The sequence below is a fragment of the Amycolatopsis sp. NBC_00348 genome (assembly GCF_036114655.1).
In the GTDB taxonomy this organism is placed as follows: Bacteria; Actinomycetota; Actinomycetes; order Mycobacteriales; family Pseudonocardiaceae; genus Amycolatopsis.
This window is the reverse complement of record NZ_CP107994.1, coordinates 1,855,247-1,912,917: the sequence shown is the minus strand read 5'-3', so window position 1 is coordinate 1,912,917 and position 57,671 is coordinate 1,855,247. Positions and strand designations below refer to the sequence as shown.

Sequence of the window (57,671 nt, the reverse complement as noted above, 5' to 3'; positions counted from 1 at the left end):
CGCTCCGTTCCGACAAGGGATCCGCCATGCCTTCCGACGACGTCCGCCCGGAACTGACCGGGGTCGAGGTCCACGACCTCGAGCCGGCCCTGTGCCTGCTCATCACACCGAACGGCGGCCAGTACCCGATCCCGGTGCCGGCCGCGGAGGTCCGCGCGTGGATCGCGCGCTGCGACGGCACCCGCACCCGGGCCGAGCTGCTCGCCGGGGTGAACCCCGGATACGCGGAACTGCTCGACGTCCTCACCGAGGATGGCGGCCTCCGCCCCGCGACGGACGGCGCGAGCCGCGTCGCCGCGACCACCGTCCTCATCGCCGGGACGCCGGAGCTGACCGCGCCGCTCGCGCAGATCCTCGCCCCGGCGGGGTACGCGCGGGTCCAGACGCTCTCCGACGTCGACGGTCCCTTCCCCGTCAACCCGGCCGACGCCGTCGTCGTCGCCGCGTTCACCCACCCGGCGTACTCCGAGCTCACCGCCCTCGACGCGTTCTGCGCCGACCGCGGCGTACGGCTGCTGCCCTTCCGCTGCGAACGCGGCCAGGGCATCGCCGGGCCCGCGATCACCCCCGGCGGCCCCGGCCCCGACTTCGCCGACGTGCTCGACCGGCGGCGGTCCGCGGCCCCCGACCCGCGCGTGATCGACGCCTTCGCCACCGCCGACCCGCCGCCCGGGCGGCGGTTCCGCCCGATCGACGCCCGCTGGATGCTGACCGTGCTCGCTGTCCAGCTGGAGCGCTGGCTCGCCGGCGAACCCGCCGAGACGACCACCGGCGAGCTCGAGCTCGACCCCGTCCGGCTGAGCGTGCTCCCCCGGCCCGTCCTGCCGTTCCCGGACCGCACCCGCGCGATCGAGGCGCGCGGCCCGCGCCCGGACCTGCTCGTCGACGACCGGACCGGCATCGTGACCGCCGTCCACGAGATCCCGCCCGCTCCCGGCCTGCCCGCCCGCCTGAAGGTGTGCGCGGTGGACGTCGCCGACATGCACCGGGTCGCCGACTGGGCCAACGACCGCCGGGCGGTCGGCACGTCGTGGCACGACTTCGACGTCGCCCGCGACGCCGCGATCGGCAAGGCCGTCGAACGCTACTGCGGCAGCTGGCTGCCCGCGGACCGCGAGCTCCGGCACGCCAGCTACCTGCGGCTGTGCCGCCAGGGCGTGCCCGCGCTCGACCCGCGTCGCCTGAACCTGTACTCACCGCGGCAGTACGCCATCCCCGGGTTTCCCTTCGCGCCGCTCACCCCCGACACGGAATGCGCGTGGATCGAAGCCTTTTCCCATACGACGCGGGAGGCGCTGTGGGTGCCCGCGTGCCTCGTCTCCGACCGGCCCGAGCCCGACGGCGCCCGGTTCACCGATCCCCTGCTCGCCGGCCTCGCCGGGGGGACGAGCAGGGAACACGCCGTGACCTCGGGCCTGGAAGCGGTGCTCGAGCAGGACACGACGATGCTCTGGTGGGCCAACACACCGCGGTTGCGCCGGCTGCCGGTCCCGGCCGAGCTCCGCGCGCTGATCGCCGACACCGCCGATACCCACGACGTCACGCTGATCCCGCTGGACAACGAGTTCGGCGTCCCGGTCGTCGCGGCGGCCGTGCTCGACCGGGCCCGGCGCCGGCTGTCCATCGGCACCGCCACCCGGCCCGACGCGTTCGAGGCGGCCAAGCAGGCGCTCGCCGACGGGTTCGCGCGGCAGCACGCCGACGCGGCCCTCGACCCGCGGGCCGTGACCCGGGTGGCGCCGTGGGTGCTCGACCTGCCGGTGCGCCCGTGGGAGGGGCTGCCGTCGGTGGGCGAGCGGGGGCTCAAGGCCTACCGGGAACGCGTCGAGGAGCGGGGTTTCGAGGTGATCAGCGTCGATCTGACCACGCGGGACGTCGCGAGCGCCGGGTTCCACGCCGCGCACACGATCGTGCCGGGGCTGGTGCCCCGCTTCCCGGCCGGCGCGCCGTACTGGGGCGACGGGCGGATCCGGCGTGCCGCCGTCGACCTCGGCTGGCGGCCGGCACCGCTGCCCGAGGAGCGGCTGAACGTCTTCCCGTTCCCGCACGCGTGACGCTCACGCGCGCACGGCTTCGCGTTCCGCGGCCGTGAGCGCGTTCTCCGTCACCACGAAGAGCCCGGCCACGACGGCGAACGCCAGCACGGCCATCACGGCGAACACCGCGTGCAGGCCGAGGGTCTGGGAGAGCACGCCGGCCGCGAGGGCGCCGAGGGACTTGGTGCCCCACGCCACCAGGCGGTAGCTGCTGTTGAGCCGGCCGAGCAGGCGGTCGGGGGTGAGGCGCTGGCGCAGGGACACCATGACGACGTTCGACATCACGATCCCCAGGCCGCCGAGGAAGAACCCGGCGGCGACGGCGACGGGGTTCGTCGTCACCGCGAGCACGCCGATCGTGAGGCCGCCGGCGAGCCAGGACACCCAGAGCGTGCCGATCCGGCCGATCAGGCGCTCCACCGGTTCGGCGAGGAACGACCCGGCGAGGCCGCCCGCGGCGTTGGTGGCCATCACCAGGCCGAAGGCCGGCTCGGACAGGCCCATCGCCGAGCCCGGGCCGACCGCGTAGAGCACGAACACCGCGAAGGTCGCGCCGGTGGCGAAGTTGAAGGTGCCGACCATGACCGAGAACGTCCGCAACACCTTGTGCCGCACCAGGAACCGCACACCCTCGGCGATGTCCGCGCGCAGGGTGGTGTGCCCGGGCAGCTCGATCCGGTAGGTCCCGCGCACCAGCAGCAGCGCGGCCACGGCCACCGCCCACAACGCCATCGGCGTCACGAACGCGGCGAGCATCCCGGCCGCGACGAGGAGCCCGGCCAGGGGCGGGCCGGCGAACTCGTTGGCCGTCTGCTCGGCGGCGTACATCCGGCCGTTGGCGGCCGAGAGCCGCTCGCGCCCGACGACCTGCGGGACGATCGACTGCGCGGCCGTGTCGTAGATGGTCTCGGCGAACCCGACCCCCGCGGCGACGGCGTACAGGGCCCAGATCGAGCCGCCGTCGAGGACGGTCATGAGCGTGACGACGGCGAGCAGCCCGCCGCGGACCAGGTTCGCGCCGAGCATCGCCCGCCGGCGGTCGAGCCGGTCGACCAGCGCGCCGGCGGGCAGCGCGAAAAGCAGCCACGGCAGGGTGAAAGCGAAAGCCAGCCCGGCGATCAGGGCCGGCGACCGCGTGTAGCCGACGGCCACCAGCGGCAACGCGACCTTCAGGACGCCGTCGGCGAGGCTCGACAGCCCCGCCGCCGTCCACAGCCGCCAATAGGTGCTGCCCAGGCCCTTCGTCTCCATGTGGTGGAGAATGACACATCGATGGGGAATTCTCCATCGATGTGCCGGAACTCGATCGATGGACTACGTTGCGTTCATGACCGAACCCCGCCGGCGGCGGCCGGCGACCCCGCGGGAGGCGAAGGCCCTCGGCCACCCGCTCCGCCTGCGGATCATGCGGATGTGCCTGGTCGAGGAGCTGACGAACAAGCAGCTCGCCGACCGCCTCGACCGCGATCCCGGCACGGTCCTGCACCACGTGCGCCAGCTGGTCGCCGCCGGCCTGCTGGAGCCGGCCCCGGTCCGCACGGGGACCAGCGGCGCGCTGGAGAAGCCGTACCGGTCGAACAACGAGACGTGGTGGCTCGACGGCCCGCTGGCCGGCGCCGACCCCGAGACGCGGTTCGCGCCGATCGAGATCTTCCAGGAGGAGCTGCGGGCGTCGGGCCCGGAGTCGGTGGCGGTGCACGAGAAGTTCCTGCTGCACCTGTCCCCCGACGAGGTCCGGGAACTGGACCGGCGCATCCTGGCGGTCCTGGACGAGTACGTGGCGACCGACCACGAACGCCTGGACCGCCCGGCCTTGGGCGGGATCTTCGTGCTGCACCACCTGAACCCCGGCAGCTGACCCGCTTTACCCGAAAGCCGTGAATGCCACATCGAGGGACCTAGTGTCCGTCAATGTGGCATTCACGGCTTTGCCGCGGTGCGCGTCAGGCGGTCAGTGGTTCACCTTGAACCACGGCTGCGACCAGCCGAGGTAGGTCTGGCCCCACTTGCTCTTGATCTGCGCGATCGTGGTCTCGGTGTAGGTGCCCGCGCCGTTGATGTCGTTCGACAGGAACTTGCCGCCACCGATGGAGATCATCGTGTGGCCCGAGCCGCCGTTGGAGAAGAACGCCAGGCCGCCGGCCGGGACGTCGGTGCTGCCCGCGTGCTTGTACTGGCCGGGGATCTGGGTCCAGTGCACGTACGCCGTGGTCGAGCCGCTCGCGGAGAAGCCGTAGTTCTGGGCGTTGATGCGGTCGCACCAGCCGTCGTAGGCCGGGTCGTTGTTGGTGTGCACCCGCGACTTCGCCTTGGCCACGGCCTGGGCGCACGTGTTCGCGTCGCCCAGCCCGGACGTCGAGCAGGTCGCCGCCGGCGGCGGCGGGACGTCGGTGCAGTCCGGCGCGATGCGGCCGTCGGAGCCGGTGTAGACGTAGGTGTCGGTGATAAATCCGCTCGGGACGTGATCCCAGATGTTACTTGTGCCGTACTTGCCGGTGACCGACTCGCCGGTGGTCTGGCAGTCGATGTCGACGGCGGTGCCGTCGGCGACCGTGCCGGTCGAGCTCGCGCCCGTGCTCGGCGCCGAGCGCACGGTCAGCGGCGCGCCCGAGTCGGTGTGCACCGTGCCGGTGGCCGCGAGCGCCGGGGTGGCGCCGACCAGCACGATCGCCGCGGCGATGCCGACCACCCCGGCCGCCCGCTTGCCGATGCGAATCCTCATGTGTCCGTCCTCCGTCGTTTTCGTTGTGCCGACAGAGTGACGAGCGCCGGTACAAGCCCCGTACAAACGCCCGGGCGGCTCGTGGAGATACGGCAAAAGGGACAGGCCCCGCCGGGAAGGCGGGGCCTGTCCGGTGAAGCGAACTCAGGCCAGGTACTCGGCCGCCGCGCGCAGGCTGACGTACGAGCCGCTGAACGTGTCCAGCCGCGGGCCGTCCCCGGTGAGCGGACCCGGCGCGCCCGTCTCGACGCGGATGAAGTCCACAGCAGACTCCCCCAGCGCCGCCAGCAGCTCCCGCACCCGCGGGTGCCGGTGCGCCTCGCGCGTCACGACGACGACGCTCGAGAACCCTTGCGCCGCTTCGAGGATCGTGTCGAGGTCGCCCGGGCCGGCGGTGATCGCCCGCGTCCCCGGCACCAGCTCGGCCAGGTGCGCGCCGAGGCCCCACGGCATCGGGCCGGCCGCGATGGTCGGCTCGGTCTGGACGTCCACCACCAGGGGCGGGCCGTCCAGCCGCGGTTCACCGGTGACGCGCAGGGCCTTGCGGGCCGCTTCCAGGCCGAGCCGCCGGTCGACCGGGCCGACCGTCGCCGGGGCCGGGTCGGTGCCCAGCGACGCCGTCCGCTCGGCCGCGTCCGCCAGCCGTTCGAGGGGCAGCTCCCCCGACGTCACCGCGGCCACGATCGCCGCGTTGATGGCGTCCAGGGCGTCGGCCTCGAAGGCCGCGCCGCCGATGCAGAGCGCGTCCGCGCCGGCGATCAGCGCCCGGACCGCCGAGTGGCCGAGGCCGTCGTGGCGGCCGTACGCGCCGGACACCGCACCCATCTCCAGCGCGTCGGTGATGATCGCGCCGGTGAAGCCCAGCTCGCCGCGCAGGACGTCGGTGAGCGCCACCCGGTTGAGCGTGGCCGGTTCGTCGCCCCAGGCCCGCACGACCAGGTGCCCGGTCATCACCGCGCGCACGCCGGCCCGGATCGCCGCGGCGAACGGGACCAGCTCGATCTCGCGCAGCTCTTCCGGCGTCCGCGGCAGCACCGGCAGCGCGACGTGCGAGTCTTCCGTCGCCGCGCCGTGGCCCGGGAAGTGCTTGGCGCACGCCGCGACGCCGTACTTCTGCAGGCCGGTGACGTACGCCGCGACGTGCGGCGACGCCTTCACCGGGTCGGACCCGAACGCCCGGACGCCGATGATCGGGTCCTCGGCCGCCAGGGTCAGGTCCGCGCACGGCGCCAGGTTGATCGTGACGCCGCAGGCCGCGAGCCGTTCGCCGAGCGCGGCGGCGACCGCCGTGGTCAGCTCCGGGTCGTCGGCCGCGCCGAGGGCCAGCGGCCCCGGCACGAACGACCCGGTGTTGACGTCGAGGCGGGTGACGTCGCCGCCCTCCTCGTCGATGCCGACGACGACGCCGTCACGCTCGCCCCGCAGCTGGGCGGTGAGCGCGGCGACCTGCTCGTCGTCGACGACGTTGCGGCCGAACAGGATCACCCCGCCGAGCCCGTCGGCGACGCGGCTGCGCAGCCAGCCGGGTGCGGTGGTCCCGGCGAACCCGGGCAGGAGGACGGCCTCGGCGAGTTTCTCGGGTGAAGACAACAGCTACCCCTTCACGGCGCCGGCGGTCACGCCGGACACGAGCTTGCGCTGCACGATCAGGAAGAACACCAGCGCCGGGATCGCGTAGATCACCGACGCGGCCATCACGCCGCCCCAGTCGGTGGCGAACGCCGTGCGGAACGACGCCAGCCACACCGGCAGCGTCTCCTTCTGCTTGTCCCTGATGAACACCAGGGCGAACAGGTACTCGTTCCACGCCGTGATGAAGCTGAACACCGACGTCGTGACCAGCCCCGGCCCGAGCAGCGGCAGCGTCACCCGGCGGAACGCGCCGGTCTGGCTGCAGCCGTCGATCATCGCGGCCTCTTCCAGCTCGTACGGGATCCCGTTGACGAAGCCGTAGAGCATCCAGACCGTGAACGGCAGCGTGGTGGCGAAGTAGATCAGCAGCAGCGACGGCAGCGTGTTGAGCAGCCCGGCGTCCCGCATCAGCAGGAACAGCGGGATGAACAGCGCCGACACCGGCGCCAGCTGCGCCACCATGACCAGGACCAGGAAGCCCTTGCGGCCGGTGAACCGCAGCCGCGAGAGCGGGATGGCCGCCAGCGTCCCCGCGACCAGCGCGCACAGCACCGACCCGACCGTGACGATCAGGCTGTTGAGCAGGTAGGTCGGGAAGTTGTCCTTGGTCAGCGCGGTGGCGAAGTTGCCGAAGGAGAACGACGTCGGGATCAGGTCGTACTTGGGCGAGAGGATCTCACCGGGCGTGCGCAGCGACGTGACGAACATCCAGTACGTCGGGAAGACGACCGCCAGCGCCACGAGGAGGCCGACGACCGAGAGCACGATTCGCTGTGACAGCGACTTCTTCACGCCAGATCACCTTCCTTGGTCCGGGTGAGCAGCTGGATGTACCGGCCGGTGATGAGGGCCAGCACGATCAGCATCAGCGTCGCGATCGCGCCCGCCGCGCCGAAGTGGTTGCCCGCGATGCCCTTGAGGTACAGCACGACGGCCAGCGTGGTGCTCCCGCCGTCCGGGCCGCCCTCGCGGATCGCCCAGATCTGGGCGAAGGCGTTGAAGTCCCACAACACCGACAGGAAGGTCACCATGGTGGTGATCGGCCGGATGGCGGGCCAGGTGACCGCGCGGAACGTCTGCCACGGCCCGGCGCCGTCGATGCCGGCGGCCTCGTACTGCTCGCGCGGGACGCCGATGAGCCCCGCGTAGAGCGAGAACGTCACGAACGGCACGGCCTGCCAGACGATGAGCAGCCCGATCACCGACAGCGTGCTCGGGCCGCTGGAGAACCAGGAGAACCCGATGAAGCTGTGGAACCCGAGCCGGTCGAGGGTCTTGTTGAGGATGCCGTACTGCTCGTCGAAGATCCACTGGAACACCGTGGTCGTCGCGATCACCGGGGTCGCCCAGGCCAGCACGAGCGTCACCTGCACGATGATCCGCACGACCGGGTCGAGGTGGCGCATCAGCACGGCCAGCAGCAGGCCACCGAGGATGGTGGCGGCCACGATGGACGCGGTGAACACCAGCGTCCGGACCGTGATGGTCCAGAACTCCGGGTCCGACAGCGTGTTGGTGTAGTTGTCGAAGCCGATCCACACGGTCTTGCCGGAGATCAGCTGGCCGATGTCGAGCTTGCGGAAACTGATCGCGAGCACCTGGACCAGCGGCCAGGCGAGCAGCACGAGGATCGCGGCGAGCGCGGGCAGGAGCAGCAGGTACGGGAGGATCCGGTCGCCGAACCGGCCCTTCCTGCGCTTCTTGGCCCGCGTGGCGCGCGGCGATGCCGGCGGGGTCGCCCCCGCCGGCATCGTCACATTGGCGGTCGCTGTCATCCGCCGATGAGCTTGTTCAGCGCTGCGTTGGCGTCGGCGGTCGCCTGGTCGAGCGTCTTCTTGCCGGTCAGGTACGCGGTCAGCATGTCCTTGACCGGGTTCTGGCCGGACTCCACGTCACCCCACTTCGGGCTGGCCGGCACGGCCTTGCCGTTGGTGGAGGCCTTCGCCATCACGGTGCCCAGCGGGTCCTTGTCCAGGCCGGTCAGGTCGGTCGACGTGCCGGGCACGACGCCCGCGGCGGCCAGCTGGCTCTGGTACTTCGGGCTGGAGAGCAGCTTGATGTACTCCTTGGCGGCGGCCACGTTCTTGCTGTTGGCCGGGATCGCCAGGTTGGAGCCGCCCAGGAAGACCGGGGCGCTCTGGCCGGCGGTCTTGCTCGGGATCGCGAACGCGCCGGTCTTGGCGGTCAGGCTCGGGTCCGTCTTGGCCGCGGTCGGCAGCTCCCACGGAAGACCGATCATCATGGCCACCTTGCCGGCACCGTAGACGGTCGCCTGCTGCGGCTTGGCCTCGTCGGCGTCCTTCGGCGCCTTGGTGCCGGAGGTGTCGACGAGCTTCTTGTAGAAGTCCAGGCCCGCCTTCGCGCCGGCGCTGTCCAGCGTCGCCTTGAAGTTCTTGCCGTCGGCCTGGGCGATGTCGCCACCGTTGTCCCAGATGAACGAGAGCAGCGCATACCAGTTCTGGCCCGGCATGTACAAGGGCTGGAAGTCGGGGTCGGACCCGAACTTCGTCTTCAGCTTGGTGATCGCGTCGATCCACTCGTCGTTCGACGTCGGCGTCTTGGTGATGCCGGCCTGCTCGAACATGTCCTTGCGGTAGATGACCTCACGGTTGGCCGCGTAGAACGGGACGCCGTAGGTCTTGCCGTCGTAGGCACCCGAGTCCGCGAGGCCCTTCAGCCACTGCGCACCGTTGAAGCTGTCCTTGTCGGCGGTCAGGTCGGTCAGCACGCCGTCCTGCGAGGCGAACGCCGCCGTCTGGGTGTTGCCGATCTCGATGACGTCCGGCGGAGCGCCACTCGCCAGCGCGGTGGTCAGCTTCTGCTGGATGCCGTCCCACTGCTGGACTTCGTACTTGACCTTGGCGCCCGGGTGGGCGGCCTCGAACTCCTTGTTGAGCGCGTCGGTCAGCGTGGCCGGCGCGGAACCCGTCATCAGCCAGACCGTGACGTCCCCGGTGATCTGCGCGGGAGCACCGCTCGACGAAGCGGCGGTGTCGGTGCCGCTGGAACCCGCGCAGCCCGCGGTCACGAGGGTCAGTGCGGCGGCGCCCGCCGCCAGCTTGAGCCAGCGTTTCACTCGTTGCCGTCCTTTCGATGCCCGGCCACGGTGGCCAGGCGCCCCAAATGGTGTAGACCAATGTTGGGGTTAGAGTGGTACGTACCACAGGCCCTGTCAAGGCGGTTGCCAAGACGTTGTAATCGCTCCAGGCACTCTGACGGGGAGTAGTCGCACCGTTACCGGCGCCGGGGAGAAAGGTGACGGAAGTCGCCCGAATAGGGAGGCGTCCCGGACGTTTTTCACCGGCCCGAACGGGTATTCCGCCACGCCGGAATATCGCGGCACGGGCGAAAGAAAGCCGCCCCGGGAGCACCCCGGGGCGGCGGTTCGGCGAGCGTTTCGACTGGTGGGACCAGGTGTCGCCGGGCGCGGCGCGCGGCCGTCCGCACCGGCGCGTCTTCGCCACCGAAACCGCTGATACGCCGGACCACGTCGCAGAACACGCGCGCGCCCGCGAGCGCGGAAGAAATGCGGGTACTGGCCGTGTTCGTCAGGGTCGTGCGGCACCGGGTTCGCGCGTAACGCGGCATTCCGGGCGGCCTGCAGCGCGACCATGCCTCGGGCGAGAGCACCCCTTCGGGTTGGTGTACGAACCAGTGCGTTCAGAGTTACCGACCGGCGAACCGCACTGCCGCGCGGTGCCGGGCGACCCGGTGATCGACTACTTGACCGCTCGCTGACGCTTCCGGCCCCACCCCGCGCACCGGCAAGCCTCCCGGCGACGAGCCACCCGAAAAGGATCTCTTGACACTCAGGGCACCTTCTCGCACTCTGTGTTAACTAACCAGATCGTACATTGGCACCGCTTCCCCGCCGACTCTGAGCAATGAAGCACGGACGTCAGGAGCACCCCGTGACCGCATCGATGCCCCGCAAGGCGGCGCTGGCCGCCTGGATCGGCAGTGCGCTCGAGTACTACGACTTCTTCATCTACGGCACCGCCGCCGCACTGGTGTTCAACAAGGTCTTCTTCCCCGCCTCCTCCCCCGCGACCGGCACCCTGCTCGCGCTGGCCACGTTCGGCGTCGGCTACGCCGCCCGGCCGGTCGGCGCGTTCATCCTCGGCCACGTCGGCGACCGCTTCGGCCGCAAGCGCGTCCTGGTCTTCACCCTGCTCCTGATGGGCTTCTCGACGTTCGCCGTCGGCTGCCTGCCCACCTACGCCACCGTCGGCGTGCTCGCGCCGATCCTGCTGGTCGTTCTCCGCCTGATGCAGGGACTTTCCGCGGCCGGCGAGCAGGCAGGCGCGAACTCGATGTCGCTCGAACACGCTCCGGAGCGACGTCGCGCGTACTTCACCAGCTTCACCCTGAGCGGCACGCAGGCCGGGCAGATCCTGGCCACCGCGATCTTCCTGCCGGTCGCCGCGCTCCCCCAGGCCGACCTGCTGACGTGGGGCTGGCGGATCCCGTTCTGGTGCAGCGCGGCCGTCGTGGCCGTCGGGTTCGTCATCCGCCGCAAGCTCGACGAGACCCCGGTGTTCGCCCGCACCGACGTCGCGAAGCTGCCGGTGGCGGTCCTCTTCCGCACGCACTGGGCCGACGTCCTGCGCGTGATCGTCGCGGCGACGATCGCCTCGGTCAGCACGATCTTCACCGTCTTCGCGCTGAGCTACGCGGTCAACACGATCGGCCTGGCGCGCACCCCCATGCTCTGGGTGGGCGTTCTCGCGAACATCGTGGCCCTGGCGGCGATCCCGCTGCTGGCGCGGCTCGCCGACCGGGTCGGCCGCAAGCCGGTGTTCATCACCGGCTGCATCGCCTGCGGAGTGCTGATCTTCCCGTACCTGTGGTCGATCTCGATCGGCTCGTACGCGCTGCTGTTCGTGCTCGGCATCGTCCTGTTCGGCGTCGCGTACTCGGGCGTCAACGGCGTCTGGCCGTCGCTCTACGGCGAGATGTTCAGCGCCCGCGTCCGCCTCTCGGGCATGGCGATCGGCACCCAGATCGGCTTCGCGGTCGCGGGTTTCGCCCCGAGCGTGGTCGCGGCGATCGGCTCCGGCAAGTCGGACTGGCTGGGCGTCTCCATCTTCACGGCGGCGGTCTGCGTGGTGGCCGCGACAGCCGCCGCGACGGCCCGCGAGACCTACCAGGTGCCGACGGCGGAACTCGGGAGCAAGACCCCGGCGGACACCACGAAGCCCGCGGTCGTCACTTCCACTGTGGACGGTTAGCCAGCACCAGCCCGAGCACCGTCACCACGACGCCCACGGTCAGCAGGGTGCCGCCCAGGCCCACCTCCGGTCCGGCCGCGAAGTACCGGAGCAGCCTGGACGCACCCAGCCCGAACCCGGTCACCACCAGGACCGGCCCGAGCACCAGCGCCACCCGGCCGGTCCCCGCCGTCCGGGCCACCTTCGAGAACACCGGCGGCGCGGCCTCATCCGCCGGCGCGGTGTCGCTGTAGACGGCGGTGATCGGCCCGAACTCCAGCCGGTCGCCGTCGCGCAGCAGCCGGGCCCGGCCCGGGGCGAGCGCGTCCCCGTTGACCCGGGTCCCGGCCCGCGACCCCGCGTCGGCCACCCACGTGCCGCGCGCGTCGCGGCGGAGCCAAGCGTGCCGCGGGCTCACCCGGTCCGAATACAGCCTCAGGTGCGCGTCCGGCCCGCGCCCGACCAGCCACGAGCCGCGGCGCACCGCCAGTCTCGCCACGGCGCCGCCGACGGTCTCGACCGTCGCCGCTTCCCGTTGTCCCATCGCCCCTCCCACCGTTCCCCGACTCCGGACAGAGCCGGGAAACGGGCGGAAGATACGTGAAGGTCAGGGTTTCGGCGCGGCCTCCGGGGCCTTGACCCGCTCCAGCAGCAGCTGGGCGACGTCGCGGACGTCGACGTTCTCCGCTTTCTGCTCGCTCTGGCGCTGGACCAGCCCGTCGGTGAGCATGGAGCGGCAGAACGGGCAGCCGGTCACGATCGTCTCGGCGTCGGTGGCGATGGCCTCGTCGACGCGCTCCAGGTTGATGCGCTTGCCGATCTGCTCTTCCATCCACATCCGCGCGCCGCCCGCGCCGCAGCAGAGGGCTCGATCCGCATGGCGGGGCATCTCCTCGAGCTTGGCGCCCGTCGCGCCGACCAGCTCGCGCGGGGGTGTGTAGACCTTGTTGTGGCGCCCGAGGTAACACGGGTCGTGGTAGGTCACCTTGGGGCCGTCCTCGGCGGCCTTGACGGGCGTCAGCTGGCCGCCGCGCACCAGGCGGTTGAGCAGCTGCGTGTGGTGGACGACCTCGTAGTGCCCGTCCAGGTCCGGGTACTCGCGGCTGAGCGTGTTGAGGCAGTGCGGGCACGTCGTGACGATCTTGCGCAGCCGCGGCTCCCGGCCCTCGAACACGGCGTTGAGCGTCTCCGCCGTCTGCTGGGCCATCATCTGGAACAGGAACTCGTTGCCCGCGCGCCGCGCCGGGTCGCCGGTGCAGGACTCCTCCTTGCCCAGCACGGTGTACTTCACGCCGGCGATGTGCAGCAGCTCCGCCGTGGCGCGGACGGTCTTGCGGGCGTTGTCGTCGAACGCGCCCGCGCAGCCGACCCAGTAGACGTACTCGACGTCGTCGGCCAGCTCGCCGTCGAACACCGGGACGTCGAACGGGAGGTCCTTCGTCCAGGCCAGCCGCTCGGAGTTGTTCTGGCCCCAGGGGTTGCCCTTGGTCTCCAGGTTCTTGAAGAGGCCGCCGAGCTCGGTCGGGAACGCCGACTCGATCATCACCTGGTAGCGGCGCATGTCGACGATGTGGTCGACGTGCTCGATGTCCACCGGGCACTGCTCGACGCACGCGCCGCAGGTGGTGCAGGACCAGAGGACGTCCGGGTCGATGACGCCGTTGTCCGCTTCGGTCCCGACGAGCGGGCGCGCGTCCGCGTGCTCCTCGCCGCTGAGGATGTAGGGCGCCTCCTCGAACATGTTGTCGCGCAGGCCCATGATGAGCAGCTTGGGGGACAACGGCTTCCCGGTGTTCCACGCCGGGCACTGCGACTGGCAGCGGCCGCACTCGGTGCACGTCGAGAAGTCCAGCAGGCCCTTCCACGTGAAGTCGCCGATCTTGCCGCGGCCGAAGGTGTCGTCCTCGCCCGGGTCCTCGAAGTCGATCGGCTTGCCGGCGGACTCCATCGGCAGCAGCGGGCCGAGCGCGTCCGGCAGCCGCTTGGCCGAGACGTTGATCGGCGCCACGAAGATGTGCAGGTGCTTGGAGTAGAGCACGATCGACAGGAACACCAGCATGACGCCGATGTGCAGCAGCAGGCCGACCGTCTCGAGCACCTCGGTCGTCGTGTGCCCGAGCGGTTCGAGGAGGTTCCCGACGCCGAGCGAGACGTACGCGCCCGAGTCGTACGGGAAGTTGCCGGACGCCGAAGACGAGCCGCGGAAGAAGAACATCGTCCAGACGACGTTGAAGATCATGATCAGGATCAGCCACGCGCCGCCGGTGTGCGAGCCGTAGAAGCGCGACGCCCGGTCCTTGCGCTCGGGCGCCTGCCGGATCCGGATCACCGCGAACACGCCCAGCGAGACGGCCACCATCACGGCGATGAAGTCCTGCAGGAAGCCGAGCACCGCCCAGTGGCCGATCCACGGGATGGCGAACCGTTCGTCGAACAGCGCGCCGTACGCCTCGAGGTACACCGAAGCGAGGATCACGAAGCCCCAGAACGTGAACAGGTGCGCCAGGCCGGGCACGGACCACTTCAGGAGCTTGCGCTGGCCGAACACCTCGCGCACCTGCGCGAAGACGCGGGCGCCCAGGTCGTCGGAGCGTTTGGTGTCGGGCTGGCCCGCCTTGATCAGGTGGTACAGGAAGACCACCCGCTTGCCGGCGACGGCGAGACCGACGACGGTCATGAGCAGACCGAGGATGAGGCGAACGAGCACGAGTCCTCCGTGACGTGCGTGGCGGGAAGGCGCTGGGGGACGGCTCAGTGCGAGCCGGTGTAGTAGCGGCACGCTTTGCACGCGTACCGCATCTTGGCGACCCGCCAGTGTTTCCGGTACAGATCGAGGTCGGGCGACCGGCGGACGCCGAGGCGCTGGTAGCGCCCCGGACGGCGGCGGCCGGTTTCGTACTGCTCGGTAGCGCGGCCGAGGTGGGCGCGCCGCAGCACGCACCCCCGCGTCCGGCAGCGGCCGAGTGCGCTGCGGCAGAACCGGTGCAGCAGCACCAGGTCCGGGCTGGGCCCGTCGCCGGCGATCTGTTCGACGACGCCGTAGCCGGGGTGATCGCCCGGTCCGGCGAGCCGGACCGGGAGGCCGCAGTACGCGCATTTGAGGGTGCAGGTGAGACAGCCGGTGATGTGCCTGAGCCGCGGATCGCGCCGGTCTTCGGAGACCGGTTGTCGGACGCGCGACGCCATGGGGCCTCCTCCGGCGACTGTGAACGGCTGTGATCGGCACCACTTCGTTCTACTGGAGAGTAATGACGGGGTCACTTCACGCGACAGGACCGAACGGCCCACTTGTGTTGCGCTCTTCGGCGCAATATCGGAGGCAAGGCAGCCCTAACTGTCCGCTGAACGAACGTGGCTGGGCCGGAAATCGTACGTTCGGCCCTGCTGCGCCGAGGGTGTTCCCCGCCACAATTCCGGGCATGACCTATCACCCGGTCCCCTACCGGCCCGCCCGCCTGCCCGCCGCCGAAGCCACGTCGAACGTCGCCGAACTCCGGCAGCGCATGGAGCAGCGCCGCTCGGTCCGGATGTTCTCCCCCGACCCGGTCCCCGAGGACGCCGTGCTCGACGCGATCGCCGTGGCCTCCACCGCCCCCAGCGGCGCGCACCAGCAGCCGTGGACGTTCGTCCTCGTGTCGGACCCTTCGGTGCGCCGGCGGATCCGCGAGGCGGCGGAAGCCGAAGAGAAGATCTCCTACGACGGCCGGCTCGGCGAGGCGTGGCTGGACGCGTTGCGGCCGCTGGGCACGGACGCGGTGAAGCCGCACCTGATCGACGCGCCGTACCTGATCGTCGTGTTCCAGCAGCGGTTCGCCGTCGACGAGGACGGCGGCACCCACAAGCACTACTACGTCGACGAGTCGGTGGGCATCGCGGTCGGCATGCTGCTGACGGCGTTGCAGGTGGCCGGGCTGGCCGCGCTCACGCACACGCCGTCCCCGATGCGCTTCCTGGGCGACCTGCTGGGCCGTCCCCGCAACGAACGGGCGTTCGCAGTCATCCCGGTCGGCTACCCGGCGGACGACTGCGTGGTCCCGGACCTGCGGCGCAAGTCCCTGGACGAGGTGCTGGTGCGGATCTAAGGGCGCAGACCGTCCGGCAGGTCGGCGAACGCCGCGCCCGCTGCTCGTGAGTGGCAATGAGGGTTCTAACCCGAATTGCCACTCACGACCACCCGCGCCACCGCGCGAGTCCCAGCCAGGTCCTGGTCTGGCGCTTAGAACTCGGCGTGTCGCTAGGTGAACCAACGGCCCGCCTGTGGACCCGGCCCGACGGACCCGAGGTCCGTCAGAGAGACTGGGGGCCAGTGCCCGCTCTCTCGACCTGGAGTCTTTGATGCCGCAAGGGACCGTCCGTTGGTTCGACGCCGAACGGGGTTTCGGCTTCCTCGCGCCCGAGGACGGCTCGCCGGACGTGTTCGTGCACGCCTCCGAGATCGTCGGGGACGGCGGCGCGAAAGTGCTCCGCGAGGGTCAGGCCGTCGTGTTCGAGGTCGGCGAGAACGACCGCGGGCCCGAGGCGCTGCGCGTTCGCGTCACCGCCGATGCGGCCACCGGCAGCGCCGTGGGCCTGCTCGGCACCATCAACTGGTACGAGCCGGGCAAGGGGTACGGCTTCGCGTCGCCGGACGGCGGCGGCGCCGACCTCTTCGTGCACAGCTCCGCCATCGTGACCGGCGGCGTGGTCACCGAGGGGCAGCGGGTGGCCTTCCTGATCGTCGAAGGCGAGCGCGGCCCGCAGGCCGGGCACGTGATCCCGCTGGGAGCAGGGGCCGGCTCACCCGCTGCGGCTGGTACCGCGGACGGTGCCGACGGCACGGTGGCCTGGTACGACGAGGACAAGGGCTTCGGCTTCATCAACCCAGACTCCGGCGCCGGGGACGTCTTCGTTCACGCCCGGGCCCTGGCCGAGGGGCTGACGTGGCTCGCGGAGGGCGACCGCGTCGCCTACGAGGTGGCCAGTGGAGACAAGGGCCCGCAGGCCCGCGACGTGCACCTGGTCCGGGGCGCCGAGCCCCAGACGGCGCCGCAGCGGTCGGCACCTGCCGCGGCCGCAGGGCCGGCGGCGCGGGACGTGCCCGCACGAGGCGGCGAGGGCGTCGTCGCGCGCTACGACGACGACCGCGGCTTCGGCTTCATCACCCCGGACGCGGGCGGCGACGATCTCTTCGCCCACGCGTCCGTGATCATGGGGTCGGAGCCGCTGCAGAAGGGTGACCGGGTCCGGTACGCGGTGCGTCAGAGCGACCGGGGCCCGCAGGCCGACCGCATCGAACGCCTCTGACGAGGCGGCCCCACCGATGGCTGATCACTTCCCGACGAGAGTGCCGCGCTCGGAAGCCAGCGTGGTGCGTTCGGTCCGGTCGTAGCGCAGCCCGAGGCGTTTGAACCGCAGTAGCCAGGAGATGGTGCGTTCGACGACCCCACCGGACCCGGCCGAGGCGGGACTTGCCTTCAATCCCGCGCCGGGCGATACGGACCTTGATACCGCGGCGGGTCAGGTAGCGGCGGCAGCGGCGGTAGTCGTAGCCCTTGTCGGCGTGCAGCTTGTCCGGTCGGCATCGTGGCCGGCCCGCCCGGCCGTGGTGGCCGCGCACGGTCGGGTTCGTGTCCAGCAGCGGCTCGAACAGCATGCTGTCGTGGGTGTTTGCCGCCGGCAACATGATGTGCAGCGGTAGTCGGGACGGGATCAGGGGTTCGATCAGCTCCCAGAGCCGGTCTTCGACCCGCCGCTGCTGCGTCGTCTTCGCCACGACTGCTCACGATCGACGACCAGGACCGGCAGGTTGCGCAGTGACACATCCTTGAGTTTTGAGACCAGGTCTAAGGACGCAGGCCGTCCGGCAGGTCGGCGAACGCCGGGCCCGACGCGTAGTCCACGCCCCGCTCCCGCCACCACGCCGCCTGCTCGCGCGTCTCCACGCCGGCCACCGTCACCTTCGCGCCCGTCAGGTGGGCCACCTCGATCAGGGAGGCCAGTGACCGCTCCACCAGCGGGTGACCGCGGCGCGCCACCAGGGACGGCGCGACGCGGACCGTGCGGATCGGGAGGTCCGTCAGGAACGTGACGTCGCCCGCCGCGCCGAAGGCGTGGATCTCGGCCGGGATGCCGATCTCCGCGAGCACCTTCAGGTTGTCGACCGCGTCGCCCGTCTCGGCGAGCAAGCTCGACGCCGGGAAGCCGGGGCGGAGGCGTTCCGGCGGCATGCCCGTGTCCGCCAGCACGCCGCGGACCTCGCCGACCAGGTCGGGGTCCGCGGCCTGGTGCGGGCCGAGCTCGACGACCAGCGGCACCTCGATGCCCGCCGCCGTCAGGTGCTCGGCCGCCGTGCGCAGGAGCCACGTGCCCAGCGGCAGCGCCAGCCCGGTCTCGCCGGCCAGCCGCACGCACGTCTCGTGCGACAGCTCGCCTTCGACCGGGTGGGTCCAGCGTAGCCGCGCCTCGATCGCGGCCGGCTCGTCCTCGTCGGCCAGGTTCACCAGCGCCCGGTAGGCGATCTCGACGTCGCCGTTCTCCCAGGCGCCCGCCATCGACGCCGCGAGGCCGAACTCGTGGCGGTCACGGTGATCCAGCTCGCGGTCGAACAGGCCCCACTGGTTGCCCGCGCGCTGGGCGCGGCGCAGCGTCAGGTCCGACGCGCGGAGCAGCTCGGCCGGCGCGATGTCGCGCGGCGGCCGGTGCACGACGCCGATGCTGGCCGAGAGGGCAACGCCGTGGCGGCCGTCGACGTAGTCCGGCTCGGCGAGCTCGTGGTTGATCCGGCGGACCGTGGTCCCGACGTCCGGGGTGTCCTCGCCGTTGCGCACCACCACGCCGAACTCGTCGCCGCCGATCCGGGCGATGAGCGCGTCCTCGCCCTCGAACACCACTTTCAGCTTCGCCGCGACGCCGCGCAGGAGCTTGTCGCCGAGGTCTTGGCCGAGCCCGCCGGTGATCAGCGAGAAGCCGTCGAGGTCGAGGTGGAACAGCGTGACGCCGCGGGCCTGGTCGGCCTCGCGCAGCGCGTTCTCCAGGCGGGTGCCGAAGAACTGCCGGTTCGGCAGCCCGGTAAGGACGTCGTGCAGGGCCTGGTGGCTGAGCCGCCGTTGCAGCAGCGCCACTTCGGTGTCGTCGTCGACGAGGGTGAGCAACTGCTGGGCGTCGCCGACGGCGTCGCGGACCACCGCCGCCACGAACGTGGCCCACATCGGCTCGCCGTCCCGGCCGACCAGCCGGCGACCGGCCCGCAGCCGGTGCAACCGGCCGGACAGCAGGTCCGCGTAGCCCTCGCGCAGCACCTCGACGTCGTCCGGGTGGACGAACTCGAACAGGGTCCGCCCGGCGAGCTCGGCCGGCGTGCGGCCGAGCGTCTTGGCGAGCGCCGGGTTGACGCGCAGGACCCGGCCGTCCAGGTCGCTGACCGCGACGCCGCTGGCCGAGCCGGCGAAGACCTCCTCGAACTGCGCGCGCGTGACGACCTGCTTGCGCCGGGTCTCCTGCTCCACCTTCAGCAACGCGCGGCTCAGGCCTTCCTGCCGCTTCTGGATGTCCTCGCGCAGCGCTTCGCTGTAGCCGGAGCTCAGCGCGCCGAGCACCTGCACGACCCGCTCCGGCAGCTTGGCGACGCCGTGCAGCTCCGGCTCGCGCAGCAGGGCCTTGCCGAGCACCTCCATGCTGCGGCGCAGGCTTTCCGGGCCGACGCAGCGCAGCTCGACCAGGCGCCCGCCCGCCGCCGCGGCTTCGCCGACACCCGGCGGGTCGCTCGCGACCGCCTCGAAGAGCCAGCCGGTGAGGATCGACAGCTCCCGCTCGATCTCGTCGGGCGTGTGCGGCAGGTACGCCGTGGTGCTGACCAGATAGCCCCACTTGCGCGCGAGGGTACGGAGCCGTCTGGCCGCTCGTTCGGCGGACGGCTTCGCGCGCGGGGCGCCACCGTGGGGATGGGGAGCAGTCACTTCAGCCTGTCCAAGGGTCTAGTGCGCACTCCGGCTCGGGGAACCGATATATCTTGGCGCGAAAAGGCGTCACGCGCACTGATCAGTGTTCATCCAATCGAGTGGTAACCCTGTGCGGTTACGCCGATCCGGTCGCGCAGCCACGATCGGGTGGCGTCCCGGTACAGTCCGGCGTTTTGGTGCAGGGCAACGGAATGCCCCGCGCCCGGGAGCACGAACATCGACAGTTTCGACGGATCCCGGTAGTATGGCGCCTCCTGGGGCCGCAGTGTCGCCGCGCTCGAACAGTCGCGAAGCGCGAGCAGCCCGCAGAAAAGCGCGTCCTTTTCGCCGACCACCTGGAAAACCGGCACGGTGATGCCCCACGTGGCGGGCAGCACGATGCCGAACAACGCCACCGTGCCCATCCCCGGCACCGAGACCTGGTCCTTCGTGGCTTCGTCGGCCGCGATCACGCCCGGGTCGGCGTCGCCGGCCGCGTAGAACAGCCCGGCCCGCGCACCCGGGCGCGTCGTGAAGTACAGCGGGTCGCTGCCGAGGTGCGCCAGCTGGCCGTCGAGCAGCGCCGGCTGCAGCCCGAGCGCCGCGCCCAGAGCCAGCACCGGCAGCGCGGGCAGGTGCGTGATGCCGGTCAGGACCACGCCGTCGACGTCGTGGTAGGTCCCCGCCTCGACGGCGACGACCCCGGACCCGACCGAGTGCCCGACGATGACGACCTTCGCGAACGCGGCGCCGCCGACGTGCCCGGCGCGCAGGTGGCCGACCACCTCGTGCAGCGCCTCGGCCTCGGCCTGCACCGTCAGCGGCAGGCTGAGCGGACGGCTGCTGCCGCCGGCGCCGAGCTGGTCCGCGGCGAACGTCGCGTAACCGTGTGAAGCCATGTCGCGCTGGTAGGAGTAACGCTCCGGCTGGTAGGGCAGGTCCCAGTACGCGCTGTTGTACGTGCCGCCGTGCACGAGCAGCTGGACGGCGTCCGGCACAGCACCGGCAGGCAGGCACAACCGGCCGTGCACCGACGCGGGCGCGCCCGGCACGAGCGGCGGCAGCCCGGGCCCGGTGACCGGCAGATCCGTGTCGGCGCAGGAGATCGCGGCCGCTTCGGCGGGTACCGCGGCGGTCAGGGACCCGAGCAGGACGACGCCGGCGACCAACGCCGACGTCAGCTTGACCGGCAGTCTCACGCCGTTCTTCCCTCCGGACGGGTGACGAGCTGAGGACCCCGGCACACTACACCCGGTAGCCGATCGGGCACCGTCAGGTCCGCCGCGGCACCACCGTCATCGGCAGCCGGTTGGGTTGCATCGTGGCCTTGAGCTGCGCGTGGACCTTCTTGCCCGGCACCGGGACCAGCCGCCAGCGGGCGCCGATGGTCGCGGCGACGATGCCGATCTCGGTCGGCGCGAACACGTGCCCGGGGCACAGCCGCGCCCCGGCGCCGAACGGGATGTACGCGCCCTTCGGCAGTTCCGCGGTCTCTCCGGGCGTCCACCGATCGGGGTCGAACCGGCCGGGATCGGGGAACCAGCGCGGATCCCGGTGCAGCGTGTGCTGGCTGACCGCGACCTCGCTGCCCGCGCGGACGACGACACCGCCGAGTTCGACGTCTTCACGGGCGCGACGCATGAGGATCAGCGGCGGGGTGCGCCGGACGATCTCGTTGACGATCTGGTGCGTGTAGACCAGTTCCGGCAGGTCGTCGAAGCGCGCGGGACGGCCGCCGAGGACCTCGTCGACCTCCGCGTGGAACCGGCGCTCGACGTCCGGGTGCTGCCCGAGCTCGTGGAAGAACCAGGCCAGCGCCACGGCGGTCGTTTCGGCGCCGGTGGTGAGGATCGTGATGACCTCGTCGTGCACCTGCCGGTCGGACATGGCCTCGCCGGTGTCCTCGTCCCGCGCCGCCAGCAGCATCGACAGCAGGTCGCCGTGGTCGGCGCCCTCCTCCCGCGCGGCGACGACGGTCGCGCCGATCACCTCGCGCAGCCGGGCCGCGGCGGCGTCGAACCGGCGGTTGGCCGGGATCGGCAGCCGTTCCACGAACTTCGGCGAGAACGCCCGGACCAGCACGTACTTCAGCATGACCGGGATCGAGCGGCGGATCTCGGCGAGCACGTCGTCGCCGAGGGCGGTCGAGAACAGCGTCTGCCCGGCGATGGTCAGCACCAGGTCCTGCATCCGCTGGTCGAACTCGACGACCTCGCCCGGCCGCCAGGACCCGGCCAGGTCGCCGGCCAGCGCGGTCATCGTGTTCTCGGCGTAGCCCGCGATCCGCGTCCGGCCGAAGGCGGGCATGACCATCCGGCGCTGCCGGCGGTTGTGCTCGCCGTTCGACGTGGCCAGGCCGTCGCCGAAGAGCGGGCGCATCTTGTCGAAGACCAGGCCCTTGTCGAACTTGTCGGCGTCGGTGGCCAGCACCTGCCAAGCCAGTTCGGGCGTGGTGACGACGTGCACGGGGAGCGGCCCGAGCCGCAGTTCGACGACGTCCCCGTACGCGGGCAGGGAAGTGAACAGCTTCAACGGGTCGCGGAGCAACGGCACGGTGTGCCCGAGCACCGGCCAGCGACCGGGGACGGCGCGCGGGTCGTTCGTCACCGGGCACACCCTAGGACCGGCGGGCGGAACACCGGCAGTGCCGCCACACGAACGGCTGAGCGGGTCTACACTCCGCCGTCAACCGAACGCCGCCAACGGATCCGCGAGGGGTGGAGGTCAGGGTGACCGGGGAACTGGACTGGGTACCGTCGGAGGTCGACACCACGGTGCCGAACCCCGCGCGGGTGTACGACTTCTGGCTCGACGGCGACCACAACTTCGCCGCCGACCGCGCGCTCGGGGAGCAGATCCTCAAGATCATGCCGGGCATCCGCGACGCGGCGCGCCTCAACCGCGCGTTCCTGCGGCGCGCGGCGAAGTTCATGGTCGACGCCGGGATCCGGCAGTTCCTCGACGTCGGCGCGGGCATCCCGACCGTGGGGAACCTGCACGAGATCGTCCAGCAGGCCGACCCGTCGTGCCGCGTGGTCTACGTCGACCGGGAGTCGGTCGCGGTGGCGCACAGCGAGCTGCTGCTGCAGGACAACGACCGCTGCACGGTGCTCCAAGCGGACCTGCGCGACGTCGACGAGATCTTCGCGGGCGCGGGCGAGCTGCTCGACCCGGACCAGCCGACCGGTCTGTTCATGTTGCTGCTGCTGCACTTCGTGCCCGACGAGTGGGATCCGGTGAGCATCCTCACCCGCTACCGCGAACGGCTGGCGCCCGGCAGCTTCCTGGCACTGACGCACGTCGCGGCGGACACCGAGTCGACCGGGCTCGACGAGGCGGTACAGGTCTACACCACCCGGCAGAGCCCGCAGAACCAGCCGTTCCCGCGCACCCACGACCTGGTCCTGCGCTTCTTCGACGGCTTCGACCTGGTCGAACCGGGCCTGGTCGGCTGCGCGATGTGGAACCCAGAGGGGGCGGGCGACATGTCCGACGATCCGGCGATCAACGTCCTGCCTTACGCGGGAGTAGGCCGGAAACCGGATTCGCTGTAAGGCGACCCGCCTGAGGATTCGTCGAAACGATTCGATCGGCGGCCGCCATAAGCACCCGATCCGGGCAAGGTCAAGTCTTCCTGGGCACGCTCCCAGGTAATCTCGATTTCCCAAAGAACCCCGCCTCGACCTGCTGAAACATCGGACAGCAAGAGTGTTCGACGAATTCGACGTGTGACACTCAGGTCGAAGGTGAATCGAATTGTTGGCCGACTGGCAATAGTTCTTGTGTTCCGGGCGGGTCTCCCCTACCTTCGTGCCATCGTCGATGCGCTTCGACTCGCTCTTCCCCTGCCCCATGTCTCCAGGAGGCCGCCCGTGGTCACGATCAACGACGTCGCCAATGCCGCGGGGGTGGCCCCCAGCACGGTGTCGTACGTGATCAGCGGCAAGCGCTCGATCTCGCCGAAGACCCGGCGGCTGGTCGAAGAAAGCATCCGCAAGCTCGGGTACCACCCGCACGCGGGAGCCCGCGCGCTCGCGAGCAGCAAGACGAACGTGCTGGCCCTGGTCGTGCCGCTGCGCACGGACCTCAACGTCGCCGTCGTGATGGAGTTCGTCGCCGCGGCGGTCACCGCGGCCCGCGCCCACGACCAGGACCTGTTGCTGCTCACCAAGGACGAGGGACCCGCCGCGCTGCAGCGGGTCGCGTCGTCGGCGATCGCGGACGCGCTGATGGTGATGGACGTCGAGGCCGCCGACCCGCGGGTGCCGATGCTCATCGCGCTCGACCTGCCGGTGGTGCTCATCGGAGTGCCCGACCACCCGGCCGGGCTGAGCTGCGTCGACCTCGACTTCACCGCCGCCGGGTCGGCGTGCGTCGCGCACCTGGCCGACCTCGGCCACCGCTCGCTCGCGCTGATCGGCCCCTCCCCCGCCGTCTACCGCCGTGGCACCAGCTACGCGACGCGGTTCCTGCAGGGCTTCGACGAAACCGCGCGGAGCCGGGGCGTCCGCGCGACGAACCGGCCGTGCGCGCACTCCTACGAAGCCGTGAGCGCCTGTGTGGACGACCTGCTCGCCGCCGACCCCGGCCTGACCGGCCTCGTCGTGCACAACGAAGCCGTCCTGCCGGGACTCCTCACGCACCTGCGCCAACGCGGTCTCCGTGTCCCGCAGGACATTTCGGTGATCGCCGTCTGCCCGGACAGCATGGCCGAGCAGCACCCGGTCACGCTGACCTCCGTCGCCATCCCGGCCGACGAGGTCGGCGCCCAGGCCGTGGAGATGACCATGCGCCGGCTCGGCGGTCACACCACGCCGGAGATCCGGCTGCTCGACCCGCGGCTGACCCGGCGCGAGAGCACGGGCGCGCCGCGCACCTGACCCGGCTCTGCTCCGCCGTCGAAGGAGAATCACCATGTCCGTAGCCCGTCGCGCCCTTTTCCTGGTCGCGAGCGCCGCGCTCCTCGCCGCCTGCAGCCCCAGCCCCGCTCCGCGGCCGTCGGACGCCCCGGCCGCAACGTCGGTCACCGAGCTCGACTACTACGCCGACGAGCAGGGATCCGCGGCGTGGCAGCAGGTCCTCGACGCCTGTGCCGCGCGGACCGGGATCAGGATCGAGCGGCAGAAGGTGCCGACCGCGCAGATGCTGCCGAAGATCCTGCAGGGCGCGAGCTCGAAGACGCTGCCGGATCTGCTCTTCACGGACAACCCGACGCTGCAGCAGGTCGCCGCCACCGGCGCGCTGACCCCGCTGTCGGACTACGGCATCTCGGCCGACGGCTACTACCCGGGCATCGTCAAGGCCGGCACCTACCAGGGCAAGATCTACGGCGCCGCGCCCGGCGTCAACGGCCTGGCGCTGATCTACAACAAGGACCTCCTCGACGCGGCCGGGGTGCGCCCGCCGTCCACCTGGGACGACCTGAAGACCGCCGCGGCGACGCTGACCAAGGACGGCAAGTACGGCCTCGCCTTCTCCGCGATCCCGTCGGAGGAGGGCACTTGGCAGTTCCTGCCGTTCTTCTGGAGCAATGGCGCCGAACTGTCCCGGCTGGACTCGCCGCAGAGCACGCAGGCGCTGGCCTACGTCACCGGCCTCGTGACGAGCGGGTCGGCGTCGAAGTCCGTGGTGACGTGGAACCAGAACGACGTCGCCGACCAGTTCGTCGCGGGCAACGCGGCGATGATGGTCAACGGCTCGTGGAACCTCGCCCGGCTCGACGGCGAGACGTCGCTGCACTACGGCGTCGTGCCGATCCCGGTACCGCAGGCGGGCGCCAAGCCGGTGGTCGCCCTCGGCGGTGAGGTCGGCGCGGTGCCGGTGACCGGCGGGCCGACCCAGCAGGCCGCCGGGAAGGTGCTGACCTGCATCCTCGCCGAGCCGGCCATGCTGCAGTGGAGCACGGCCCACGCCTACGTCCCGTCGAAGACGGCCGTGGCCGCGAAGTTCGGCGCGGAGCAGCCGGCGATGCGGGCGTTCGTCGACGAAGTCGGCTCGGCCCGCTCCCGCACCGCGGAGCTCGGCGAGAAGTACCCGAAGGTCTCGCAGGCGCTGGCCGACGCGATCCAGGCGTCGCTGACCGGGAAGCTGCCCGCCGACCAGGCGCTGAGGACCGCGCAGCAGGCGGCCGGGTCGTGACGCTCGCGGCCCCGGTGCCGCGGCGAAGACCGCGGCGGGAGAACCCGTTCACCGCGTGGGCGTTCCTGCTGCCCGCCGTGGCCTACGTCGTGGTCTTCTTCGGGTACCCGCTGGTCGCGAACCTGGTGATGAGCACGCAGGACTACACGGTGAAGTCGTTCTACACCGGCAAAGCGCCCTTCGTCGGCCTGGCCGACTACGCCGCGGTGCTGACCGCCCCGCTCTTCTCGACGGCGGTGCTCAACACGGTGCTGTTCACGGCCGGCTCGCTCGTCTTCCAGTTCGGCATCGGCCTCGCGCTGGCCGTGTTCTTCGCAGGCCGGTTCCTCGGCAGCGCGCTGCTGCGGTCGCTGCTCCTGCTGCCCTGGCTGCTGCCGCTCGTGGTCAGCGGCGCGGTGTGGCGGTGGATGTTCGACCAGGACCACGGCGTGCTCAACGCCGGGCTGCGGCTGATCGGCGTCGGCGCGGTGCCGTGGCTGAGCAGCACGACCTGGGCGCTGCCCGCGGTGATCCTCACCAACATCTGGATCGGCATCCCGTTCAACCTGGTCATCCTGCACGGCGGGCTGCGCGCGATCCCGGCGTCGCTGCACGAAGCCGCCGCGCTCGACGGCGCCGGCGCGTGGCAGCGGTTCCGGTACGTCACCTGGCCGCTGCTGCGCCCGGTCACCGGGATCGTGCTGATGCTCGGGCTGGTCTACACGATCAAGGTGTTCGACGTCATCATGGTCGTCACCGGCGGTGGTCCGGCGAACGCGACCCAGACGCTCACGACGTGGTCCTACCGGCTGTCCTTCCACGACTTCACGTTCGGGCAGGGCGCCGCCGTCGGCAACCTGCTGATCCTGGTGGCGACCGCGTTCGGCCTGCTCTACCTGCGCTCGGCGAAGGCGTCACTGGCCGAGGCGGCGGCGTGAAGACCGCGGCCGGCGTGCTGATCGTCGCGGTGCTGCTGTTCCCGCTGTACTGGATGCTCAACGCGTCCCTGCAGCCCAGCGGCGCGCTCCTGCGGCCGGACCCGGCGTTCTTCCCGGTCGGCGGCACGCTCGACGGTTACCGCAAGGCCCTCGCGACGCAGGGGCCGAACCTCGTCTCCAGCGTCGTCGTCGCGCTCGGCACCGTGGCCGTGTCGCTGGTGGTGGCGGCACCCGCGGCGTACGCGCTGGCGCAGCTGAAGGTCCGCGGCGGGCCGGTGCTGGTGTTCGTGCTGCTCATCGTGCAGCTGATCCCGGGCATCGTGATGGCGAACGCGCTGTACACGGTGTTCGGCAACCTCGGGCTCATCGACAGCTACCTCGGGCTGGTGCTGGCCGACGCCACCGCGACCATCCCGTTCGCGGTACTCCTCTTGCGCGCCTTCATGATCTCCGTGCCGAGGGAGCTGACCGAAGCGTCCCGGGTGGACGGTGCCGGGTACTGGCGGACGTTCTTCTCGATCATCCTCCCGGTCAGCCGCAACGCGCTGGTCACCGCCGGGCTGTTCGCGTTCCTGTTCGCCTGGGCCGACTTCCTGTTCGCCGTCACCCTCACCACCGGGCAGGCGTTCGAGCCGATCACGGTGGGCATCTACCGGTTCGTCGGCAACCAGTCCGCCGACTGGAACGGCGTCATGGCCACCGCCGTCCTCGCCGCGATCCCGGCGGCCGTCCTGCTCGTCGTCGCCCAGCGCTACGTCGTCGCCGGCCTGACCAGCGGCGCCGTCAAGGATTGAGGAGACCCCCGTGATCGCCACGACCGAAGACGGCCGCTCGCTCGAAGTCCGCGTCCGGCACGAGGTGCTGCTCATCGAACCGTGGGGCGCCGACAGCCTGCGCGTCCGGGTGGGCCGGCACCGGATCCTCGACGACGTCCCCGGCGCGCTCCTGCCCGCGAAGCCGTCCGCCGGCACCGCGGGCGCGGACGGGCGGTCCGCCTGGGTGGTGAACGGCGCGCTCACCGCGCTCGTCGAGATCGCCGACACCGACACCGGGGTCGACGCGCAGCTGCGGTTCGTCCGCACGGACACCGGCGCGGAGCTGCTGTCCGAGCAGCGCGCGCACTTCTGGTGGCCCGGCGCCCGGGTCTTCACGCCGTCGGGCAACGGTTACGGCCGGCTCGAACAGCGCTTCACGGCCTACGACGACGAGCGGCTCTACGGCCTCGGCCAGCACCCGCACGGCCGGCTCGACCAGAAGGGCCTGGTCCTGGACCTGGTGCAGCGCAACGGCGAGGTATCGGTGCCGTTCCTGCTGTCCAGCCGCGGCTACGGGTTCCTCTGGAACAGCCCCGCCGCCGGCCGGGTCGAGCTGGCCGGCAACGGCACCCGCTGGGTCGCCGACGACGCCCGCCAGCTCGACTACTGGGTCACCACCGGCGACAACCCGCGGCAGCTCCTCGGCCACTACGCCGACGCCACCGGGCACGCGCCGATGCTGCCGGCGTGGGCGGCCGGGTTCTGGCAGTCGAAGCTGCGCTACCGCACCCAGGACGAGCTGCTGGCCGTGGCCCGCGAGTACCACGACCGCGGCCTGCCCCTGTCGGTGATCGTCGCGGACTTCTTCCACTGGACACACCTCGGCGACTGGAAGTTCGACCCGGCCGAGTGGCCCGACCCGGCCGGGCTGGTGCGGGAGCTGGACGGCCTGGGCGTCAAGCTGATGGTGTCGGTCTGGCCGTCGGTCAGCCCGCTGTCGGAGAACCACGCCGAGATGCACGAGAACGGCCTGCTCGTCGCCACCGAGAGCGGGGTCGCGGCCCACGCGCCGTGGAAGGACAAGGGCTTCGACGTCGAGCTGCCGGTGGCGTTCTACGACCCGACGAACCCGGCGGCCCGGTGGTTCCTGTGGGAGAAGGTCAAGGAGAACTACTACGACCTGGGCGTGCGCGCGTGGTGGCTGGACGGGGACGAGCCGGAGATCCGGCCCGGCCACCCGCACAACCTCGCCTTCCACGCCGGGCCCGGCCCGGAGGTCGTCAACCTCTACCCGCAGGTCCACGCGCAGGCGTTCCACGACGGCATCCGCGGCGAGGGCGACGACGAGGTCGTGCTGCTCAGCCGCTCGGCGTGGGCCGGCAGCCAGCGCTACGGCGCCGCGCTGTGGTCCGGTGACGTCCCGGCCACCTGGGCGTCGCTGCGGGCGCAGGTGCGGGCCGGCCTGAACGTCGCGCTGTCCGGGATCCCGTGGTGGACCACGGACATCGGCGGTTTCCACGGCGGCGACCCGGACGCGCCGGCGTACCGGGAGCTGCTGGTCCGCTGGTTCCAGTACGGCGTCTGCTGCCCGCTGCTGCGGCTGCACGGCTTCCGCGACCCGCGCCCGCCGTTCGGGCCGGAGATGACCGGCGGCCCCAACGAGGCCTGGTCGTACGGTCCGGAAGCGCTGGCCGCCATCGAGGACGCGCTGCGGCTGCGGGAACGGCTGCGGCCGTACCTGATGGCGCAGATGCGGGTGGCGCACGAGCAGGGCGTGCCGCCGATGCGGCCGCTGTTCGTGGACTTCCCCGCCGACGCCGGCGCGTGGGACGCCGACGACCAGTTCCTGCTGGGCCCGGACCTGCTGGTGGCGCCGGTGCTCGAAGCCGGCGCCACCGGCCGGCCGGTGTACCTGCCCGAAGGTGCACTGTGGACGGACGCGGTCACCGGTGACCGGCACCCGGGCGGGACGAGCGTCGAGGCGGCCGCTCCGGCGGAGCGCATCCCGCTGTTCCTGCGCGACAACGCGTACCTGCCCGTCGGGAAGCCCTGAGGCCACTGTCCCTTACGGGCTGTTCGTCCGGTCGCCGATCGGGCCGCTACACCCCCGCGCGCGACACGCGCTACATACCTACGTCGGGTATCCGGCGAAAGATAACGAGACGCTCACGTTCAGGGCCGGATCGTAACTATCGGATTGTTCGCCGGGCGCGAAATGAACCGTCCGCTCCCCTTATGCTGCGCCGACGACGGGCGTAATGACTCATGAAGGGCAGTAGCGGCAAGTGGTTTCGACGAGAACTCCATCGAGCGAGCGGCGGGCGAGCGGCCCGCGGAACCGGCGGCTCCCCGCCCCGGGCGAGGCGGGACCACGGTGATCGGGTTCCTCCTGCGCCGGCTCGTCAACTACATCGCGCTCTGCCTGGTCGCCACGTTCGCGGCGTTTTCCCTGGCCTCGCTGGCTTTCAGCCCGCTCGACGGGCTCAAGCTGCGCAACCCGCCGCCCCCGCAGGCGACGATCGACGCCAAAGCCGCGGAGCTCTACCTGAACCAGCCGATCCCCGAGCGGTTCTTCACCTGGCTCGGCGGGGTCCTGCAGGGCAACTTCGGGCGGACCATCACCGACCAGCCGATCACCGACGAACTGCTGCGCCGGATGGGCGTCAGCCTGCGGTTGTTCGTCCTGGGCATCACCATCGGCATCGTGATCGGCGTGCTGGTCGGCGTGGTCAGCGCCATCCGCCAGTACAAGATCAGCGACTACCTCGCGACGACGTTCTCCTTCGTGGTGCTCTCCACCCCGGTCTTCGTGATCGCGACGATCCTCAAGGCCGGCGCCCAGTCGGTGAACGACAACCTGCTCGACGGCTACCAGTTCTTCATCGTCCAGGGCGAGAACTCCAGCGGGCTGAGCGGCGGCTTCGGGGAGGCGCTGCTCGACCGCGTGCAGCACCTGATCGTGCCGACACTGGCGATCGTGCTCACCCAGGTCGCCTACTACAGCCGGTACCAGCGCTCGGCGATGCTCGACGTGCTCGGCTCGGACTTCCTGCGGACCGCGCAGGCCAAGGGCCTGACCCGGCGCCGCGCGCTGTTCAAGCACGGCCTGCGCACCGCGCTGATCCCGATGGCGACGCTGTTCGCGTTCGGGTTCGGCCTGCTCATCACCGGCGGCATCTTCACCGAGAAGATCTTCGGCTGGTACGGCATGGGCGACTGGCTGGTCACCGGGATCCAGAAGCAGGACACCAACATCGTGGCGACGGTGACGCTGTTCATCGCCGTCTGCGTGCTGTTCGCCGGCTGGCTGTCGGACGTGCTGTACGCCGTGCTCGACCCGAGGGTGAGGATCTGATGTCCGCCTCCGTGAACGAAGCCGAGGCGACCGCCACCCCCGCGGGCGCCCCCGTCGACCTGGCGGCCGGCCCGGCCGCGGCGGGTGCCGGGCGCGGCAAGCTCGTGCTGCGCCGCTTCCTGCGCAACCGCGCGGCCGTCGCCGCGCTGGCCCTGATCGTGCTGTTCTACCTGCTGGCGTTCACCTACACCTGGTACTCGCCGTGGGCCTACGACGAGCTGGACCCGACGTCGTACCTGCTGCCACCGGACGGCTCGCACTGGTTCGGCACCAACCAGATCGGCGGCGACATGTTCGCGCAGACCATGCGCGGGCTGCAGAAGTCGCTGACCATCGGGCTGCTGGCCGCGTTGTTCTCCACCGGCGTCGCCTCGGTCGTCGGGGCCGCGGCGGGCTACTTCGGCGGCTGGACCGACCGGATCTCCATGTGGGTAGTCGACCTGCTGCTGATCCTGCCGCCGTTCCTGATCATCTCGATCCTCTCGCCGGCCTTCCGCGGCAAGACCTGGCTGATCCTGGTCGGGCTGATCGCGTTGTTCCAGTGGATGATCACCGCCCGGATCGTCCGCGGCATGACGCTGACCCTGCGCGAGCGGGAGTTCGTCAAGGCCGCCCGGTTCATGGGCCAGCCGGCGCGGCGGATCATCGCCAAGCACATCGTGCCGAACATGGCCTCCCTGCTCATCATCGACGCCACGATCAACGTCGGCGTCGCGATCATCACCGAGACGTCGCTGTCGTTCTTCGGCTTCGGGGTGCAGGCCCCGGACGTCTCGCTCGGCACGCTGATCGCGGCCGGGTCCGACGCGGTCCGCACGTTCCCGTGGCTGTTCTACATCCCGGCGGGCTTCCTCGTCGTCACCGTGCTCGCGGTGAACTTCGCCGGGGACGGCCTGCGCGACGCGCTGGACCCGGCGTCGAGCCGGTCGCGGCGCAAGGAGCGCAAGCGCGTCGAGGCCGCCACGAAGACCACCACCGTTTCCGCTGGAGCCGTTTCATGAGCAGCACCGCACTCGCCCTGGGCGCGGAGACCGGGAAGCCGACCGGGACCGTGCTGGAGGTGGCCGGCCTCGACGTGTCGTTCCCGTCCGAGTCGGGCCGGGTGCACGCCGTGCGCGGGCTGTCCTACCAGGTCGCCGCGGGCGAGGTCCTCGGCATCGTCGGCGAGTCCGGCTCGGGCAAGTCCGTGTCCTCGCTGGCGGTGATGGGCCTGCTGCCGCCGCAGGCGCGGATCTCCGGGTCGATCCGGTTCCAGGGCAGCGAGATCATCGGCCGCTCCGACACCGAGCTGTCCCGGCTGCGCGGCAAGAAGATCTCGATGGTCTTCCAGGACCCGCTGTCCGCGCTCACCCCGGTCTACCCGGTCGGCGCGCAGATCGCCGAAGCCCTGCTGGTGCACGGCAAGGGCGTGGTCACCAAGGCGCAGGCGAACGCCCGCGCGGTCGAGCTGCTGGACCTGGTCGGGATCCCGAACGCCGCGCAGCGCGCGAAGGCGTTCCCGCACGAGTTCTCCGGCGGCATGCGGCAGCGGGCGGTGATCGCCATCGCGATCGCCAACGACCCGGACCTGATCATCGCCGACGAGCCGACGACCGCGCTGGACGTCACCGTGCAGGCGCAGGTGCTGGAGGTGCTCAAGACCGCGCAGGAGGTCACCGGCGCCGGCATCGTGATCATCACCCACGACCTCGGCGTGGTCGCCGGGTTCGCCGACCGGCTGATGGTGATGTACGCCGGGCGCGCGGTCGAGCAGGGTCCGGTGGAGACGATCTACGCCCGGCCGCGGATGCCCTACACCCTCGGGCTGCTGGGCTCGATCCCCCGGGTGGACGCGCACGAGAAGCAGCCGCTGGTGCCGATCGAGGGCCAGCCGCCGTCGCTGGTCAGCCTGCCGCCGGGCTGCCCGTTCTCGCCGCGCTGCCCGCTGGTGACCGACGAGTGCACCGCGGCGGAACCGGACCTGCTCACCCTCACCGCCGGGCGTCCCGACGCCGGCGTCGACACCGCACACCGAGCGGCCTGCATCCACACCGACGTCCTCGACCGGCCGGACGCCGGCGCGGCCGAGGTCTACGGCGCCGAGCTGGTCGGCGAACCGCCGCTGGCGGCGCTGCCGCGGGCCGAGCGCACGACCGTGCTCGACGTCCGGGACCTGGTCAAGCACTACCCGGTGACCAAGGGCCAGATCCTCAAGCGGCGGGTCGGCAGCGTGCAGGCCGTCGACGGGATCAGCTTCGACATCGTCGAGGGCGAAACCCTCGGCCTGGTCGGCGAATCCGGCTGCGGGAAGTCCACCACGCTGATGGAGATCCTCGAGCTGGTGAGCCCGGCCGCCGGCTCGGTCGCCGTGCTCGGCAAGGACGTCGCGAAGCTCGACGCCAAGGCCCGCAAGGCGATCCGGCGGGACCTGCAGGTGGTCTTCCAGGACCCGATGGCCGCGCTGGACCCGCGGCTGCCGATCGGCGACATCATCGCCGAGCCGATGCACGTGCACGGTTACGACCGGGCCGCGATCGACAAGCGGATCCCCGAACTGCTGAGCCTGGTGGGGCTGCGGGCCGAGCACGCCGAGCGCTACCCCGCGGAGTTCTCCGGCGGGCAGCGCCAGCGCATCGGGATAGCCCGGGCGCTCGCCCTGGAGCCGAAGCTGATCGTGCTCGACGAGCCGGTCTCGGCGCTGGACGTGTCCATCCAGGCGGGCGTGATCAACCTGCTCGACGAGCTGAAGGCGAAACTCGGCCTGTCGTACCTGTTCGTCGCGCACGACCTGTCGGTGGTGCGCCACATCGCCGACCGGGTGGCGGTGATGTACCTGGGCAAGATCGTCGAGATCGGCGACGTCCGCACCGTGTTCGAGCAGCCGCAGCACCCGTACACCCAGGCGTTGCTGTCCGCGATCCCGATCCCGGACCCGGTCAAGGAACGCGAGCGGACCCGGATCATCCTCACCGGCGACCTGCCCAGCCCGGCGGACCCGCCATCCGGCTGCCGGTTCCGGACCCGCTGCTTCGTGTTCGCCCAGCTCTCCGACGAGGACCGCACGCAGTGCGTCGAGGTCGAGCCGCCGCGCGAACCGCGCGCCGCCGACCACGACGTCGCCTGCCACCACGCCCAGACCCGCGAAGTCGTGTAGCCACGCATCCGTTGGCACACAGGAAAAGAGAGGTACCCGATGAACCGACGGAGGATGGCTGCCGTCATCGCCCCGGTGGTGGCGCTGACCCTCGCCCTCGCCGCCTGCAGTGGCAGCTCTGGTGGCGGGAACAACGCGCTCCAGGACCAGGGCGCCCAGGGCGTGAAGACGGCCGACATCAACCAGAAGCCGCTCGACCAGGTCAAGGACGGCGGCGACTTCAAGTGGCCGGTCGACCAGCTGCCCGACAACTGGAACGTCAACCAGGTCGACGGCACGCCGCTCGACGGCCAGAGCATGTTCGGCGCGGTCTTCCCGTACGTTTTCACGCAGAACGCCGACGCGACGGTCAGTGAGAACCCGAACTACGTCACGTCGGTCAAGCTCGTGAGCACCGACCCGCAGGTCGTCGAGTACAAGCTCAACCCGAAGGCCAAGTGGAGCAACGGCCGCGCGTTCTCCTGGGAGGACTTCGCCGCGCAGGCCAAGGTGCTCAACGGCAAGGACCCGGCCTACGAGGTCTCGCAGACCACCGGCTACCAGGACATCGCGAAGGTCGAGAAGGGCACCGACGACCTCGACGTGAAGGTCACCTTCGCGAAGAAGTTCGCGGAGTGGAAGTCGCTGTTCATCCCGCTGTACCCGAAGGAGCTCAACGCCGACGCGGAGACCTTCAACAAGTCGTTCGCGACCGAGCCGAAGATCACCGCCGGCGTGTTCAAGGTGCAGAAGATCGACCAGACCGCGAAGACCGTGGTCCTCGAGCGCGACCCGAACTGGTGGGGCACCCCGGCGAAGCTCGACACGGTCACCTTCAAGAAGGTCGAGCGCCCGGCGCTGGCGGACGCGTTCGCCAACGGCCAGATCGACTTCTACAACCTCAACAACGACGTCAACGCGTTCAAGCGCGCGCAGGGCGACCCGAACACGGTCATCCGCCAGTCCACCTACCCGGACTACACGCACGTGACCTTCAACGGCGCGAGCTCGTCGATCCTGGCCGACAAGGACCTGCGGCTGGCGATCTTCCGGGGCATCGACACGGTCGCCATCTCGAAGGCGATCCTCGGGCAGATGCAGAAGGACACCCAGCCCCTGGGCAACCACATCTTCCTCAAGGGCGCCAAGGAGTACGTCGACAACTCCGGGCCGTACAAGTTCGACGTCGAGGCCGCGAAGAAGCAGCTCGACCAGCTCGGCTGGAAGACCGCCGGTGACTTCCGCGCGAAGGACGGCAAGGAGCTGAAGGTCCGGCTGATCATCCCGATCGGCACGCCGATCAGCCAGCAGACCGGGCAGATCATGCAGTCGCAGCTCAAGGCCATCGGCGTGAACCTGGACATCCAGGCCGTGCCGAGCACCGAGTTCTTCAAGAACTACGTCAACGTCGGCAACTTCGACATGACGCTGTTCCGCTGGATCTCGACGGCGTTCCCGATCGGCGGCGGCCAGGGCATCTACTACAACGACCCGAAGAACATCGGCCAGAACTACGGCCACATCGGCGACGACAAGATCAACCAGCTCTACGACACCGCGGCCCAGGAGCTGGACGACAGCAAGCGGGCCGCCGACCTGAACGAGGTCGACAAGGAGATCTGGGCGGTCGGGCACCAGCTGCCGATCTTCCAGTCGGTCGGCGCGTTCGCCGTCCGCAAGACGGTCGCGAACTACGGTTCGCCCGGCTTCGCGAACACCCCGTACGACTTCGCGAAGATCGGTTTCGTGAAGTAGCGGTTCCCTGCGAAGGCGGGCGGTGTTCGCACCGCCCGCCTTCCGTACCCGAGGCAGTGGTGACGACTCTCCTGACGCTCCGGCCCGTCCGGCACATCCTCCTGACGAGCGCGCTGGCCCTGCTGGCCTGCGCGCTCGTGTTCGCGGTGCAGCTGGCCGGGTACGCCGCCGCGGCCGGCGAGCTGCGCGGGATGACGGCCCGCTCGACCGCGACCGTCGTCCGGCTGGACGGCGATTCGGCGGTGATCCGCTTCGCCCTGGCCGGCGGGTCGGCCGCGACGGCCACCGTCGCGGTGGACGTCCGGCCCGCGCCCGGCAGCACCCTCCCGGTGTTCTACGACCCCGCCGACCCCGGCCGGGCGGCGATCCGCGGCGCGACCCCGCTGGTGACGACCGACCGGACGACGACCTACGCGACGGCGACCGTCGTCGCCGCGGCAGGCGTGCTGGCGGTGGACGTCCTGGTGCTGCTGACCCGGTTCGTCCGGGTGGGCGGCGGCACCCGCCGGACCGTGCCGATCCGCCGGGTGAAGGTGCAGCGCGGCCTGCTGACCCGGTCGTGGCTGGAGCTGGAGACGCCCACGCCGTCCTGGCTCCCGGTGTACTTCTCCCCCGCGCTGATCGGCCTGGCCACCCCGTCCGTCGCCGAACTGACCGGCGACCGCCGGGTACTGGTGCGCGTGGGCGGCACGACGTTCCACTCGGCTGGCGGCCTCCGCACCACCGAGCCCCGCGGCCGTCGCCTCGACAACCCGGCGGAGCCGGACGCCGAGCGAGCGGCGGCGGCCCGTCGCCCGGTCACCCTGCGCCGCCAGCTGCGGACCGACCTGCCGGTGCTGGCCGTCGCCCCGGTGGTCGGCGTGTTCTGGGCGCTGGTCGACGGCACCGGGGTGGCGGGCTGGCTGGCGGTGACCGTCCTGGTCGCGGCGTTCGGCTTCTGGTGGGCCGCCCTGCGCGGCTCCGACCCGTCCTAGACCCCGCGCACTTCGGCCCAGTGCCCGGGCCGCTGCGGCTCCCCCAGGCCCACACCTTCGGGCCAGTCGCGAACGACCCGGACGTTCGTGCGGGCCCTCGCCCCGCCGAACCGGAACGCACCCGCCGTCGCACCCGCGAAGTCGGTGTGACTGCCGAAACGAGCGTCCGGGAACCGGGCTTCGGCGCCGAACCGCGCGTCGCGGAACGTTGTCGGACCCGCGAAACCCGCGCCCAGGAACGAAACGCCGGCTGCGAACTCCGCACCGGTGAAGTCGGTGCGGGCTGAGAAGCGAGCCCCGGAGAACCGGGTGCTGTCGCCGGCGCTCATCCCCGCGAACGACGTGTTGCCCGCGAACGTGGCACCTTCGAAATCCGCGCCCCTGCGGAAGCGGGTGCCGCCGAAGAACGCGTGGTACTCGAACCGGGATTGTTCGAAGGTCACCGAGCCGGTGAAGACGACGTCGTCGAACCGCGCGTTGCCGAGGAACCGCGTGCCGTGGAACCCGGCATCGCGGATCTCACACCCGCGCAGGTCCGCGTCGACGAGGTCCTGGGCCTCTGCGTACAGGTCGATGCCGGGCCAGAACCCCGGTGTGCCCGGCCGCAGGTGTGCAGCGAGCAGCTGCCACAGATCGGCCGCGTACCACCGACCCCGCAGCAGCGCGATCACTTCGTCGACCCAGATCTGCCGCAGCGCGGGATCCACCTGGGCCCGCTCCGCGAAGTCACGCAGCGGACCCAGTTCGTCCAGCACCAGTACCGATCCCGGCGGGGCCGGCACGACTTCGGCCCAGCCGCTGTCCCGGCGCGACAGCACCCAGGCCACGACCACGCCGGCGACGAGCGCGACGGTGACGAGCACCGGCAACGGGACGATGGTGGACATTCCGCCAGTGTGACCGCCGGGCCGCAGCGGCGACAGCGGATTAAAGTGGACCCGTGAGTCCAACTCAGGTGAAGCCCCTGACCGCGAAGGGCGCCGCGACGCGGCAGCGGATCATCGAGGGCGCGGCGGCCGAGATCCGCGAGCGCGGGGTCGCCGTCACGACACTCGACGACGTCCGGGCACGGACGGGCACCAGCAAGAGCCAGCTGTTCCACTACTTCCCCGACGGCAAGGACGAGCTGCTGCTGGCCGTGGCCCGGTTCGAGGCCGATCAGGTGCTGTCCGTGCAGCAGCCGCAGCTGGGCCGGCTGACGTCGTGGGCCGCGTGGCGGCGCTGGCGCGACACCGTCGTCTCGCACTACCGCGGCCGGGGGCAGCACTGCCCGCTCAACGTGCTGATCTCCCAGCTGGGCCGCGCCACCCCGGGGGCGCAGGCGGTGGTCGGCGAGATGCTGCGGCAGTGGCAGGACGAGATCGCGGCCGGCATCCGTCACCTGCGTGACGCGGGCGAGGTGGCGCCGGACGTCGACGCGGAACGCACGGCGGCCGCCCTGCTGGCCGGGATCCAGGGCGGCGTGGTGGTGATGCTGTCGACCGGCCGCCTCGACCACCTCGAAGCGGCCCTCGACGTCGGCATCGAGAACCTGCGCGCGACGAAGGTCCCCAGGTAGCCGAAAACCGTGAATGGCCCGTCGAGGGGCTTAGAGTCCCTCTATGGGCCATTCACGGCTTCAAAGCAACGGGTCAGACGTTCTTGATCGCCGAGATCTCGAACTCGAGGGTGACCTTGTCGCTCACCAGCACACCACCGGTCTCGAGGGCGGCGTTCCAGGTGATGCCGTAGTCCTTGCGGCTGATCGTGGTGGAGCCCTCGAAGCCGACGCGGTCGTTGCCGAACGGGTCCTTGGCGGAGCCCTCGAACGAGAACGGGATGGTCACCGAACGGGTGACGTCCTTGACGGTCAGGTCGCCGGTCACGTCGAAGCTGGTCTCACCGGTCTGCTTGATCTCGGTGGTGGTGAAGGTGATGGTCGGGTACTCGTCCATCGACAGGAAGTCGTTGCTCTTCAGGTGCCCGTCGCGGTCCGCGTTGCGGGTGTCGATGCTGGTCGCCTGAATGGTCACCTGGGCGGACGACTTCTCCGGGGCGTCACCGTCGATCGTGGCGGTGCCGGTGAACTCGTTGAAGCTGCCGCGCACCTTGGTCACCATGGCGTGCCGGGCGTTGAACCCGATCCGCGAGTGGGCGGCGTCCAGGGTGTACTCACCGGTCAGCTGGGGGTAGGTGGTCGCGCTGGTCATGCTGTCTTCTCTCCTCGTGGTGGCGCCCCCCAGTGATTGAGGGCTCAACGACACTGTACTCATTTTTACTGGTTGCGCAAGCAAGCTTTCGCTAGACTCGCCGGTATGGGTGAACAGTCCGCGCTCGACCACGCCGAGGCCCCGTTCTGGCGGTCCCTGATGCGCATCACGACCGCGCTGCCGCGGGCGCTCGAAGACCAGTTCCTGCCCGAGACCGGCCTCGCGATCACCGACTACGGCGTGCTGGTCGCGCTGTCCGAGGCCCCGCACCGCACGCTCCGCATCTCCGCGCTGGCCGCGGCCACCGGTCTTTCGCTCAGCCGGATCAGCCGGGTCGTCGACGACCTCACCCGCCGCGGCCTGGTCGAGAAGCGCAAGTGCGCGGAGGACGGCCGCGCGTCCAACGCCGTGCTGACCGACGCGGGATTGGCCAGACTGGAGGCGGCCTACCCGACCCACCTCGCCCGCGCCCGGGCGTCGGTGTTCGACCACTTGAGTGCCGAAGACATCCGGACGGCCGGGCCGGTACTGGCCCGGCTGGCCGCGGCGCTGGACGTCACTCCCCCGACCGACGACTGCTGAGGAACAGATGACAGACGGCGAGTTCAAGCGCGACCTCAACTACATCCCCGACCGGATCACCGCCGACGGCCGTGACGGCTGGCCGGTCGAGGCCGGCCGCTACCGGCTGGTCGTGGCGCGGGCGTGCCCGTGGGCGAACCGCGCGGTGATCGTGCGGCGGCTGCTCGGCCTGGAACCCGCGCTGTCGATGGGCATGGCCGGCCCGGTCCACGACGAGCGGAGCTGGAGCTTCGACCTCGACCCCGGCGGGCGCGACCCGGTACTCGGCATCGAGCGCCTGCAGGAGGCGTTCTTCAAGCGCGACCCGGAGTACCCGCGCGGCATCACGGTGCCCGCGTTCGTCGACGTCCCGACCGGCCAGGTCGTCACCAACGACTTCGCGCAGATGACGCTCGACATGTCCACCGAGTGGACGGCGTACCACCGCGACGGCGCGCCCGAGCTGTACCCGGACAAGCTGCGCGACGAGATCGACGACGTCGCGCAGAAAGTGTTCACCGACGTCAACAACGCGGTGTACCAGTGCGGGTTCGCCGGCTCGCAGGAGGCGTACGAGCATTCGTACAACAAGCTGTTCGCCCGCCTGGACTGGCTGTCCGAGCGCCTCACGGACCAGCGCTACCTGGTCGGCGACACGATCACCGAGGCCGACGTCCGCCTGTTCACCACGCTGGTCCGCTTCGACGCGGTCTACCACGGCCACTTCAAGTGCAACCGCCAGAAGCTGACCGAGCTGCCGGTGCTGTGGGCGTACACCCGCGACCTGTTCCAGACGCCGGGCTTCGGCGACACGATCGACTTCGCGCAGACGAAGGAGCACTACTACGTGGTGCACCGGAACATCAACCCGAGCGGCATCGTCCCACTGGGCCCGGACCTGTCGGGCTTCCTCACCCCGCACGGCCGCGAGCAACTGGGCGGCCACCCGTTCGGGGACGGCACACCGCCGGGACCGCCGCTGGAGGCGGAGCGGGTGCCTAGCCTGGTGTGACGGCGTCGGCGTACCGCGCCGACAGCGTCCGCAGGCGTTCGACCAGCTCGGGTGGTGACTCCACCGTGAACGGGACGTCCAAGGTGGACACCACGAACGCGATGAGGTCGAAGGAGTCCGAAGCCAGCTCCAGCCGGCAGCTCCGGTCGTCGATCGGTGTGACGTCGCCGTCGACCCGGCCGCAGATCTCTTCGGCCGGAGCCGCCACGCGAAGCCGGGCGCGGTAGGGCCACAGCTCGCGGCCCATCGTGCGGGTCAGGTACGCCGTGAGGTCGCCGTCCGGGGGCTCGCGGTGGGTGAAACGCGGGCCGTTCGGGGTGCGCAGGGTCAGCCGGTCGGCGCGGAACGTGCGCCAGGCCGCGCGGCCGGTGTCCCAGCCGACCAGGTACCAGCGGCGGCCCCACGAGACGAGCCGGTGCGGCTCGACGTCGCGGCGGGACTCGGTGCGGTCGTGGCTGACGTAGTCGAAGCGCAGGGTCTCCGCCGCGCGGATCGCCGCCGACACGGCGGTCAGCACGGCCGCCTCGACCACCGGGCCGCGGACCGGGAGCGCCAGCGAAGCCGCGTCGAAGGCTTCCACGCGGTGCCGCAGCCGGGACGGCAGCACCTGCTCCAGCTTGTTCAGCGCCCGCAGCGACGCCTCCTCCAGCCCGGCGACGCCGCCGGACGTGGCGCCGTGCAGGCCGACCGCGACCGCGACGGCCTCGTCGTCGTCCAGCAGCAGCGGCGGCAGCTCGGCGCCCGCGCCGAGGCGGTAGCCGCCGACCGGGCCCATCGCCGCGTGCACCGGGTAGCCCAGCTCGCGCAGGCGGTCGACGTCGCGACGGACGGTCCGCGTCGTCACGCTCAGGCGCTGCGCCAGCTCGGTGCCGGACCAGTCCCGGTGCATCTGCAGCAGCGACAGCAGCCGGAGCAGCCGGCCAGGGGTTTCCCGCATGCGTCCGAGAATGCCAGACGACTAGGACCGATCCTGTCCTACACGCGCGGAACGCTACGGCCATGGAACCCTTCCGCATCGACGTCCCGCAGGCCGACCTGGACGAGCTGCACCACCGGCTCGCCCGCACCCGCTGGCCCGGCGAGCTGCCCGGCGCCGGCTGGGCCTACGGCGTCAGCGAGCCCTACCTGGCCGAGCTGGCGGAGTACTGGCAGACGGGCTTCGACTGGCGCGCGCAGGAGGCCCGGCTCAACGCGTTCCCGCAGTTCACGACCACGATCGACGGCCAGCGCGTGCACTTCCTGCACGTCCGCTCGCCCGAGCCGGACGCGACGCCGCTGATCCTCACCCACGGCTGGCCGAGCACGGTGGCCGACTTCCTGGACGTCCTCGGCCCGCTCACCGACCCACGCGCCCACGGCGCCGACCCGGCGGACGCGTTCCACGTCGTCGCGCCGTCGGTGCCCGGCTTCGGGTTCTCCGGGCCGACGACCGAGCCGGGCTGGAACACCCGCCGCATCGCGCGGGCGTGGGCCGAGCTGATGCGGCGGCTGGGTTACGAGCACTACGGCGCCCAGGGCGGTGACTTCGGCAGCATCGTCTCCCCCGAACTGGGCCGGACGGCCCCCTCGCAAGTCCTCGGCGTGCACGTCAACGCCGTCGCGAACGCCGGTGTCCCGACCGCGCCCGGCGACCTCGAGCGACTGTCCGAAGAGGACCGCAAGCGGGCGCAGGAGAACCAGGTCTGGTGGTACGCGCATTCCGGCTACGCCACGCAGATGGCGACCCGGCCGCAGACGCTGGCGTACGCACTCAACGATTCCCCCGCCGGCCAGCTCGCGTGGAACCTGGAATGGTTCGTCGACTGGGACCCGACGGCGACACAGCAGACACCGGTTTCACGCGACGCGATCCTGACGAACGTCACGACCTTCTGGCTCACCGGCACCGCGGGTTCGGCCGCGCGCCTCTACCTGGAGGCGGGCCAGGACGGCTGGGGCGAGCGCCCGCAGCCATCGGGCGTCCCGACAGCGGTGGCCAACTTCCGCGGCGACCACGCGATCCGCGGCCTGGCCGCACTGTCGAACAACATCACCCGCTGGACAGAGCACGACACCGGCGGCCACTTCGCCTCCCTGCAGGCGCCGGAGCTGCTGGTGCAGGACATCCGCGACTTCTTCCGCGACCTCTAGTCCACAGTGGACACCGCGCCGTCGAGCAGGGGGCGTAGCTCCTCCACCACCGTGTCCAGCGGGGCGACGTCCTGGTGTGCCCGCGCCAGGATGATCGCGCCCTCCAACGTGCTCAGCATGAGCACCGCCAGCGAGACGCTGCGAGCCGCGGGGACGCCGAACTGTGACAGCGTTTCCGCCAAAGGTCGTTGCCAGCCCTCGAAAGCCTTGCCGACGGCGTCGCGCAGGCTCTCGCTCGTCGCTGCCGCGTCGGCGACCGTCGCCACCAGGGGGCAGCCCGCGTCGAAGCCCGTCGTGGTGAACTCGTCGCGCCACTGGGCGGCCATGGCCGCGAACAGCTTGCCCGGCGTCGGGTTCTCGAGCTTGGCCGCGATCCGGGCGACGCGGCGGGCGGCGTACCCGCCCGCCCAGGCGACGGCTTCGGCCATCAGCTGGTCCTTACCGCCCGGGAAGTAGTGCTGCAGGGACCCCCGCGGCGCCTCGGCGTGCGCGACCACGTCCCGCATACCCGTCGCCCCGACGCCCTGGATCCGCACCAGCTGCGCGGCGCTCAGCACGATCCGCTCGCGTGGTGTCCTCGTCATCAACGACCTCCTTCATGACACTCGTCATGGTAGCCCAGCCGGGCACGACCAGCGCGAAGTCGCGCTCGCCGCGTTCGTAGGCGGGTACCGCGCGGAAGCCCTGGCGCAGCAGCAGCGTCTCGGCACCGGCGTTCCCGGCCTGCACGGTCGCCCGCACCGTCCACCCCGGCCACCGCCCGGACGCCTGCAGCCACCGGCTCAGCGCACTCCCGACCCCCTGCCGCTGCCACGCGTCGGCGACCAGGACGCCGAGCTCGGCCGTCCCGGGGGTCTCCGCGACGAAGTTGAGCAGCCCCACCGGAATCCCGCCGGACGTCGCCAGCAGCGCGACGCCGCCGGGTGGGCCGGCGAGCAGGAACCGGTGGTAGCGCCGGAAGATCTCGCCCGGCTCGGCCGGACCGCCCATCATGAAGCGCCGCCGGAGACTGCCCGGCGAACAGGCCGCGACCAGCGCGGCCACGCACTCCCGGTCGGCCGGGCGGTCGCCCAGCTCCCGGATTTCTATGACGGCTGTCATAGTTCCATGAGAGCACGAACCGTCCGAGCCCACACTATGACGGCCGTCATAGATCAGGTTCGCACGAACGGCTCTCGACGAACGACCACGGAGGGAGACAAGCTGGAGCTGCGGAGATACCCGCGAGACCGGAAGGAGGAGTGACCACTCCCTTCCACTACTAACGTATAGCGCACCCCGGGGCTTGCCGCAAGACCCAGGTCGTGCCGCAGAATCATCGGCCTCAGCCGGGATCTGCGGCTGGATTCGACCAAAACGGGGGTTCACGAGTGCGTGTGTTGTTGTCGACGTACGGGTCACGAGGGGACGTCGAACCGCTGGTGGGGCTCGCGCTGACGCTGCGTGCCCGCGGCGCGGAAGTGCGGGTGTGCGCGCCCGCCGACGAGGACTTCGCGCGCCGGCTGGCCGGCGTCGGGGTGGCGTACGTGCCGGTCGGGCCGTCGGCGAAGGAGCTGACCCAGGCGGCACCGGCGCCGTCGTCGCTGCCCGAGCGGGCGGCGCAGCTGATCGCCGCCCAGTTCGACGTGGTGACCGAAGCGGCCGAGGGCTGCGACGCCTTGGTGGCGACCGGCATGCTGCCGACCGCGGCCGGCGCGCTGTCCATCGCCGAGCTGCTGGGCGTCCGCTCGGTGTTCGTGGCCTTCCAGAGTTCCACGTTGCCGTCCCCGCACCACGCGCCGCTGGCGTACGCGGGCCGGCCCCACCCGGCCGGGATGACCGACAACCGGGCGTTGTGGGATCTGGACGCCGAGAGCGTGAACACGCTGTTCGGGGCGGCGCTCAACACCAGCCGGGTGGCGCACGGCCTGCCCGCGGTGGACCACGTCCGGGACTACGTCGTCGGCACCCGGCCGTGGCTGGCGACGGACCCGGTCCTGGATCCGTGGCGGGCCACGGATCTCGACGTCGTGCAGACCGGCGCGTGGATCGTGCCGGACGACCGCCCGCTCCCGGCCGAGCTGGACGCGTTCCTGGCCGCGGGCCCGCCGCCGGTCTACGTCGGCTTCGGCAGCATGCCCATGCACGCGGCGGCGGACGTCGCGCAGGTCGCCGTCGACGCCGTCCGCGCGCACGGGCGCCGGGTCCTCGTCCTCCAGGGCTGGGCCGACCTGGGCCTGGCCGACGACCGGGACGACTGCTTCGTGCTCGGCGAGGTCAACCACCAGGCGCTGTTCGGCCGGTGCGCCGCCGTCGTGCACCACGGCGGCGCGGGCACCACCACGACGGCCGCCCGCGCCGGCGTGCCCCAGGTCGTGGTCCCGCAGGCGACGGACCAGCCGTACTGGGCGAGCCGGGTCGCCGCCCTGGGCATCGGGGTGGCGCACGACGGCCCGGCGCCGACCGTGACGTCCCTCTCGGCCGCGCTCAGGAGCGCGCTGGCGCCCGAAACCCGGGCGCGCGCGGAAGCCCTCACGATCCGCGCCGACGGGACGGCGGTGGCCGCCGACCTGCTCTTCGCCCGGGCCGCGAGGCCCACGACCGTGTGAACCACCGGTGATCTTCGTGCCGGGGACGATCCCCGGCGCTCTACTGACCAGGACTTTCTTCGAACGGACAGGGGATTCTGTGCTCGACGTGATCGTGGCCGGCGGCGGACCGACCGGCGTCATGCTGGCCAGCGAACTGCGGCTGCAGGGCGTGGACGTGCTCGTGCTGGAGAAGGAGCCGCAGCCCTCGCCGGTCGTGCGCGCGCTCGGCATCCACGCGCGCACCATCGAGGTGCTGGACCAGCGCGGGCTGCTGGAGCGGTTCCTCGCGGCCGGCAAGAAGTACCCGCTCAACGGGTTCTTCGCCGGCATCAGCAAGCCGCAGCCCGCCCACCTGGACACCTCGCACCCGTACGTCCTCAGCATCCTGCAGCCCGTCACCGAACGCCTGCTGACCGAGCACGCCGGCGAACTCGACGTCACGATCCGGCGTGGCACCGAAGTGACCAGACTGACCCAGGACGACCACGGCGTGACCGTCGACCTGGCCGACGGGACGCAACTGCGGGCGCGGTACCTCGTCGGCTGCGACGGCGGCCGCAGCACGGTGCGCAAGCTGCTCGGCGTCGGCTTCCCCGGCGAGCCCACCCGGGTCGACACGCTGCTGGGCGAGATGGAGCTGACCGAGGACCCCGAGACGCTGACCGCCGTGATGACCGAAGTCCGCAAGACCCAGAAGCGGTTCGGGGTCGGGCCCATCGGGGACGGCCTGTACCGCCTGGTCGTCCCCGCCGACAACGTCGCCGAGGACCGTTCGACACCACCGGACTTCGAGGAGTTCAAGCGGCAGCTGCGCTCCACCGCCGGCACGGACTTCGGGGTGCACTCGCCGCGCTGGCTCTCCCGTTTCGGCGACGCCACCCGGCAGGCCGAGCGGTACCGGGTCGGCCGGGTGCTGCTGGCGGGCGACGCCGCGCACATCCACCCGCCGATGGGCGGGCAGGGCCTCAACCTCGGCCTCCAGGACGCGTTCAACCTCGGCTGGAAACTGGCGGCCGAGGTCGACGGCTGGGCGCCGGCGGACCTGCTCGACAGCTACGAGGCCGAGCGGCACCCGGTCGCCGCGCAGGTGCTGGTCAACACCCGCGCGCAGATGCAGCTGACGTCGCTGGAGCCCGGCCCCCAGGCCGTGCGTCAGCTCCTGACGAAGCTGATGGACTTCGAGGACGTGAGCCGCTACCTGACCGAGCAGCTCATCGCCGTCGACATCCGCTACGACTTCGGCGACGGGCCCGACCTGCTCGGCCGGCGGCTGCGCGACGTGCAGCTGAAGAGCGGGCGGCTCTACGACCTGATGCACGAAGGTCACGGGCTGCTGCTCGACCAGACCGGCGGGCTTTCCGCCACGGGCTGGGAAGACCGGGTCGACCACGTCGTCGACGTCAGCGAGGAGCTGGACGTGCCCGCGGTGCTGCTGCGCCCGGACGGGCACGTGGTCTGGGCCGGGGAAGACGCGGCGGCGCTGCCCGGCGCGCTGCGGAAGTGGTTCGGCAGGCCCGCGGCCTGACCGCCGGGGAAGTTTCTTAAACGAAGAGGGAACGTGGCTGCACAGGGGTACGAAGAAGAACTGCGGTCCGAACGCGCGTATGTGGCCGATCTCTACACGCGGCTCGACGCCGAGCGCGCGCGGGTGAAGGGCGAGTACGACGCGGCGCTGGGCGGCAAGGGCCTCGGCGCCATGGAACGCGACGTCGGCGTGCGCGCGCTGGGCCGGGAGGCGAAACGCCTGGAGGTGGTGGACAACGGGCTGTGCTTCGGCCGGATGGACGCCGTCGCGGGCGAGCGCTCCTACATCGGCCGGATCGGCCTGTTCGACGAGGAGGACGACTACCGGCCGGTGCTGCTCGACTGGCGGGCGCCGGCGGCACGCGCGTTCTACACGGCCACCGGCGCGAACCCGGAGGACATGCGCCGGCGCCGTCAGTTCCGCACGCGCGGGCGGCACGTGCTCGGGTACACCGACGAGGTGCTCGGGCGCCCGGCCGAGGGTGATGAGGGGGACGCGGCGCTGCTCGCGGCGATCAACGCGCCACGCGGCGAGGGGATGCGCGACATCGTCGCGACGATCCAGGCCGAGCAGGACGAGATCATCCGGCTCGACCACCCGGGTGTGCTGGTGATCGAAGGCGGCCCGGGCACCGGGAAGACGGTGGTGGCGCTGCACCGCGTCGCCTACCTGCTCTACACCCAGCGGGAACGGATGGAACGCCACGGCGCGCTCGTCGTCGGGCCCAACCCGGCGTTCCTGAGCCACATCGGCCGCGTCCTGCCGTCGCTGGGCGAGACCGACGTCGTCTTCACGACCACCGGCGGGTTCGTACCGGGCCTGGACGTCACCGCCGAGGACACGCCGGAAGCCGCGCGGCTCAAGGGATCCCTGAAGATCCTCGACGTCCTCGCCGCGGCCGTCGCCGACCGGCAGCGGCTGCCGGAAGAGCCGCTGCCGATCGAACTGCGGGACGTCACGGTCCGGATCGACGCCGAGACGGCGGAGTGGGCCCGGCAGGAAGCGCGCGACAGCGGGCAACCGCACAACGAGGCCCGCGCGGTGTTCACCGAGATCGTCACGTACGTGCTGACCGAGCGGGCGATGGGCCGGATCGGCCGCGGCTGGCTGTCCCGCGACGACAAGGCCGAGTGGGAGGCGCTGCGGAAGGACCTGATCGCCGAGCTGGCGGCCGACGAGACGTTCACCGCCGCGCTGGAGCGGCTCTGGCCGGTCCTGACGCCGGAAACGCTGCTGGCGCGGCTGTACGAGTCCGCCCCGGCCGGCTCGGCGCTGTTCCGGGCCCGGGGCGACGCCTGGACGGTGTCGGACGTGCCGCTGCTCGACGAGCTGGTCGACCTGCTGGGCCGCGACAAGACGGCCGAGAAGGCGGCCGCCGCGGTGGTGGCCCGGGAGCGGAAGGCCGAGGCCGAATACGCCGAAGGCGTCTTCGAGACGATGAAGCTCGATCGTGAGGAGATGGACGAGGACGTCATGCTGTCCGCCGAGAACCTGCTGTTCGCCGAGGACCTGGCCGACCGGTTCGTCGAGGCCGACACGCGCAGCCTCGTCGAACGGGCGTCGGCGGACCGGGACTGGACCTACCGCCACGTCGTCGTCGACGAGGCCCAGGAACTGTCCGAAATGGACTGGCGGGTGCTGATGCGGCGGTGCCCGGGCCGGTCGTTCACGGTCGTCGGCGACCTCGCGCAGCGCCGCTCGGCGGCCGGGGCGCGGTCGTGGGACGCGGTGCTGGCGCCGTACGTGCCGGGCCGCTGGGTCTACCGTTCGCTGACGGTGAACTACCGCACCCCGGCGGAGATCATGGAGGTCGCCGCCGCGGTGCTCGCGGACTTCGCGCCCGGCGTCCGGCCCCCGGAGTCGGTCCGCGCGTGCGGCGTCCGGCCGTGGTCGAGGCAGGTCACCGACGACGAACTGGCCGCGGCGATCGAGCAGTTCGTCCGCGACGAAGCCGGCCGCGAGGGCACCAGCGTCGTCATCGGGCCGCCGGGCGTGCCGGGCACGGTGCCGGCGTCGGAGACCAAGGGCCTGGAGTTCGACGCCGTCCTGGTCGTGGAGCCGGCGAAGATCCTCGCCGACAGCGCGGCCGACCTCTACGTCGCGCTCACCCGGGCGACGCAACGGCTCGGCGTGCTGCACCGGGAGCCGTTGCCACAGGCGTTGACCGGGCTGGCGGAGGTCGTCCGACGCTAGGCCTGCGGTTCGCTCCGGGGGTGCGCGGGTACGTTGCCGTGGCCGCGCTCCCCCACCGCGAAAGGCGTCCCCGATGCAGCTCTACGCCGAACGGCCGATCCGCCGTACCGCCCAGCTCGTCAGCGACCTGCTGGCGTTGCTGCTCGTCGTCCTCGCGGTGTGGCTGGGAACGACGGTGTACGACGAGGTCATGAAGCTGCGGGCGCCGGGCGACGGGCTCGTGAGCGCCGGCACCGGGCTGACCGGGACGTTCGACTCGGCCGCGAACTCCGCCGACGGGATCCCGCTCATCGGCGATGCGCTCGCGAAGGCGCTGCACGGCGGTTCGAACGTCGGCACCCAGTTCGCCGACGCCGGCCGCTGGCAGATCGAAGCCGTCGAGAACCTGGCGTGGTGGATGGCGGCGATCATCATCGCGCTGCCGGTGCTGACGCTGCTCGCGACGTGGCTCCCGATGCGCTGGCACTTCGCCCGCCGCGCCTCCGCGGCCGCCCAGCTGCGCGCGCTCGGCGACGAGGGCCTGGACCTGCTGGCCCTGCGGGCGCTGACCACGCAGCCCCTGCGCCGCCTCGCGAAGTCCGGCGAGATCGCCACGGGCTGGCGCGCCCGCGACAAGGAGGTCATCGCGGTCCTGGCCGGCCACGAACTCGCGCGGCACGGCCTGGTCCGGTAGCGCTCACCGCGGGCCCTGCCTGCGGCCCACCGAGCGGCCGATGAAGAACCCCAGCAGCAGCCCCACGATCAGGCCGATCACGATGAAGAAGATGACCGTCGCCGCGGCGATCTTGCCCACCGTGCCGAGGAAGCCCTTCGCCTCGAACTCCTGGACCGTCGCGAGGGTCTGGACGAGCGTGTAGTGCGTCATGATCACCAGGGTGACAGCACCGGGCGCACCCTGCACGACGCGAAGGTCCCCCGCCGGTGCTCAGGACACCGACGGGGAGACCCCCGACACTCCGCAGGCCCGAGATCAGCCGACGGAGGGGCCCATCCCGAGGGACTGCGGCGTGCTCGCGTCGGGCGAGGGCTGGTGCAGGCCCTCGTCCAGCGGGCCGAACTCGGTCATCAGCGCCGCGCTACCACCCCACGGCGTCTGCTCCTCGGCGATCAGCGAGTTCGTCGTCAGCAGCAGCCCGGCCACCGAAGCGCCGTTCTGGATCGCCGAGCGGCACACCCGCAGCGGGTCGACGACGCCCAGGGCGATCATGTCGCCGAACTGGTCGTTCAGGGCGTCGAAACCCTCGTCCGAGCCGAGCTCCCGCGTGCGCGCGACGATCTCGTGCGCCGGGTGCCCGGCGTTGTGGGCGATGAGGAACGCCGGTTCCGCCAGCGCTCGCCGGACGATCTCCACCCCGATCGCCTGGTCGCCTTCCAGCCCCAAGCCTTCCAGGGCCTTCTCGGCGTGCAGGAGCGCCGCTCCCCCGCCGGCCACGATGCCCTCGGCCATCGCCGCCCGCGTCGCGGACAGCGCGTCCTCGACCCGGTGCTGCAGTTCCTTCAGCTCGGCCGGGGTGGCCGCCCCGACGCGCACGACCGCGACCTTGCCGGTCAGCGCGCCGATCCGCTCGGTCAGCACGTCCTCGTCGATGCCGAACTGCGCGCGCTCCAGCTCCGCCCGCAGCTGCCCGACCCGGAACTCGACGGCGTCGGAGGTACCGCCGCCGCCGACGATCGTGGTGTTGTTCGCGGTGACCCGGACCTGCTTGGCCCGGCCGAGGTGCTCCAGCGTCATCGTCTCCATGCTGAAGCCGGACGTCCGCGAGAGCACCGCGCCGCCGACGATCGCGGCGAGGTCCTCCAGCTTGTGCAGCCGCCGGTCGCCGAAGCCGGGCGCGCGCACGGCCACCGACTGGAACGTGCCGTTCACGTGGTTGTGCACCAGCATGGACAGCGCCGTGCCCTCGATCGACTCGGCGATGATCACCAGCGGCCGCGGGGCCCGCATCACCTTGTCCAGCAACGGCATCAGCTGCTGCACCTTGGTGATCTTCTCCGCCGACATCAGGATGTACGGGTCGTCGAGCACCGCTTCCAGCCGGCCCGGGTCGGTGACCAGGTACGGCGAGAGGTAGCCGTTGTCGAACTCGAAGCCCTCGACGAAGTCGACGCTCATCCCGATCATCGGCGACTCTTCGACCGTCACCACGCCGCCGTCGCCGACGGTGTGCAGGGCCTTCGCGATGACGGCGCCGACCGTGTCGTCGTCGTTGGCGGAGATCGCCGCGACCCGCGCGTAGTCCGCTTCGGACACCACCGGGTGCGCCTGCTTCTCCAGGTAGGCCACCAAGAGCCCGACGGCGTGGTCGATGCCGCGCTTGACGAGCACCGGGTTGCCGCCGGCGGTGATCGCCCGCATGCCTTCGTGGACGATGGCCTGGGCGAGCACGGTCGCCGTGGTGGTGCCGTCGCCGACGACGTCGTTGGTCTTGATCGCCGCTTCCTTGACCAGCTGCGCGCCCATGTTCTCGAACTGGTTCTTCAGGTGGATCTCGCGGGCGATGGTGACGCCGTCGTTGGTGACCACCGGCGAACCGGTGATCTTCTCGATGATCACGTTGCGGCCCTTGGGACCGAGGGTGGACTTGACCGCTTCCGCCAGCTTGTCGACGCCCGCGAGAAGCAGGTCGCGGGCGTCCGAGCCGAACCGAAGTTCCTTCGCCATGTTCCTGCTCCTAGGGTGTGAGGATGGCCCGACCGCGCACGCGTCCGGCATCGAGGTCGGCCAGTGCGTCGAGAGCCGCGTCCAGCGGGTACTTCTTGGTGTGGAGGGTGACCTTCCCGGCCTGCGCGAGGACCATCAGCTCCACCAGGTCGTTGTACGTGCCGACCAGGTTGCCGATGACGCTGCGCTCGGTGGAGATGATGTCGATGGTCGGGATGTCGATGTTGCTGCCGTAGCCGATGACGAAGTGCGACCCGGCGCGCCGGGTCATCGCGAACGCGTCCTGCTGGGCGCCCTGCTCGGCGACGAAGTCGAGCACGACCTCCGCGCCGTTGCCGCCGGTCAGGTCGAGCACGGCGTCGACCTGCTTGCCGTCGCCCAGCACGGTCTCGTCGGCGCCCAGATCGGCCGCCAGCTTCAGCGCGTCGGCGTTGCGGTCGACCACGACCACCCGGGTCGCGGTCAGCGCCTTCAGCGACTGGATGCCGATGTGCCCGAGGCCGCCGGCGCCGTTGACGACGCAGGTGGTGCCCGGGTACAGCAGCGGGACGGCCTTGCGCACCGCGTGGTAGGCGGTGATGCCCGCGTCGGCCAGTGCGGCGACGTCCTCCGGTTGGGTCGCGGGGTCGAGCTTGATGCACGCCCGCGCCGACGTCAGCAGGTACTCGGCCATGCCGCCGTCGCTGTCGATGCCCGGGAAGCTCCCGTTCGGACAGTGCATGTCGTCGCCCGCGCGGCAGGCGTGGCAGAGCCCGCACGTCGGCGTCGGGTGCAGGATGACCGTGTCGCCGACTTCGACGTTCGTCACCGCGGGGCCGACTTCGTGGACCCAGCCCGCGTTTTCGTGGCCGATCGTGTAGGGCAGCGTGACGCCCGACTTGTCCCGCCACTGCTCTTCGATGATGTGCAGGTCGGTGCGGCACACGCCGGCGCCGCCGATCTTCACCACGACGTCGAAGGGCCCGGTGGCGCGCGGCTCCGGCACCTCTTCGATCACCGGTTGCTGGTGGTACTTCTGCAGCCGCACGGCCTTCATCCCGTGCCCTCCTCTTCTGCGGTCAGCGAATACCGGGCACGCAGCATGCCCCGGCAGACGCCGGAGTTGGCCTCCATGCTCGTGCGGGTCAACCGGGCGAAGGCCAGGTGCCGCTTGGCGTCGCCCGGCTCGACCCGCCGGCCGGTCGCCGGGTCGAGCAGCAACGGGTCGCCGTCGCCGGCGGGCAGGCCGAGCTCGCGGCGGCGGGCCCGCAGCCGGTCGAGGTCCGGTCCGGGCGGGACCTCGCCGAGCGTCAGCTCCGCCGGGTCCAGCCCGGTGCCCGACAGGGTCCGGCAGACCCGGTCGGTACCGGCCAGCACGGCCTTGCGCACGAAGTCGTAGCGCAGCGTGTCGAGCTCGTCGACGGCCTCGCCCTCGAACGACGCGACGAACCCCTGCCGCGCCGCCACCCCGCGGTTGATGACGTCGGAGGCGAAGTGGTCGTCGAGCCGGATGTCGAGCCCGGTCAGGCCCGGCACCCCGGCGACGGCGTCGTAGGCGTCCGCGACCATCAGGAACGCGAAGTTGGGCGCGCAGAAGTAGGTCGGCAGCCGCAGCCGGATGACGGCGTGGCCCGCCGCGCTCACCTCACAACGGGCCACGAAACCCAGGTCGGTGAGGGGTTCGTCCAGTTCGGGATCCCGGACGGTGCCCAGGGCCGACCACACCTCGGCGTGGCCGGCCCGCACACCTCGTTCGTCCAGTGCCGTCATGAGTTCGGCACACCGACGGGCTCGACGTTCTCCGGGTCCTTGATCCGCAGTTCCTCCGGCACGTCGATGCCGTACAGCCGGGCCGCGTTCAGGCCGAGGATCTTCCGCTTCTGGTCGACCGTCAGCGGCGCGAAGTCCGACAGTTCCTCGTCGCCCGGCATGTTCCAGTCGACGAAGCCCTCGACCTGCCACTTGGGTTCCCAGATGGCGTAGTCCGCGCCGAAGATCAGCTTGTCCTCGCCGATCCAGAACATCAGCTCGCCCATGACCTTCGCGAAGAACTTCGGCCGGGCGTGCATCAGGCCGCCGATGACGACGGCGAGCCCCGCGTAGACGTTGCGCTCCTGGGTGGCCATGAAGCAGAAGTCCTCGATGCGCGGCAGGCCGACGTGCTCGACGATGAAGTTGAGGCCCTGGAAGTTGGTCGCCACGTGGTCCACATCGGACACGTCGAAGGCGTCCTTGTCGAGCGGCCAGATCGTCGGGCCCTTGTGGATGTGGACGTTCTTGACGCCCAGCTCCTCGCACTTCTCGAGGTACTTCGCCGCTTCCGGGTCCTTCAGGCTCCAGCCGCGGGAGTCCCCGCGCCACTCGGCCGTGTAGAGCTTGACGCCCTTGCAGCCGTAGCGCTTGACGCGTTCCTCGAACGCCTTCATGCCCTCGTCGCCTTCACGCGGGTCGAAGGTCGTGTTCACCAGGAACTGACCCGGGTGCCGTTCGGCCATCGCGCCGTCGGCCTCGGTGGTGTTGAAGCCGTTCTTGTACCACTGCCGCAGGTTCGTCGGCTGGAAGATGGCCGTGTCGACGTGCCCGACCTCGAACAGGTCGTGCATCATCAGCTCTTCCGAGTACTTCTGGAAGCGGTCGATCGGCCAGTGCGTCTCCTTCGGGCCGAGGCCCTGGTAGGCGTGGAAGCACTCGATCCACCCCTTGGCGTATTCCTCCTGCCCCTTGACCCAGTTGTCCGGGCTGGCGTCCCAGAAATGGGTGTGGGCGTCAACTACGAAATACTTTTCGCCATCTTTTTCGTACACGGGTGACCCTCCTGAGCGGATCGAGTGCTTCGCTGCTTGGTGCGAACTACTTGTTGATCACTTTGAGGTCGAAGTCGAGGTACTCGGCCGCGTCCTCGGGGTTGGCGAACATGATCGTGCGGTCGTCCTCGTGGATCATCCGCCCGTAGTGGGTGGACATGCTCTCCTCGAACTCGGCCGCGTTGAACCAGCCCTCTTCCTCGCCGGCGGCCTCGTCGACCTCGGCGTAGACCAGGTCGGTCCGGCCCTTCGCGTCGACGCGGATCATCGACGGCAGCGGCGTCACGGTCACGTTGTCCTTGGCGGACATGACTTCCGCGATGATCGCGCCGACCTGGTTGTTCATCAGGGTGAAGCCGCACATGTTCGAGGCCGTGTTGTTGACCTTGTACGGGCTTTCCGAGGTTTTGAAGACGGTCACTGGCCCAGCTCCTCCGGTGCTTTGAGACCCAAATCGGACAGGATGCCGGCGAACCGGCTCTTGACGCGGTCGAGGCCGTCCTCGAACCGGATCGGCTTGGCGTCGGGCTGCGACCACAACGGCTGCAGGGCGCGCGCGGCGGAGATGCACCGCGGGACCCAGTCCTCGAGCCACTTCTGCGCCAGCGCCTTGTTCTGGTCGCCGAACTCCTTGTCGTTGATCAGCAGGTCGAACATCGCCTTGCTGTACCGGAGATCGCGCTCGGAGAAGTCGAACTCCTCCGCCCCGATCAGCGTCGGGGTGACGAAGTCGCCGTTCGCCGGCGCGGCCTGCTGCACCAGGTTGCTGCGGAACAGCTCGCCGACGAGCGGCTCGAAGACGATGTTCGAGGCGAAGATCGCCTCGCACCAGTCCCAGATCCCGGTCAGTTGCTCGGCGGTCTCCCGCACGCCCTGCCAGGCCGGGTCCTCGTTCCACGTCGTCAGGTGCGCGCCGCCGTCGAAGCCGGGGACCTCTTCGGTGAGCGTCAGCGTGTACAGCGCCAGGTCCTGCGCCGCGCGGATCCGGTGCATGCTGTTCACCGAGATCGCGTTGTTGTGCATGTTCGTCGGGGCGCGGCGGTTGGCGTTGGCGTAGAGGTACAGGCCGAGGCCGTGGTCGACGTGCATCCACGCGCCGACGTGCTTGGCGACGAAGTCGACCCAGTTGGGGTTCCACTGCTCGAACGCCTTGGCCTGGCGGGCCGCGTCGATGTTCTGGTTGAGCTGGCGCACGACGTTCGCGTTGTACCGGTAGAGGGTGAGCTCCCACTCCTCGTTGGGGTCGCGGAACTCGTGCCAGCCGTGGGCGGGCCAGTCGTAGCCCTTGCCGCCGGAGCCGGGGCTGCGCTCGGGGACCGGCCGGTCGGACCCCCACGCCTTCATCGCGGTCCACTCCAGCGGGTAGCCGGCCTTGCCGTCGGCGAAGGCGTAGAGCCAGCCCTGCGAGAGGTAGTGCCGCGGGTCGGGCTGGACCTCGACGGTGACGTCTTCGTAGTGGCTCTGCTTGCGCTTGGCCGGGGTGAAGTAGTTGTACTGGCGGGCGCTGGAGTCCGGGAAGACCTTGGCGCCCGCTTCGGCGTCGGTGAACGTCGGCTTCGGCACACTGCGTTCGGAAGTGGCTGTCATGGGATCCGTCCTCGGGTGTCAGGCGTCGGATTCGCCCGTGGTGGTGAACTTGTCGTAGAAGACGCGCTTGTCGGCGACGCCGAGCGCGGGCAGCAGTTCCAGCGCGGCTTCGACCATCGGCGGCGGGCCGCAGACGTAGGCGTCGGCGCCCTTCAGGTCGAGTCCGGCCGCGCGCAGGACGTCGGTGACGAAGCCGGTTTCGCCGTCCCAGTCGTCGTCACCCGGCTCCGAAAGCGCCGGCACGTACCGGAAGTTCGGGAGTTTCTCCTGCAGCTCCCGCAGTTCGGCGTCGAAGCAGAGGTCCTGCCGGCGGCGCGCGCCGTAGAAGTAGGTCGCCTTCCGCTCGATACCGCGTTCGGCCATGGTCCGCAGCAACGACAGGATCGGCGCCATCCCGGCCCCGCCGCCGACGAAGACCAGATCCGCGCTCGGGTTGTCCCGCAACGTGAACACCCCGAACGGGCCGGTGATCCGCAGCCGGTCCCCGACCGCGACCCGGGTGTCCAGGAACGTGGAGAACAGCCCGTCGGGGTAGATCTTGACGACGAACTCGAGCAGCCCGTCGCGCGCCGAGGTGTTGGCCATCGAGAACGACCGCGACTCCTCGCTGTCCGGGATCGCGAAGTCCATGTACTGGCCCGGGAAGAACTTCAGCGGCTGCTCCGGATCCGTCAGCTTGACGACGAGGTGGCGCAGGTCGTGGGTGACGTTGTCGTTCGACACCACCTCGACCTCCGCCTCCTGGATCGGCAGCCCCGACTGGATCATCTCCTCGTCGTAGTTGAGCAGCTCGATCGTGAGGTCCTCATAGGCGTGGGCCCGGCACAGCAGGGTGAACCCTTCCTCCTTTTCGTAGTCGGGCAACGCGAAGGTCGAGTACTTGTCGTGTTCGACGTCCTCGCCGTCGAGGATGAACGACTTGCAGGCCGCGCACTGCCCTTCCTTGCAGCCGTGCATGAGCATCACGCCCTGCTCGGCGGCGGCGCGCAGGATCGTCTGCTCCTCGGCGACGTCGATCTCGATCCCGACGGGCTCGAACCGCACGCGGTGTTTCTCTGCCATGCCAGCCCCGTCCCTGAGTCGGGGGTCGTGAGTGGGTAACAGTGTTAGAACACTGTTACCCACTCACGACCCGTGGCGCGTCAGGCCTTCTGCGGCGCCGGGCGCCCGGCCGGGCCCTGGCGGTTGTAGTCGGCCTGGAACGCGGCCCGTTCCTCGTCGGACATCTGGTTCAGCAGCACGTTCGGCGACTGCACCTCGGGCATCCGGCGCAGGTGGTCGAGCGTCCACATCTTCTTGGGGTCGAGGTCGAGGTGCGGCTGCGCGACCATGGTCTTGCCGTCGTCGCGCACGAAGCCCATGTCGGTGACGACGTCGGCCCAGTTCCAGCCGTGGTAGAGCGTCTCCCACTCGCGTGCGCCGACCAGCTTGCCCATGTTCGGGGTGTTGCGGCCCTGGTAGGTGGGCCGGAACGCCTCGGCGTCGGTCCAGCGGCACGTCTCCGAGCAGTAGGTGCGGTGCTGGCCGTCGACCTTGTCCGTGACCATGTCCTCGCGGATGAGGCACGGCACCATGCACGTCCAGCAGCGGTGCGGGTAAACGTAGTTGACGTCCTCGGCGACGATCGGGTGGTGCCCGTTCGGCGTCGCGAGCCGACTGTAGTTCTCCCACCACGCGCCGTACTTGTCGTACCACCCGGGGTACTTGTACTCGAACCACTCGAAGTCTTCGTCGGTCATCGGGTCGATGCGCCAGTAGTTGGCGAGCCACCCGGTGGCGAAGAACTGCGCGACCTCGTGGACGTAGCCCTTGTTCCAGATCCGGTTCCACGCCTCCTCGATGAGGTCGTGCGGGATGACCAGCCCGTACTTCTCGAGCGGGACGAGGTAGCTGCGGTAGTAGTCGTCGTAGATCCACCGACGCCACATCTCCGCGTA

Annotated in this window: 50 protein-coding genes and 1 pseudogene (1 of these 51 cut by a window edge); 24 read left to right on the top strand and 27 right to left on the bottom strand. The window is 70.9% G+C overall.

The features are described from left to right. Positions 1-26 precede the first annotated feature (26 nt). Positions 27-2,054 carry a YcaO-like family protein gene (locus tag OHS58_RS08640; protein ID WP_328647818.1) on the top strand — a complete coding sequence of 676 codons (2,028 nt, stop codon included), beginning with the start codon at positions 27-29 and terminating at the stop codon, positions 2,052-2,054. Positions 2,055-2,057: 3 nt separating this feature from the next. Here OHS58_RS08640 and OHS58_RS08635 read toward each other — a convergent pair whose 3' ends face one another. Beyond that, entirely contained in the window at positions 2,058-3,287 is a 1,230-nt protein-coding gene (locus OHS58_RS08635; RefSeq protein ID WP_328647817.1) for an MFS transporter, read from the bottom strand. A gap of 76 nt (positions 3,288-3,363) precedes the next feature. Between OHS58_RS08635 and OHS58_RS08630 the strand changes: the two genes are divergently transcribed. Beyond that, positions 3,364-3,894 carry an ArsR/SmtB family transcription factor gene (locus OHS58_RS08630; protein ID WP_326950376.1) on the top strand — a complete coding sequence of 177 codons (531 nt, stop codon included), beginning with the start codon at positions 3,364-3,366 and terminating at the stop codon, positions 3,892-3,894. 93 nt (positions 3,895-3,987) lie between these two features. Here the strand turns inward: OHS58_RS08630 and OHS58_RS08625 are convergent, their stop codons facing one another. The 5 genes from OHS58_RS08625 to OHS58_RS08605 form a co-directional block, all read right to left on the bottom strand. After that, on the bottom strand, positions 3,988-4,758 hold the full coding sequence (locus OHS58_RS08625; protein WP_328647816.1) for a hypothetical protein: 771 nt from the start codon (positions 4,756-4,758) through the stop codon (positions 3,988-3,990). Positions 4,759-4,902: 144 nt separating this feature from the next. Further along, positions 4,903-6,348 carry a glycoside hydrolase family 3 protein gene (locus OHS58_RS08620; RefSeq protein WP_328647815.1) on the bottom strand — a complete coding sequence of 482 codons (1,446 nt, stop codon included), beginning with the start codon at positions 6,346-6,348 and terminating at the stop codon, positions 4,903-4,905. A gap of 3 nt (positions 6,349-6,351) precedes the next feature. Further along, positions 6,352-7,182, bottom strand: a complete 831-nt coding sequence (locus OHS58_RS08615) for a carbohydrate ABC transporter permease (protein WP_247052525.1) — start codon at positions 7,180-7,182, stop codon at positions 6,352-6,354. Next, complete coding sequence (locus tag OHS58_RS08610) at positions 7,179-8,165, bottom strand: carbohydrate ABC transporter permease (RefSeq protein WP_326950379.1); 987 nt, start codon at positions 8,163-8,165, stop codon at positions 7,179-7,181. Before OHS58_RS08610 ends, OHS58_RS08615 begins: the two co-directional genes overlap by 4 nt. Continuing rightward, a complete protein-coding gene (locus tag OHS58_RS08605) occupies positions 8,162-9,466 on the bottom strand; it encodes a sugar ABC transporter substrate-binding protein (RefSeq protein ID WP_326950380.1) in 1,305 nt (434 codons plus the stop codon). Before OHS58_RS08605 ends, OHS58_RS08610 begins: the two co-directional genes overlap by 4 nt. Before the next feature lie 835 nt (positions 9,467-10,301). Here OHS58_RS08605 and OHS58_RS08600 point away from each other — a divergent pair. Beyond that, positions 10,302-11,621, top strand: coding sequence for an MFS transporter (locus tag OHS58_RS08600; RefSeq protein ID WP_328647814.1), 1,320 nt, complete (start codon positions 10,302-10,304; stop codon positions 11,619-11,621). On the opposite strand, the gene OHS58_RS08595 is transcribed toward OHS58_RS08600, so the two are convergent. From OHS58_RS08595 to OHS58_RS08585, 3 genes are all read right to left on the bottom strand, one after another. Then, entirely contained in the window at positions 11,599-12,144 is a 546-nt protein-coding gene (locus OHS58_RS08595; RefSeq protein WP_326952706.1) for an FHA domain-containing protein, read from the bottom strand. The two genes, OHS58_RS08600 and OHS58_RS08595, sit on opposite strands and share 23 nt — an antisense overlap. Before the next feature lie 63 nt (positions 12,145-12,207). Continuing rightward, a complete protein-coding gene (locus OHS58_RS08590) occupies positions 12,208-14,307 on the bottom strand; it encodes a (Fe-S)-binding protein (protein WP_328647813.1) in 2,100 nt (699 codons plus the stop codon). Positions 14,308-14,351: 44 nt separating this feature from the next. Then, complete coding sequence (locus tag OHS58_RS08585) at positions 14,352-14,786, bottom strand: hypothetical protein (protein WP_328647812.1); 435 nt, start codon at positions 14,784-14,786, stop codon at positions 14,352-14,354. 233 nt (positions 14,787-15,019) lie between these two features. Between OHS58_RS08585 and OHS58_RS08580 the strand changes: the two genes are divergently transcribed. Continuing rightward, on the top strand, positions 15,020-15,682 hold the full coding sequence (locus OHS58_RS08580) for a nitroreductase family protein (protein WP_328647811.1): 663 nt from the start codon (positions 15,020-15,022) through the stop codon (positions 15,680-15,682). 253 nt (positions 15,683-15,935) lie between these two features. Beyond that, entirely contained in the window at positions 15,936-16,883 is a 948-nt protein-coding gene (locus tag OHS58_RS08570; protein ID WP_442875525.1) for a cold-shock protein, read from the top strand. Positions 16,884-16,907: 24 nt separating this feature from the next. Here the strand turns inward: OHS58_RS08570 and OHS58_RS08565 are convergent. From OHS58_RS08565 to OHS58_RS08550, 4 genes and pseudogenes are all read right to left on the bottom strand, one after another. Next, positions 16,908-17,277: pseudogene (locus tag OHS58_RS08565) on the bottom strand (transposase); the annotation flags it as partial. 145 nt (positions 17,278-17,422) lie between these two features. Further along, on the bottom strand, positions 17,423-19,534 hold the full coding sequence (locus OHS58_RS08560; RefSeq protein WP_328647810.1) for a putative bifunctional diguanylate cyclase/phosphodiesterase: 2,112 nt from the start codon (positions 19,532-19,534) through the stop codon (positions 17,423-17,425). Positions 19,535-19,623: 89 nt separating this feature from the next. Then, the gene (locus tag OHS58_RS08555; protein ID WP_326952703.1) at positions 19,624-20,715 is read right to left on the bottom strand and encodes an alpha/beta hydrolase; all 1,092 of its coding nucleotides are present in this window, start codon (positions 20,713-20,715) and stop codon (positions 19,624-19,626) included. A 73-nt stretch (positions 20,716-20,788) separates the two neighbouring features. Then, positions 20,789-22,123 (bottom strand): cytochrome P450, encoded by a 1,335-nt coding sequence (locus OHS58_RS08550; protein WP_328647809.1) that lies wholly within the window; start codon positions 22,121-22,123, stop codon positions 20,789-20,791. 122 nt (positions 22,124-22,245) lie between these two features. On the opposite strand from OHS58_RS08550, the gene OHS58_RS08545 reads away from it, so the two are divergent. The 11 genes from OHS58_RS08545 to OHS58_RS08495 all read left to right on the top strand — a co-directional run bounded on the left by OHS58_RS08545 (position 22,246) and on the right by OHS58_RS08495 (position 36,522). Continuing rightward, a complete protein-coding gene (locus tag OHS58_RS08545) occupies positions 22,246-23,070 on the top strand; it encodes an SAM-dependent methyltransferase (protein WP_328647808.1) in 825 nt (274 codons plus the stop codon). Between the two features lie 318 nt (positions 23,071-23,388). Further along, complete coding sequence (locus OHS58_RS08540) at positions 23,389-24,396, top strand: LacI family DNA-binding transcriptional regulator (RefSeq protein WP_328647807.1); 1,008 nt, start codon at positions 23,389-23,391, stop codon at positions 24,394-24,396. 34 nt (positions 24,397-24,430) lie between these two features. After that, positions 24,431-25,654: a sugar ABC transporter substrate-binding protein gene (locus OHS58_RS08535; RefSeq protein ID WP_328647806.1), complete on the top strand. Its 1,224-nt coding sequence runs from the start codon at positions 24,431-24,433 to the stop codon at positions 25,652-25,654. Then, positions 25,651-26,571 carry a carbohydrate ABC transporter permease gene (locus tag OHS58_RS08530; RefSeq protein ID WP_328647805.1) on the top strand — a complete coding sequence of 307 codons (921 nt, stop codon included), beginning with the start codon at positions 25,651-25,653 and terminating at the stop codon, positions 26,569-26,571. Before OHS58_RS08535 ends, OHS58_RS08530 begins: the two co-directional genes overlap by 4 nt. Positions 26,572-26,624: 53 nt before the next feature. After that, on the top strand, positions 26,625-27,365 hold the full coding sequence (locus OHS58_RS08525; protein ID WP_328649782.1) for a carbohydrate ABC transporter permease: 741 nt from the start codon (positions 26,625-26,627) through the stop codon (positions 27,363-27,365). Positions 27,366-27,375: 10 nt separating this feature from the next. After that, on the top strand, positions 27,376-29,379 hold the full coding sequence (locus OHS58_RS08520; RefSeq protein WP_328647804.1) for a glycoside hydrolase family 31 protein: 2,004 nt from the start codon (positions 27,376-27,378) through the stop codon (positions 29,377-29,379). Between the two features lie 321 nt (positions 29,380-29,700). Beyond that, complete coding sequence (locus OHS58_RS08515; protein WP_326950393.1) at positions 29,701-30,681, top strand: ABC transporter permease; 981 nt, start codon at positions 29,701-29,703, stop codon at positions 30,679-30,681. After that, positions 30,681-31,682 carry an ABC transporter permease gene (locus tag OHS58_RS08510; protein WP_326950394.1) on the top strand — a complete coding sequence of 334 codons (1,002 nt, stop codon included), beginning with the start codon at positions 30,681-30,683 and terminating at the stop codon, positions 31,680-31,682. Before OHS58_RS08515 ends, OHS58_RS08510 begins: the two co-directional genes overlap by 1 nt. Continuing rightward, on the top strand, positions 31,679-33,814 hold the full coding sequence (locus OHS58_RS08505) for an ABC transporter ATP-binding protein (protein ID WP_328647803.1): 2,136 nt from the start codon (positions 31,679-31,681) through the stop codon (positions 33,812-33,814). The genes OHS58_RS08510 and OHS58_RS08505 overlap by 4 nt, the downstream gene beginning before the upstream one ends. Positions 33,815-33,868: 54 nt before the next feature. Continuing rightward, positions 33,869-35,548, top strand: coding sequence for an ABC transporter family substrate-binding protein (locus OHS58_RS08500; RefSeq protein WP_328647802.1), 1,680 nt, complete (start codon positions 33,869-33,871; stop codon positions 35,546-35,548). Positions 35,549-35,607: 59 nt separating this feature from the next. Beyond that, the gene (locus tag OHS58_RS08495) at positions 35,608-36,522 is read left to right on the top strand and encodes a hypothetical protein (protein WP_328647801.1); all 915 of its coding nucleotides are present in this window, start codon (positions 35,608-35,610) and stop codon (positions 36,520-36,522) included. Here the strand turns inward: OHS58_RS08495 and OHS58_RS08490 are convergent. Further along, entirely contained in the window at positions 36,519-37,409 is an 891-nt protein-coding gene (locus tag OHS58_RS08490) for a pentapeptide repeat-containing protein (RefSeq protein ID WP_328647800.1), read from the bottom strand. The two genes, OHS58_RS08495 and OHS58_RS08490, sit on opposite strands and share 4 nt — an antisense overlap. 53 nt (positions 37,410-37,462) lie before the next feature. Between OHS58_RS08490 and OHS58_RS08485 the strand changes: the two genes are divergently transcribed. After that, the gene (locus OHS58_RS08485) at positions 37,463-38,080 is read left to right on the top strand and encodes a TetR/AcrR family transcriptional regulator (protein WP_326950399.1); all 618 of its coding nucleotides are present in this window, start codon (positions 37,463-37,465) and stop codon (positions 38,078-38,080) included. Positions 38,081-38,153: 73 nt separating this feature from the next. Here OHS58_RS08485 and OHS58_RS08480 read toward each other — a convergent pair whose 3' ends face one another. Further along, positions 38,154-38,711 carry a YceI family protein gene (locus OHS58_RS08480; protein ID WP_326950400.1) on the bottom strand — a complete coding sequence of 186 codons (558 nt, stop codon included), beginning with the start codon at positions 38,709-38,711 and terminating at the stop codon, positions 38,154-38,156. A gap of 105 nt (positions 38,712-38,816) precedes the next feature. Here OHS58_RS08480 and OHS58_RS08475 point away from each other — a divergent pair, with 105 nt between their 5' ends. After that, positions 38,817-39,293 carry a MarR family winged helix-turn-helix transcriptional regulator gene (locus tag OHS58_RS08475; protein WP_326952693.1) on the top strand — a complete coding sequence of 159 codons (477 nt, stop codon included), beginning with the start codon at positions 38,817-38,819 and terminating at the stop codon, positions 39,291-39,293. Positions 39,294-39,300: 7 nt separating this feature from the next. After that, positions 39,301-40,284, top strand: a complete 984-nt coding sequence (locus tag OHS58_RS08470; protein WP_328647799.1) for a glutathione S-transferase family protein — start codon at positions 39,301-39,303, stop codon at positions 40,282-40,284. Here the strand turns inward: OHS58_RS08470 and OHS58_RS08465 are convergent. Then, positions 40,271-41,221: a helix-turn-helix transcriptional regulator gene (locus tag OHS58_RS08465; protein ID WP_328647798.1), complete on the bottom strand. Its 951-nt coding sequence runs from the start codon at positions 41,219-41,221 to the stop codon at positions 40,271-40,273. The two genes, OHS58_RS08470 and OHS58_RS08465, sit on opposite strands and share 14 nt — an antisense overlap. Before the next feature lie 62 nt (positions 41,222-41,283). Between OHS58_RS08465 and OHS58_RS08460 the strand changes: the two genes are divergently transcribed. Further along, entirely contained in the window at positions 41,284-42,414 is a 1,131-nt protein-coding gene (locus OHS58_RS08460) for an epoxide hydrolase family protein (RefSeq protein ID WP_328647797.1), read from the top strand. Here the strand turns inward: OHS58_RS08460 and OHS58_RS08455 are convergent. Together OHS58_RS08455 and OHS58_RS08450 are read right to left on the bottom strand one after the other, a co-directional pair. Continuing rightward, positions 42,411-42,920 carry an LmrA/YxaF family transcription factor gene (locus OHS58_RS08455; RefSeq protein ID WP_328647796.1) on the bottom strand — a complete coding sequence of 170 codons (510 nt, stop codon included), beginning with the start codon at positions 42,918-42,920 and terminating at the stop codon, positions 42,411-42,413. The genes OHS58_RS08460 and OHS58_RS08455 overlap by 4 nt on opposite strands. Further along, entirely contained in the window at positions 42,853-43,515 is a 663-nt protein-coding gene (locus OHS58_RS08450; RefSeq protein WP_328647795.1) for a GNAT family N-acetyltransferase, read from the bottom strand. Before OHS58_RS08450 ends, OHS58_RS08455 begins: the two co-directional genes overlap by 68 nt. Before the next feature lie 269 nt (positions 43,516-43,784). Between OHS58_RS08450 and OHS58_RS08445 the strand changes: the two genes are divergently transcribed. The 4 genes from OHS58_RS08445 (at position 43,785) to OHS58_RS08430 (ending at position 49,375) form a co-directional block, all read left to right on the top strand. Continuing rightward, positions 43,785-45,002: a glycosyltransferase gene (locus OHS58_RS08445; RefSeq protein ID WP_328647794.1), complete on the top strand. Its 1,218-nt coding sequence runs from the start codon at positions 43,785-43,787 to the stop codon at positions 45,000-45,002. 79 nt (positions 45,003-45,081) lie between these two features. Next, the gene (gene rox / locus OHS58_RS08440; protein WP_328647793.1) at positions 45,082-46,509 is read left to right on the top strand and encodes a rifampin monooxygenase; all 1,428 of its coding nucleotides are present in this window, start codon (positions 45,082-45,084) and stop codon (positions 46,507-46,509) included. 33 nt (positions 46,510-46,542) lie between these two features. Next, positions 46,543-48,702 carry an RNA polymerase recycling motor ATPase HelR gene (helR, locus tag OHS58_RS08435; RefSeq protein WP_328647792.1) on the top strand — a complete coding sequence of 720 codons (2,160 nt, stop codon included), beginning with the start codon at positions 46,543-46,545 and terminating at the stop codon, positions 48,700-48,702. Between the two features lie 73 nt (positions 48,703-48,775). After that, positions 48,776-49,375, top strand: coding sequence for a hypothetical protein (locus OHS58_RS08430; protein ID WP_328647791.1), 600 nt, complete (start codon positions 48,776-48,778; stop codon positions 49,373-49,375). 3 nt (positions 49,376-49,378) lie between these two features. Here OHS58_RS08430 and OHS58_RS08425 read toward each other — a convergent pair whose 3' ends face one another. From OHS58_RS08425 to OHS58_RS08385, 9 genes are all read right to left on the bottom strand, one after another. Next, positions 49,379-49,567, bottom strand: a complete 189-nt coding sequence (locus OHS58_RS08425) for a hypothetical protein (RefSeq protein WP_247052559.1) — start codon at positions 49,565-49,567, stop codon at positions 49,379-49,381. Positions 49,568-49,672: 105 nt separating this feature from the next. Continuing rightward, positions 49,673-51,364, bottom strand: a complete 1,692-nt coding sequence (gene groL / locus OHS58_RS08420) for a chaperonin GroEL (protein ID WP_326950411.1) — start codon at positions 51,362-51,364, stop codon at positions 49,673-49,675. A 10-nt stretch (positions 51,365-51,374) separates the two neighbouring features. Then, positions 51,375-52,400 (bottom strand): NAD(P)-dependent alcohol dehydrogenase, encoded by a 1,026-nt coding sequence (locus tag OHS58_RS08415; protein ID WP_247052561.1) that lies wholly within the window; start codon positions 52,398-52,400, stop codon positions 51,375-51,377. Beyond that, the gene (locus tag OHS58_RS08410; protein WP_326952683.1) at positions 52,397-53,113 is read right to left on the bottom strand and encodes an iron-sulfur cluster assembly protein; all 717 of its coding nucleotides are present in this window, start codon (positions 53,111-53,113) and stop codon (positions 52,397-52,399) included. Before OHS58_RS08410 ends, OHS58_RS08415 begins: the two co-directional genes overlap by 4 nt. After that, on the bottom strand, positions 53,110-54,147 hold the full coding sequence (locus tag OHS58_RS08405) for an amidohydrolase family protein (protein ID WP_247052563.1): 1,038 nt from the start codon (positions 54,145-54,147) through the stop codon (positions 53,110-53,112). Before OHS58_RS08405 ends, OHS58_RS08410 begins: the two co-directional genes overlap by 4 nt. 46 nt (positions 54,148-54,193) lie before the next feature. Continuing rightward, complete coding sequence (gene mimD, locus OHS58_RS08400) at positions 54,194-54,568, bottom strand: propane 2-monooxygenase effector subunit MimD (protein WP_326950413.1); 375 nt, start codon at positions 54,566-54,568, stop codon at positions 54,194-54,196. Then, a complete protein-coding gene (locus OHS58_RS08395) occupies positions 54,565-55,734 on the bottom strand; it encodes a toluene hydroxylase (protein WP_328647790.1) in 1,170 nt (389 codons plus the stop codon). The genes mimD and OHS58_RS08395 overlap by 4 nt, the downstream gene beginning before the upstream one ends. 18 nt (positions 55,735-55,752) lie before the next feature. Next, the gene (locus OHS58_RS08390; protein WP_328647789.1) at positions 55,753-56,796 is read right to left on the bottom strand and encodes an NADH:ubiquinone reductase (Na(+)-transporting) subunit F; all 1,044 of its coding nucleotides are present in this window, start codon (positions 56,794-56,796) and stop codon (positions 55,753-55,755) included. An 80-nt stretch (positions 56,797-56,876) separates the two neighbouring features. Then, a protein-coding gene (locus tag OHS58_RS08385) for a methane monooxygenase (RefSeq protein ID WP_328647788.1) crosses the window boundary here: on the bottom strand, positions 56,877-57,671 show its 3' end. Its footprint extends 858 nt past the window's final position; only the last 795 of its 1,653 coding nucleotides appear in the window; its start codon lies off the right edge, out of view; it ends in the stop codon at positions 56,877-56,879.

Excerpts from the sequence above, each read along its gene's own strand:
- OHS58_RS08460 (WP_328647797.1), top strand. The coding sequence starts at position 41,284 with ATGGAACCCTTCCGCATCGACGTCCCGCAGGCCGACCTGGACGAGCTG.
- OHS58_RS08415 (WP_247052561.1), bottom strand. The coding sequence starts at position 52,400 with ATGAAGGCCGTGCGGCTGCAGAAGTACCACCAGCAACCGGTGATCGAA.
- OHS58_RS08610 (WP_326950379.1), bottom strand. The coding sequence starts at position 8,165 with ATGACAGCGACCGCCAATGTGACGATGCCGGCGGGGGCGACCCCGCCG.
- OHS58_RS08505 (WP_328647803.1), top strand. The coding sequence starts at position 31,679 with ATGAGCAGCACCGCACTCGCCCTGGGCGCGGAGACCGGGAAGCCGACC.
- OHS58_RS08390 (WP_328647789.1), bottom strand. The coding sequence starts at position 56,796 with ATGGCAGAGAAACACCGCGTGCGGTTCGAGCCCGTCGGGATCGAGATC.
- OHS58_RS08580 (WP_328647811.1), top strand. The coding sequence starts at position 15,020 with ATGACCTATCACCCGGTCCCCTACCGGCCCGCCCGCCTGCCCGCCGCC.
- OHS58_RS08425 (WP_247052559.1), bottom strand. The coding sequence starts at position 49,567 with ATGACGCACTACACGCTCGTCCAGACCCTCGCGACGGTCCAGGAGTTC.
- OHS58_RS08585 (WP_328647812.1), bottom strand. The coding sequence starts at position 14,786 with ATGGCGTCGCGCGTCCGACAACCGGTCTCCGAAGACCGGCGCGATCCG.
- OHS58_RS08525 (WP_328649782.1), top strand. The coding sequence starts at position 26,625 with ATGCTCAACGCGTCCCTGCAGCCCAGCGGCGCGCTCCTGCGGCCGGAC.
- OHS58_RS08470 (WP_328647799.1), top strand. The coding sequence starts at position 39,301 with ATGACAGACGGCGAGTTCAAGCGCGACCTCAACTACATCCCCGACCGG.
- OHS58_RS08490 (WP_328647800.1), bottom strand. The coding sequence starts at position 37,409 with ATGTCCACCATCGTCCCGTTGCCGGTGCTCGTCACCGTCGCGCTCGTC.
- OHS58_RS08630 (WP_326950376.1), top strand. The coding sequence starts at position 3,364 with ATGACCGAACCCCGCCGGCGGCGGCCGGCGACCCCGCGGGAGGCGAAG.
- OHS58_RS08480 (WP_326950400.1), bottom strand. The coding sequence starts at position 38,711 with ATGACCAGCGCGACCACCTACCCCCAGCTGACCGGTGAGTACACCCTG.
- OHS58_RS08500 (WP_328647802.1), top strand. The coding sequence starts at position 33,869 with ATGGCTGCCGTCATCGCCCCGGTGGTGGCGCTGACCCTCGCCCTCGCC.
- OHS58_RS08595 (WP_326952706.1), bottom strand. The coding sequence starts at position 12,144 with ATGGGACAACGGGAAGCGGCGACGGTCGAGACCGTCGGCGGCGCCGTG.
- OHS58_RS08570 (WP_442875525.1), top strand. The coding sequence starts at position 15,936 with ATGCCGCAAGGGACCGTCCGTTGGTTCGACGCCGAACGGGGTTTCGGC.
- OHS58_RS08395 (WP_328647790.1), bottom strand. The coding sequence starts at position 55,734 with ATGACAGCCACTTCCGAACGCAGTGTGCCGAAGCCGACGTTCACCGAC.
- OHS58_RS08430 (WP_328647791.1), top strand. The coding sequence starts at position 48,776 with ATGCAGCTCTACGCCGAACGGCCGATCCGCCGTACCGCCCAGCTCGTC.
- OHS58_RS08475 (WP_326952693.1), top strand. The coding sequence starts at position 38,817 with ATGGGTGAACAGTCCGCGCTCGACCACGCCGAGGCCCCGTTCTGGCGG.
- groL (WP_326950411.1), bottom strand. The coding sequence starts at position 51,364 with ATGGCGAAGGAACTTCGGTTCGGCTCGGACGCCCGCGACCTGCTTCTC.
- OHS58_RS08510 (WP_326950394.1), top strand. The coding sequence starts at position 30,681 with ATGTCCGCCTCCGTGAACGAAGCCGAGGCGACCGCCACCCCCGCGGGC.
- OHS58_RS08450 (WP_328647795.1), bottom strand. The coding sequence starts at position 43,515 with ATGACAGCCGTCATAGAAATCCGGGAGCTGGGCGACCGCCCGGCCGAC.
- OHS58_RS08625 (WP_328647816.1), bottom strand. The coding sequence starts at position 4,758 with ATGAGGATTCGCATCGGCAAGCGGGCGGCCGGGGTGGTCGGCATCGCC.
- OHS58_RS08640 (WP_328647818.1), top strand. The coding sequence starts at position 27 with ATGCCTTCCGACGACGTCCGCCCGGAACTGACCGGGGTCGAGGTCCAC.
- OHS58_RS08410 (WP_326952683.1), bottom strand. The coding sequence starts at position 53,113 with ATGACGGCACTGGACGAACGAGGTGTGCGGGCCGGCCACGCCGAGGTG.
- OHS58_RS08635 (WP_328647817.1), bottom strand. The coding sequence starts at position 3,287 with ATGGAGACGAAGGGCCTGGGCAGCACCTATTGGCGGCTGTGGACGGCG.
- OHS58_RS08455 (WP_328647796.1), bottom strand. The coding sequence starts at position 42,920 with ATGCGGGACGTGGTCGCGCACGCCGAGGCGCCGCGGGGGTCCCTGCAG.
- OHS58_RS08535 (WP_328647806.1), top strand. The coding sequence starts at position 24,431 with ATGTCCGTAGCCCGTCGCGCCCTTTTCCTGGTCGCGAGCGCCGCGCTC.
- OHS58_RS08465 (WP_328647798.1), bottom strand. The coding sequence starts at position 41,221 with ATGCGGGAAACCCCTGGCCGGCTGCTCCGGCTGCTGTCGCTGCTGCAG.